Raw genomic sequence first — 55,395 nt, 5'->3', positions numbered from 1 at the left:
TTGAGGCGCGAAAGGAAGGCGGCCACCTCCGGGCGCTCCTCCTTCAGCTTCGGGCGCCCCAGGGCGATGACCTCCTCCTCGCCGCCCAGCGCGCCCTTCGGGTCGGCCAGGTAGCGCAGGTCGTACTTGCCGAACATCCAGTGCGGGCTCCAGGCAGTGGCCACCACCCACTTCTCCTGCCGCATGGCGCGGTCCACCATGCTGAGCATGGCAGCCTCGCTGGACTCCTGCAGCGTGTAGTCGTCCAGGCCGTATTCCTTCAGCGCCTTGTGCGACAGGCGCGTCAGGCCGGCACCCGGCTCAATGCCCTGGATGCGCCCGTTCAGCTTCTCGCGCACCTCCGGCTTCGTCAGGTCGGCGATCGAGGCGAGCTCGGCATCCGGCACATACTTCGGCACCACCCAGCCCAGACGGGCGCCGCTGTAGAGCACGCCGAGGCGCTCCACCTTGCCCTGCACGCGCTTCCAGTAGTCGGCATGGGTCTGCGGCAGCCAGCACATCAGCATGGCGTCCACGTCGCCGCGGGTGAGGCCCTGGTAGAGCGGCGCCACGTCGGTCTGCACCAGCTCGACCTCCGTCTCCAGCCGGTCCTCGATCAGCTTGGCGGCGAGGCGGGTGATGAACTCGGCGTCGGCCCAGGGGGCGAAGCCCAGCTTGATCGGCTCGCCGGACTGCGCGCGCGCAGTGCCGGCGGTGAGGCCCATCGCCAGGCCGGCGGTGAGGCCGAAGAGCTCGCGCTTCTTGAGCAGCATGGGATTTCCTTTTCGGGTTTGCCTGTGACGGGCCGGGCAGGAAAAGGTCGGGGGAAGGAATTCCCCCGAACCCCCATCTTCTTTCTGACAGAAAAAAGAAGGGGGGCCTGGGGGGAATTCATTCCCCCCAGCCTTCAGCCCGGCAGGAATGAAGGATCAGGCCTTGACGGGCTGCGCCGCGGCCTCGCCGTTGCGCCGGGCGAACAGCGCCCGCAGCCCGGAGGGCGCGCGCTTCTGGCCGAAGCTCTGGGTGATGCGGTCCAGCAGCACCGCCAGCACCACCACCGCGAGGCCGCCCTCGAAGCCGGTGCCGACGTCGAGCCGCTGGATGCCCGTCAGCACGGTGTTGCCGAGCCCGCCTGCGCCGATCATCGAGGCGATCACCACCATCGAGAGCGACAGCATGATGGTCTGGTTGATGCCGGCCATGATGGAGGGCAGCGCGTTCGGAATCTGCACCTTCAGCAGCAGCTGCATCGGCGTGCAGCCGAAGGCCTCGCCCGCCTCGATGAACTCGTGGTGCACCTGGCGGATGCCGAGATTGGTCAGCCGCACCACCGGCGGCATGGCGAAGATCACCGTAGCGATGGTGCCCGGCACCGCGCCGAGGCCGAAGAACATCGCGGCCGGGATCAGGTAGACGAAGGCCGGCATGGTCTGCATCAGGTCGAGCGCCGGCCGCGCCACGAGCTGCACGCCGTTGCTGCGCGCCATGGCGATGCCGAGCGGCACGCCGATGACGATGGCGATGGCCGTGGCGGCGAGCACGAGGGAGAGCGTCTCCATCATGCGCTCCCACAGGCCCATGCCGCCGATCAACAGCAGCGCGGCGACGGCAAACACGGCGAACTTCCAGCCGACCCGCCACAGCGCCAGCAGCGCGATGACGGCAACGGCGGCGAGCATCGGCACGCCGGTCAGCGCCGCCCGGATGCCGTCCGTGACGAAGCCGATGCCGGCGGCGATGGCGTCCAGCGCCGGGGTGAAGTGGTCGAGCACAAAGTTGACCACGGCATCGGCGCCCTCGCCGATGCCCAGGTTCCAGTCCTGCATGGGGCGTATTCCTTCGGCGAAGAGGCGCTCAGTTGCCCGAGCGGTCGAGCGTCCGCAGCAGCGTGGACTTGCTGATGGCGCCGACATAGCGGCGGTCCGCGTCCACCACCGGCACGGGGTGCGGGCTCTCCGCCACCTTGCCCATCACGTCGGACAGCGTCTCATCGGCGGCGATCGGCTCCACCTCGGCCAGGATTGCCCTGCGATAGGGGTCCTCGGCGCCGCTGCGCGCGGCCCGCGCCAGCGAATCGGCGCTGACCATGCCGTGGTAGGTCTTGTCGCGGCCGACAACGATGGCGATGTCGCGGTCGTGCTGCCGCATCCGCTCCAGCGCGGCGGGCACGGCGAGGCCGCGCCGCTCGATCAGCGTCACCTGCGATTCGCGGGCGATGTCGCCGGCACGGAACACCTGCGTGACGTCCACGTTGCGGAAGAAGGACCGCACGTAGTCGTTCGCCGGGCTGCTGACGATCTCGTCGGGCGTGCCGACCTGCACCACCTCGCCATGCTGCATGATGGCGATGCGGTCGCCGATGCGCATGGCCTCGTCGAGGTCATGGCTGACAAAGACGATGGTGCGGCTGTGCTCCGCCTGGAGGCGCAGCAGCTCGTCCTGCATCTCGGCGCGGATCAGCGGGTCGAGCGCCGAGAAGGCCTCGTCCATCAGCAGCACGGTGGGCTCGCTCGCCAGGGCACGGGCGAGGCCGACGCGCTGCTTCATGCCGCCCGAGAGCTGGTCCGGCCGGCTCTCCACATAGGCGCCGAGGCCGACGGCCTGCAGCGCCGCTCGCGCCTTCTCGCGCCGCTCCTGCTCGCCCACGCCCGCCACCTCCAGGCCGAAGGCGGCATTGTCCAGCACCGTGCGGTTGGGCAGCAGGGCGAAGGACTGGAACACCATGCTCATGTCCCGCCGGCGCAGCGCGATCAGCTCGCGCTTCGACATCCGGGTGATGTCCTGCCCGTCCACCAGGATCTCGCCCGCGGAGGGCTCGATCAGGCGGTTGATCAGGCGCAGCAGGGTGGACTTGCCGGAGCCCGAGAGCCCCATGATGACGAAGATCTCGCCGGCGCGGATGTCGAAGCTCGCATCCTTCACGCCCAGGGTGCAGCCGGTGGCCGCGTGGATCTCCTCCTTGCCGCGGCCCTCATGGACCATGCGGATGGCCGCCTCGGGCCGGTCGCCGAACACCTTGAAGACGTTGCGGAGCGCGATCTTCACCGGCGCCGGGGCATCCTCGCCCGTCGTCTGGGTAGCTGTTTCCATCGTCCTCTGACCTGCCGCTTGCCGGATGGCGCGGCTTCACCTCCGTGAATTCTCAGAGCGGCAGACACGCTGGCGGGCCTGGAGGGGACCCTGCGGTGATTGCCCTGAAAGGGCCATAATTCTGTGTCGCCGCCACGACGTCTGGTGCGGTCTAGACCAGTCGCATGGAATTGTCCACCCCTTAGGGAAAGTCGTTCCCCCCGCCCCGCGGGGTCGGGGAAATGAAGATCCCGGGCAGGAGATGGTTTCGCAGCCAACCGACAAAATTATCGCAATAGGAATGCGAACTACGCTTCGCCGCAGGCGAAAGAATCTGAACGTTTCTATGCTGCCGCATGGAAAGATTGTCCGATCCTGCCGGCATTTCTCGGCGTTGCCATGATCCGGGCGGCAATGCTGTGCGCGAGAGTGGAACTTCCTTCCGCGGCCGCGAGACGGGGTTTGACTCCCTGCCTCCCTCCCGCCTACGAACCGCCTGATGGTCCTTTCCCGTGGGGAAGGTGAAAAGGGAATGCGGTGCCGGGTCCCCGACCCCATGCCGCGGCTGCCCCCGCAACTGTAAGCGGAGAGCGATCCGCCGCCATGGCCACTGGAGCATCGCTCCGGGAAGGCCGGCGGGCCGCGTTCGATCCGCGAGCCAGGAGACCTGCCATCACCCATCGGATCGTGCCACCGGGCGGGGTGCCCCGGCGGGCGGCGATGCGGCCGGGCATCCAACCCCGGCGCCTCGGTCCCGCGTGGCGACGCGCGGGCGGTCGGCATCCCGCGTCGAACCGCGCCCCCGGGCGCAGGAGCGTGCATGGAGCCGTCCAACGAGCCCGCGCCGAAGCCGCGCCTGGTGGTCTGCACCACCTGCCGCGCCGGCCACCCCCTGGCCGAGGGCGAGATCCCGCCCGGCCGCCGGCTGCACGACGCCCTGGCCACGGCGCTGGCCGGCCATGTCACGCCGCCGGTCGAGCTGCACCCCGTCGCCTGCCTCGCCGCCTGCGACCATGGCTGCACCGCGGCGATGGCCGCGCCGGGCAAGTGGACCTACCTGCTGGGCCACCTGACGCCCGACCTGGCTGACGACCTCCTGGCCTATGGCGCCACCTACGCCGCGCATGCCTCCGGCGCCGTGCTGCCCTCGCGCCGCCCGGAGTCGCTGCGCAAGGTGGTGCTGGGCCGCCTCCCCGCGCTCGACGCCCCTCCGAAGGACACCGCCGCATGACCACGCTCGACAAGGTGCCCGCCACCATCGTCACCGGCTTCCTGGGTGCCGGGAAGACGACGCTGGTGCGCCATCTGATGCAGCACGCCAACGGCCGCCGCATCGCCATCATCGTCAACGAGTTCGGCGCCCTCGGCGTGGATGGCGAGACGCTGAAGGACTGCGGCATCCCGGGCTGCGAGGCCGAGAACATCGTGGAACTCGCCAATGGCTGCCTCTGCTGCACCGTGGCGGACGACTTCATCCCCACCATGCAGGCCCTGCTCGACCGCCCCGAGCCGCCCGGGCACATCCTGATCGAGACCTCCGGCCTCGCCTTGCCGAAGCCGCTGATCAAGGCCTTCAACTGGCCCGCCATCCGCTCCCGCGTCACGGTGGATGGCGTGGTGACGGTGGTGGATGCCCCCGCCGTCGCCGAGGGCCGCTTCGCCGACGATCCGGAGGCCGTCGCCGCCCAGCGCGCCGCCGACCCGTCGCTCGACCACGACAACCCGCTGGCCGAGGTCTATGAGGACCAGCTCAATGCCGCCGACCTGGTGGTGCTGAACAAGGCCGATTTGCTGGACGAGGCCACCCTCGCGGCGCTCCGCGCCGAGATCGCCGCCCGCCTCCCGCGCGCCGTGAAGGTGGTGCCGGCGCGCGAGGGCGCGCTGGAGCCGGCCGTGCTGCTCGGCCTTGACGCCGCCGCCGAGGACGACCTCGCCGCCCGCCCCTCGCATCACGACGCCGAGGACGGCGCGCACGAGCACGACGACTTCGACAGCTTCGTCCTGCCCCTGCCGGACTACGACACGCCCGACGCCCTGCTGGCCCGCCTGCCGGACGTCGCCGCGATGCATGACGTGCTGCGCATCAAGGGCTTCATCCGCCTGAAGGACAAGCCGATGCGGCTGGCCGTGCAGGGCGTCGGCCGCCGCTTCCGCCACCACTTCGACCGGCCCTGGACCGACGACCGCCAGGGGCATCTCGTGGTGATCGGGCAGCAAGGGATGGATCGCGAGGCCGTCGCGCGCGCCATCCTGGGGTAGGGCCGGCCAGGGGGCGCCACTCCCCCTGGACCCCCCCGCCGCCGGATGGGAGATCCAAGAACCTCAGGTTCTTGGTGGGGAGAGTTTGAGAGGGGCAAGGCCCCTCTCAACAACGGGAGACAGACCTTGCATCTGCTGCGGCAGGAAACGCGAAGCCTGGAGGAGGATGCGGCGGCGGTCGATCTCGGCCATGCCCCGGCCGATCTCGTGCTGCTTTCCTTCACCGACAGCGACCTCGGCGCCGCCGCCACCGCCTGGGAAGCCCTGCCCACGCCGCGCCCCTCCCTGCGCCTGGCCAACCTGGCGCAGCTGCGCCACCCCATGTCGGTGGACCTCTACGCCGAGGACGTGCTGGCGCGTTCCCGCTGCGTGGTGATCCGCCTGCTGGGCGGCCTGGAATACTGGCGCTACGGCGCGGAGGAGGTTGCCGCCCTCTGCCGCCGCGCGGGCATTCCGCTCGCCCTGCTCCCCGGCGACGGCCGCGCCGACCCGCAGCTCGCCGCCCTTTCCACCGTCCCGCCCGAGGCCTACGCCCGCCTGGACGCCTCCCTGCGCGAAGGCGGCCCGGAGAACCTGGGCAGCGCCCTGCGCTTGGCCGCCCACCTCGCCGGCCTCGCGCCCGACGACGCCCCGCCGCCCCGTCCCCTCCCCGCCTGTGGCGAGCACCCGCTCGGCGGCGAGGAAGCCGACCCGCAGGCGGTGCTGGTCTTCTACCGCTCCCACCTCCTGGCCGGCGACGTCGCCCCGATGCTCGCCCAGGCCGAGGCGCTGCGGGCGCGCGGCCTGCGCGTGCGCGGCCTTTTCGCCGCCAGCCTGAAGGACGCCGCCTGCGCCCGCTTCGTCGCGGACCGCCTCGCCGCCTGGCGCCCCACCGTGGTGCTGAACGCCACCGCCTTCTCCGCCCGCCAGGGGAACGCCTCGCCGCTGGATGCCGCCGGCGCGCCGGTGCTGCAACTGCTGCTCTCCGGCGCCCCGCGCGAGGCCTGGGCCGCCTCGACGCGCGGCCTCTCGCAGAGCGACCTCGCCATGCAGGTGGTGCTGCCCGAGCTGGACGGCCGCCTGCTCACCGCCGCCATCGGCTTCAAGCAAGAAGCAACGCCGATCCCCGGCCTGGACTATGCCCGCACCCTTTTGGCGCCCGACGCCGAGGGCATCGCCCTGGCCGCCGACCGCGCCGCCGGCTGGGCGCGCCTCGCCGCCACCCCGGCGGCGCAGCGCCGCGTCGCCGTCCTGCTCTCCGATTATCCCGCCGCCGGCGGACAGGCCGGACACGCCGTCGGCCTCGACAGTTTTGCGAGCCTCGCCGCGCTGCTGGAGGACCTCGCCGGTGCCGGCTACCAGCTCGATACCCCACCGCCGGCCACCGCCGCGCTCGCCCGCAGCCTGACCGAAGGCCCGGCCACGCCCTTCCTGCCACTCGCGGACTACCGCGCCCGCTTCGCCACCCTTCCCGCGCCGCTCCGCGAGGCGGTCACCGCCGCCTGGGGCGCCCCGGACGAGGACCCTGCCTGCCGGGATGGCGCCCTCACCCTGCGCCACCTTCGCCTCGGCAACCTGCTCCTGGCGGTGCAGCCCGACCGCGGCAGCGTGTTCGACCGCCGCGCCGGCTACCACGACCCCGACACGCCGCCGCGCCACGCCTATCTCGCCTTCTATCTCTGGCTCCGCGCGGGCTTCGGCGCCCATGCGCTGGTCCATCTCGGCACGCATGGCACGCTGGAATGGCTGCCCGGCAAGGCGGCCGCCCTTTCCGAAGCCTGCGCCCCGGCGGCGCTGCTGCGCGGCCTGCCGGTGGTCTATCCCTTCATCGCCAACAACCCCGGCGAGGCGGCGGTGGCCAAGCGGCGGCTCGGCGCCGTCACCATCGGCCACCTGACCCCGCCGCTGAAGCCCGCCGGCCAGCACGGCGCCGCGCTCGAACTGGAGCGGCTGATCGACGAATACGCCGCCGCCGACGGGCTGGACCGCCGCCGCACCGCGCTCCTCCGCCGCGCCATCCTCGACCGCGCCGAGGAGACCGGCCTGCTCGCCGAGGGCCATATCCCGCGCGACCTGCCGGAGGAGGATGCCCTCGCCCGCCTCGACGCCTGGCTCTGCGACGTCAAGGAGATGCAGATCCGCGACGGGCTGCACGTCTTCGGCCGCGCCCCCGCGCCGGAGCGCCGCAGGGCCCTGCTCGCCGCCCTCGCCCGCGCCGCGCCGGGCTTCGACGCTGCCCGCCTCGACGCCGCCGCCCCCGCCGAGCGCGCCGCGCTGCTCGCCGCGCTCGACGGCCGCTTCATCCAGCCCGGCCCCGCCGGCGCCCCCACGCGCGGCCGCGCCGACGTGCTGCCCACCGGCCGCAACCTCTTCAGCATCGACCCGCGCGGCGTGCCCACCCGCTCCGCCCTCACCCTGGCCGAGAAGGCCGCCGCCGAACTGCTCCGCCGCCACCGGCAGGAGCAGGGCGACTGGCCGCGCGCCCTGGTGCTCGATCTCTGGGGCAGCGCCACCATGCGCACCGGCGGCGAGGACCTGGCCCTCGCCCTGGTCCTGCTCGGCGCCCGCCCCGCCTGGGACGAAGCCTCCGCCCGCGTCACCGGGGTTGAAATCCTGCCCCTCGCCCTGCTCGACCGCCCGCGCGTGGACGTCACGCTGCGCATCTCCGGCCTGTTCCGCGACGCCTTCCCGGCGCAGATCGCCCTGTTCGACAGCGCCGTGCGCGCCATCGCCGGTCGCGACGACGAGGCGCCCGACTGGAACCCGCTGGCCGCCGCCGCCCAGGGCTTGGAAGGTGATGCCCTGCGCCGCGCCACCGCCCGCATCTTCGGCGCTGCCCCCGGCTTCTACGGCACGGGGCTGGAGGAGCGCATCGCCCGTGGCGCCTGGGAAAGCCGCGACGAGTTGGGGCGGGCTTGGCTCGACGCCTCCGCCGCCACCTATGGCCAGGGCCTCGAAGGCACGCCGGACCGCGCGGCGCTGGCCGCCCGCGTCACCGCCGCCGAGGCCTTCCTGCACACCCAGGACCACGCCGAGACCGACCTGCTCGACAGCCCCGACTACGCCGCGCACGAGGGCGGCTTCGCGGCGGCGGCGGCGGCGCTCGGTGCCACCCCCGCCCTCTACCACGCCGACACCGCCACCCCCGACGCTCCCCGCCTGCGCGGCCTCGCCGAGGAGGTCGCCCGCGTGGTGCGCGCCCGCGCCGCCAACCCGGCCTGGATCGCCGGCATGATGCGCCACGGCCATCGCGGCGGGGGCGAGATCGCCCGCGCGCTGGAGGGGCTGCACGCCTTCGCCGCCACCCTGCCCGAGCGGCTCGACCCGCAGTTCGACCTGCTGTTCGACGCCACCCTGGGCGACCCCGCAGTGCGCGCCTTCCTGGCGGCCAACAACCCCGCCGCCCTGGAGGCCATGCGCGCCCGCTTCGCCGAGGCGCGCGAGCGCGGCCTCTGGCGCCCCCGCCGGAACGACACGCCATGACCGTCCGCGGCTGGTGCCCCACCCTCTTCGAGCCCATGGCCTCCGGCGATGGCCTGCTGCTGCGCGTGAAGCCCCGCGCCGCGCGCCTTACCGCCACCCAGGCCCGCGCCCTGGCCGAGGCCGCCGCCCGCTACGGCAATGGCTGGCTCGACCTGACCCACCGCGCCAACCTGCAGGTCCGCGGCCTGCGCCCCGAGACGGTCGCGCCTTTCACCGAAGCCATGCTCGACGCCGGCCTCGCCGACCCGGACCCCGGCGTGGAGCGCCGCCGCAGCATCGTCGCCCCGCCCCTGCTGGGCGCCGATTCCGCCATTCCCGCATCGGCCGCCGACTGGCTCGCGGCCCTGGAGGCCCTCCTGGCCGACCAGACCCTCGCCGCCCTTCCCTCCAAGTTCGGCCTCGTGCTGGATGGCGGCGGCGCGCTCCCGCTGCACGGCGTGGAAGCCGACCTGATCCTCCGCCTCGGCGCTTCCGGCGCCGCGCTCCACCTTCCCGGCGCCGACCTCCACGCCCCCGGCGCCACCCCCGCCGCCGTCGCCGCCCTGCTGCGGGCCTTCCTCGCCATTCCCGGCGCGCGGCGGATGCGGGATTCGGTGCGCAGGGCCGGCGCTCCCGCTCTTTTCGCGGCCGCCGGGCTGCGCGCCGAACCCGCGTCCGCCCCCGGCCCGGCGCCGCAGCCCATCGGCTGCCACCGGCTTGGCGTGCATGCCGCCCTCGGCCTCGGCATCCCCTTCGGCGCCCTCCCCGCCGTCACCCTGGGGCACCTGGCGCACCTCGCCGAGCGCCATGGCGACGGCACGCTCCGCCTCACCCCCTGGCGCGCCCTGCTGCTGCCCGGCCTGGCCGACCCTGCCCCCGTCCTCGCCGCCGCCACCGGCCTGATCGCCGACCCCGCCGACCCGCGCCTGCGCCTGCGCGCCTGCCCCGGCACCCAGGGCTGCGCCAGCGGCCTGGCCGACACGCGCGCCGATGCCGCCACCCTGCTCGGCATGGGCGCCGTGCCGCGCATGGGCTTGCTGCATCTCTCCGGTTGCGCCAAAGGCTGCGCGCATCCGGCCCCGGCGGCCGTCACCCTCGTGGCCGAGGCGGAAGGACGCTACGCCCTGATCCGCCATGGCCGCGCCGGCGACCCGCCCGCCCGCGCCGGGCTGACCCTGGCCGAGGCAGCGGCGGAACTGGAAGAACCATGAGCGGCCCCTACGACTACATCCGCGACGGCGCGGCGATCTACGAGAAGTCCTTCGCCACCATTCGGGCGGAGGCCGACCTCGCGCGCTTCACCCCCGCCGAGGCGCGGGTCGCGGTGCGCGTCATCCATGCCTGCGGCCTCGTGGGAGTCGCGCGCCACATCCGCTTCGCCCCCGGCTTCACCGCCGCCGCCGAGGCCGCCCTGAAGCGCGGCGCCCCCATCCTCTGCGATTCCAGGATGGTCGCGCACGGCATCACCCGCGCCCGCCTGCCCGCCAACAATGAGATCCTCTGTACCCTGGACGCCCCCGGCGTGCCGGAGCGTGCCCGCGCCATCGGCAACACCCGCTCCGCCGCCGCGCTGGACCTCTGGGGCGAGAAACTCGACGGCGCCCTCGTCGCCATCGGCAATGCGCCCACCGCGCTCTTCCACCTGCTCGAACTGCTCGACGCCGGCGCCCCGCCCCCTGCCGCCGTCATCGGCATGCCCGTGGGCTTCGTTGGCGCCGCGGAATCCAAGGAAACCCTCGCGGCCGACAACCGCGTGCCCTGGATGATCGTCGAAGGCCGCCAGGGTGGCAGCGCCATGGCCGTGGCCGCCGTCAACGCCCTGGCCACGGAGCGCGAATGATGCGCGGACAGGAAGCAAGCCTGGGGGAGATGAACTCCCCCAAATCCCCTCCTTGTTCTGTCAGTTTTCCGGTGCTCACGGCGAGGGCCGCACCCCCCCGCAGCCGCCGGGGCTGCTGCAGCCCCGGCGCGGGCGCCCGTTTCCAGAGCCCCCGAACTGACAGAAAGAAGAAGAAGGGGCCTCGGGGAGAATTTATTCTCCCCCAGTGCTACCCGCTGTCGGATGACAAGGTGCGCCGCGCATGACGGGCACGCTGCACATCCTGGGCATCGGCCCCGGCGACCCGGAGCTGATCACCCTGCGTGCCGCGCGCCTCCTCGCCGCCGCGCCCGTCTTTGCCTGCTTCGCCAAGCGCGGCCGCCCGGGCAACGCCCGCACCATCGCCACGCCGCACCTCAATCCGGCGGCCGAGGAACTGCGCTTCGAATACCCCTTCACCACCGACCTGCCGGTGGAGGACCCGCGCTACCCCGCCGAGATGGCCGCCTTCTATGACGCCTGCGCGTCGCGCATCGCCTCCCATCTGGAAGCCGGCCGAAACGTGGCCCTGCTCTGCGAGGGCGACCCCTTCCTCTACGGCTCGGCCATGTACCTGTTCGACCGGCTGCGCGCCGCGCACCGCGTCGAGGTCACGCCCGGCATCACCGCCATGGCCGGCTGCTGGTCCCGCGCCGGCCTGCCGATGGTGCATGGCGACGACATCCTCGCCATCCTCCCCGCCACCATGCCCGCGGCTGAGCTGGCGGACGCCCTGCGCCGCTGCGACGCCGCCGTGGTGATGAAGCTCGGCCGCAACCTGCCCAAGCTGCGCGCCGTGCTGGCCGAGCTCGGCCTCACCGGGCGCGCCGTCTATGCCGAGCGCGGCACCATGCCCGGCGAGGTCATCCTGCCCCTCGCCGAGCGCGACGACAGCCCCGCCCCCTACTTCTCCCTGGTGCTGATCCAGGGCCGCCAGGGCCAACGATGAAGGGCCAGCGATGAGCGGCTGGCTGCGCATCATCGGCCTCGGCCCCGGCGACACCGCGCTCCGCACCCCCGAGGCGGACGCAGCCCTCGCCGCCGCCACCGACCTGGTGGGCTATGGCCCCTATGTCGCCCGCGTGGCCGCCCGCCCGGAGCAGCGCCGCCACGAAACCGACAACCGCCAGGAACTCGACCGCGCCCGCCATGCGCTGGCGATGGCGCAGTCCGGCGCCCGCGTCGCCGTCGTCTCCTCCGGCGATGCCGGCGTCTTCGCCATGGCCAGCGCGGTGTTCGAGGCCGTCGAGCACGGCCCGCCCGAATGGCGCGCGCTGGACATCGCGGTGCTGCCCGGCATTTCCGCCATGTTCGCCGCCGCCGCCCGGCTCGGCGCGCCGCTCGGCCATGATTTCTGCGCCCTTTCGCTGTCCGACAACCTGAAGCCCTGGCCGCTGGTCGAGCGGCGCCTCACGGCCGCCGCCGGGGCCGGCTTCGTCATCGCCCTCTACAACCCGGTCTCGCGTGCCCGCCCCTGGCAGCTCGGCCGCGCCTTCGAACTGCTGCGCGGCCTGCTCCCCGGCGAAACGCCCGTCGCCTTCGCCACCGCCGTCAGCCGCCCGGAGGAGCGCATCGAACTCCGCCCCCTCGCCGACGCCGACCCGGCGCTGGCCGACATGCGCACGCTGGTGCTGATCGGCTCCGCCGCCACCCGCGGCATCGCGCGGGAGGGCGCGCGCCCCTGGCTCTACACACCCCGCTCGGCGAGCAGCCCGTGAAGCCAGTGCAGCGCCCCCGCGACATCCGGCACGCGCGCCAGCCCCTCGGGCGCGGGCGGACGCGCCAGCAGCCGCACGGGAATGCCCCTCTCCCGCGCCGCGACGAGCTTGGCCGCCACCGCCGCCCCTCCCGAGTTCTTGCTCACCAGCACCTCGACCCCGTGCCGGCGCAGCAGCGTGCGCTCCTCCTCCAGCGCGAAGGGGCCGGTGGCGGTCAGCACCTCGGCACCCGGCGGCAGGCTGGCGGGATCGGGCGGGTCCACGCTGCGGATGACGTAGTGGTGCCAGGGCGCGGCGCGGAAGGGCGCCAGCTCCTTCTGCCCCACGGTCAGCAGCACGCGGCGCGGCGCCTCGCCCAGCGCGGCCATCAGGGCGGCCATGTCGGGGAACTCGGCCCAGTCGTCGCCCGGCTGCGGCGCCCAGGCCGGCCGGTCCACCCGCAGCAGGGGCACGCCGCAGCGCGCGGCGGCCTCGGCGGCGTGGCGCGTCATCCGCGCGGCGAAGGGGTGCGTGGCGTCCACCACGGCGCCGATGCGCTCGGCGCGCAGATACTCCACCAGCCCCGCCACGCCGCCGAACCCGCCGATGCGCGTCGGCAGCGGCTGCGGGCGCGGCGCGCGGGTGACGCCGGCCAGGGAAAGGGTCGCGTCGAGTTGCGCATGGCCCGCCAGGGCGCGTGCCAACGCGGCGCCTTCCGTCGTTCCTCCCAACACCAGAACCCGCATAATCCCCCGCGATGAGCGCTCCCTGGCTGTCCATCCTGGGCATCGGCGAGGACGGCGTCGAGGGCCTCTCCCCCGCCGCCGCGACGCTCCTCGCCTCGGCCTCGGCGGTGTTCGGCGGGCAGCGGCACCTGGCGCTCGCCGCGCCGCTGCTGCGCGGCAGCGCGCATCCCTGGCCCAGCCCGATGCTGGACGGCCTGCCCGACCTGCTCGCCCGGCGCGGCGAGCCGACGGCGGTGCTGGCCTCGGGCGACCCCTTCTGCTTCGGCATCGGCGCCACCCTGGCGCGGCACCTCGCGCCCGAGGAGTTCCTCTGCCTGCCCGCGCCCTCCGCCTTCGCCCTGGCCTGCGCCCGGCTGGGCTGGGCGTCGCAGGACTGCGCCACGCTCTCCTTCTGCGGCCGCCCGCTGGAGCCCTTGCTCCCCTTGCTTCAGCCCGGCGCGCGCATCCTCGCCCTCTCGGCGGATGCCGGCACCCCCGCCGCCGTCGCCGCGCTGCTGACCGGCCAGGGCTTCGGCCCGACGCGGATGCACCTGCTGGAGGCCCTGGGCGGCCCGCGCGCCCGCCACCGCGCCACCACCGCCGCCGAGTTCGACCTCACCCCCGATCCGCTGAACCTGCTGGCGCTGGAGGTCATCCCCGGCCCCGGCGCGCGGATCATTCCGCTCGCCCCCGGCCTGCCGGAGCATTTCTTCGAGCAGGACGGCCAGATCACCAAGCGGGAGGTGCGCGCCGTCACGCTCGCGGCCCTCGCCCCGCGCCAGGGCGAGCTGCTTTGGGACATCGGCACCGGCAGCGGCTCGGTGGCGATCGAGTGGATGCTGCGGCACCCGGCGAACCGCGCGATCGGCCTGGAGCCGCGTCCCGACCGCGCCGCGCGGGCCGCGCGCAACGCGTTGGCGCTGGGCGTGCCGGGCCTGCGCGTGGTGCAGGCGGCGGCGCCGGCGGGCCTTTCGGGCCTTCCCACGCCGGACGCCGTCTTCCTGGGTGGTGGCGCCGCTGGCGAGGGCGTGCTGGAGGCCGCCTGGGCGGCGTTGCGTCCTGGTGGCCGCCTGGTGGCCAATGCCGTGACGCTGGAGACCGAGGCCGCCCTGACCGCCGCCCATGCCGCCTGGGGCGGCACGCTGACGCGGCTCGGCGTGGAGCGCCTGGACCGCGTGGGCGGCTTCCACGGCTACCGCCCCGCGATGACGGTGACGCAGTACGCGGTGGAAAAGCCGAGGGCGGGGTCCTGGGTGACACTGTCGCCCCGGCGGAGGGGTCCAGGGGAGGCGACGCCTCCCTTGGCCACGGCCGGGCTCGGGCTCCGCCCCTCGGCCTCGACGGCCGCGATCGTCGCCCTGGTCCGCCATGCCGAGTCCCTGGCGGGCCTGCGCGTCGGCCGCCTGGCTGCCCCCGCCTTCCGCCGCAACCTCCCCGCCCTGCCTGAGGCCGCCTTGGCGCTGGGCGTTGAGCTGGTCTTCCTCGACCATGACGCCCTGCTGGCCGTGCAGGATCGCTGCCCCACCCGTTCCGAGGCCGCCCTGCGCGCCACCGGCATCGCCTCCGTCGCCGAGGGCTGCGCCCTGGCCATGGGCGGCGCGCTGGTGCTGCCGCGCATCGTGGAGGGCGGCGTCGCCTGCGCCATCTCGACCGAGACCATCGAATGACCGTGCATTTCATCGGCGCCGGCCCCGGCGCGCCCGACCTCATCACCCTGCGCGGGCGCGACCTGCTGGCCGCCTGCCCCGTCTGCCTCTATGCCGGCTCCATCGTGCCGCCCGCGCTGCTGGCGCATTGCCCGCCCGGCGCCCGGCGGGTGGACACCGCCCCGCTCGACCTCGACGCCATCGAGGCCGAGTACCTGCGCGCCCACCAGGCCGGGCAGGACGTGGCGCGGCTGCATTCCGGCGACCTTTCCGTCTGGTCGGCGGTGGCCGAGCAGATCCGCCGCCTGGAACGGCACGGCATCCCCTACACGCTGACGCCCGGGGTCCCCTCCTTCGCCGCCGCCGCCGCCGCCCTCGGGCGCGAGCTGACCGTGCCGGAAGTGGCGCAAAGCGTCGTGCTCACCCGCGTCTCCGGCCGCGCCTCCGCCATGCCGGCGGGGGAGACGCTGGAGGCTTTCGGGGCGACCGGCGCCACCCTCGCCATCCACCTCGCCATCCACGCCCTCCCGCGGATCGTCGGAAGCCTCGCCCCGCTTTACGGCGCCGATTGCCCGGTCGCCATCGTGGTGCGCGCCTCCTGGCCGGATGAGCGTATCCTGCGCGGCACCCTCGGAGACATCCTGGCGAAGCTCGAAGCCGAGCCCGCCGAGCGCACGGCGCTGATCCTGGTGGGGCCGGCCCTCACCGCAGGGGATTTCCGGGACAGCGCGCTCTACAGCGCGGATTACCAGCGGCGGTTCCGGTCATGAGGAGAACGATCGGGGGGGAGGAATTCCCCCCGAACCCCCCATTTTTTTCCTGTCAGTTGCGGCGCATCTCACACGCGCGCCAGCAAGGCGCCGTCACGGCCGAACAGCGCGACATCCACAACGATGCCGCCGCCCTCGACGACGCGCTGCGCCGTCTCCCGCGCCCGCCGCGCCACCGCCTCAGGCAAGCCCACGCCCTCTGCCGCCGCGAGGTTGAAGGCCTCCAGCGCCGTGTTCGCGCCCGCAATGCGGACGCACAGCCCCTCCCCGGCCCCGGCGCCCCGCGCCAGGTCGGCCAGCGCCGGCAGGTCCACCCCGCCCCGGCGGGAATGCAGGTCCAGCCGCCCCTGCGCCAGCTTGGTCAGCTTCGCCAGGCCGCCTGCGACTGTCACGCGCGGCACCGGATGCGCCCGCAGGTACTTCAGCATCCCGCCGACGAAGTCGCCCATGTCGATCAGCGCCTGTTCCGGCAGCCCGTCCAGCTCCGCGATGGCGGCCTCCGAGGTGCTGCCGGTGGCCCCGGCCACATGCGGCAGCCCGAGCGCCCGCGCCACGTCGATGCCGCGCTGGATCGAGTGGATCCACGCCGCGCAGGAATAGGGCACCACCACCCCCGTGGTGCCGAGAATGGACAGCCCGCCCAGGATGCCCAGCCGCGGGTTCATGGTCCGCTGTGCGATCCGCTCGCCACCGGGGATGCCGATCTCCACCCGCGCATCCGCCTCCCCGCCGGCCACCTCCGCCAGCGCGCTGCGGATCATCGCGCGCGGCGCCGGGTTGATGGCGGGCTCCCCGGGCGACACCGGCAGGCCCGGCAGCGTCACGGTGCCCACCCCTTCCCCGGCGGCGAACACCACCCCGCTGCCCGGCGGCAGCAGCCGCACCGTCACGCGGACCAGCGCGCCATGCGTCACGTCCGGGTCGTCCCCGGCATCCTTGACGATCGCGGCCATGGCCGCGCCACCCGGCAGCAGCGCCTGCTCGGCGAGGGCGAAGGCCGGCCGTTCGCCGCGCGGCAGGGTGATGGTCACGGGGTCGGGGAAGGCGCCCGTCCGCAGCGCGGCAAAGGCGGCCTTCGCCGCCGCCGTGGCGCAGGCGCCGGTGGTCCAGCCCCGGCGAAGCGGTTCGTCCTGTTGCGGCACGCCGTCATCCCTAGCGCCGCCGCCGCCGCCTGTCATGCGGGGGCGCGATGAACCGCCTGGCCGTCCTGGAAACCTTGCTCGGCCAGCCCGCGCCGGTGCTGGAGGCGGGGCATGTCTGGCTGGTCGGCGCCGGGCCGGGCGATCCGGGCCAGCTCACGCTGGACGCCGTCGCCGCCCTCGCCCAGGCCGAGACGCTGGTGCATGACGAGCTGGTGGACCCGCGCATCCTCGCCCTCGCCCCCGAGGGCGCCGAGCGGCTCTACATGGGCAAGCGCGGCGGCCGCCCCTCGGCGCGGCAGGCCGACATCACCGCGGCATTGATCGAGCAGGCCCGCGCCGGCCGCCGCGTGGTCCGGCTGAAGGGCGGCGACCCCTATGTCTTCGGCCGCGGCGGCGAGGAGGCGCTGGCCCTGGCCGAGGCCGGCATTCCCTTCCGCGTGGTGCCGGGCCTGACGGCGGGTCTGGCCGGGCTGGCGGCCGCCGGCATCCCGGCCACGCAGCGCGGCGTGAACCAGGCCGTGGTGCTGGCCACCGGCCATGCCGCCGAGGGCGCCGACGAGGCGCTGGACTGGGCGGCGCTGGCGCGGCTCGGCCAGCCGCTGGTGCTTTACATGGCGATGCGCCGGCTGGAGGCGATCGCGGTCGCGCTGCTGGCCGGCGGCCTGGCGGCGGAAACCCCCGTCGCCGTGGTGGCCGAGGCGACGACCCCGCGCGAGCGGGTGCTGGTCTCGACGCTGGCGGACGTGACGGGCGCGGTGCGCCGCGCCGGCATGGCGGCGCCTGCCGTGGTGGCGATCGGCGGCGTGGTGTCGCTGCGGGGGCGGCTGCGCCCCGGGTGATGCCGGGGTCCGGGGGGGGGGAGGCTATCCCCCGCCCCCGGCCAGGGCTCCAGGAGGCGCCGCCCCCTGGACCTGCGGTCAGCGCTTAGCCTTGGCCGCCGGCTTGCTCGCCGCCGGCTTGCCGCTGGTGCTGACCGGGGTCGGCTCGGTCACGCGTGGCGTCACCACGGCCGGCGCCGCGGCGGCCACCGGCTGCGCCACGCCCTGCACCGTTGCATTGACGCGCAGCGTGGTGGAACCCGGCAGCAGGCGCACGGTGAAGGAGTCCGTGCCGACGAATCCCGGGTCCGGCGTGTAGTCCACGCGGGTCCAGTCGCCCACCGTGTGCACCTGCACGCGGCCATGGTCCGGGCGGGCCGCCAGCAGGCCGGCATCGAACGGCGCCGGGCCGGGGCGGGAAACCTTCACGCCGCACCAGCCGCCGTCATTGCCGACGGTCATCGCCACTTCGGTCTGCTGCGCATCCACGAGCTTCGGGTTCTCGGGAACGGTGCAGAGCTTGGCGCCGCCCACCATGTCGATGGCGTAGACCGGGCGGGTGGACTGCACGACCGGCGTTTCCGGCTTGGCGCAGGCGGCGAGCAGCGCCGGCAGGGCCAGGGACGCCCAGAGCAAGCCATGGCGCATCAACGGGAAGCCTTGCGGATCGGGGTGCGGGCCGCCTTGGCGGGGGCGGCGGGGGTCACGGCGGAGGGCGCGCAGCTTCCCATCGAGGCGGGCAGCAGGTCCTTCGCGGCGGCGTAGGGCGCCAGCTCGGCGGCGCTGGGGAGGGACATCACTTCCTTGAAGAGCATGGCGTTGCGAGCGCAGAAGTCGGCGCCGACACGGTTGGCCTCCTGCGCGCGGGCATTGGCCAGGTTGGTGATGAAGGTGTCGTTCGCCTTCTGGCCGGCGCGGCGGTCGCGGCCGGTGAAGTGGTCGATCACCGAGTGGTCGTTGGCGCTCAGCACCGGCTGGTAACGGGTGATGAAGGCGTTGTAGGCCTCCTCGTTGCGGCAGGTGGTGGCGACCACCATCAGCTCGGTCTTCAGCGCCGAGATCTCGAACATCTTCTGCTGCTCCTCCGAGGTGCAGCGGAAGGGCGCGGCGAAGGCGCCGGTGGACACACAGAGCGTGCTGAGCATCAGCAGCCCGGCGAGCCCGCGACGGGCGCCGCGGGCGAGGCGGCTCGGTTGGGCGGAACGCGTCTCAGGAAGCAGGTGGCGCTGAACCATGCCCCTCTCCTCTCCGATCGTGTACTGCGCGCGGTGGTGCCGCGGACTGGCTGCGGAAACGTGGATTCTGCTGGTCGGGCAGGGAGGCGGCGGCGTTTTCTCCGGCCATCCGGCCTTTCGATCACCGTCGCGTTAGTGCCCGCCGCTGAATACCGTGCCGCCCGGTTGCAGAGCAAGGGTAACCATTCGTTCGCACGCAGTTTGCAGATCCAGCAAATCAGTTTCTTACGCCATGTTGCTGAGACACCATCTCCGCCGCGCCGCAAGCTCCGCGCCTGCCCCGCGCCCGCAACTGTGCTAACCCGGCCGCGGCGGCGGCGGCGGCGGCGGCGATGGAAGGAAAACAAGGGATGCACGGGGCGGAAGGAGGCGGGGCAGGCCGCGGGCTGGTGATCGGCGCGCCGCGCTCCGGCGCGGGCAAGAGCACCGTGACCATGGCCCTGCTCGCGGCGCTGCGGCGGCGCGGGCTGCGGGTGGCCGCCGCCAAGTCCGGCCCCGACTACATCGACCCTGCCTTTCACGCCGCCGCCTGCGGGCGCCCCAGCCCGAACCTCGACAGCTGGGCCATGCCTGCCGCCCTGCTGGACGAAGTGGCCGCGGACGCGGCGGCGGACCGGGACGTGCTGCTGGTCGAATCCGCCATGGGCCTGTTCGACGGCGCCGGCCCCATCCCCGGCCGGCAGGGCAGCGCCGCCGACCTCGCCGCCCGCTTCGGCTGGCCGGTGCTGCTGGTGCTGGATGTGTCCGGCCAGTCGCAGTCGGCGGCGGCGGTGGCGCGCGGCTTCGCCACCCACCATCCCGCGGTGCGAGTCGCGGGCGTGGTGCTGAACCGGGTGGGCAGCGAGCGCCACCGGCTGGGCGCGGCCGGGGCGATCGGCGCCATCGGCCTGCCCGTGCTCGGCGCGCTGCCGCGCGATCCCGGCATCGCCCTGCCCGAGCGGCATCTCGGCCTGGTGCAGGCGCGCGAGCTTGGCACCCTCCCCGCCCTGCTGGAGCGGCTGGCCGACCTCGCCGAGGCGCATCTCGACCTCGACGCCCTCCTCTCCGCCGCCGCGGGCGTGCCCCGGCAGGCGCCCGCCCCTGCCCCTGCCCCTGTCCATGCCCCTGCCCCTCCTGCCCTCGCCCTGCCCCCGCCGGGCCAGCGCATCGCCGTGGCGGAGGATGCCGCCTTCAGCTTTCTCTACCCGCATGTTGTGGCCGGCTGGCGCGCCGCCGGAGCCACGCTGCACCCCTTCTCCCCGCTGGCGGACGCCCCGCCGCCACCCGACTGCGACGCCTGCTGGCTTCCCGGCGGCTATCCCGAGCTGCATGCCGGCCGCCTCGCCGCCGCCACGGGCTTTCTCGGCGGCCTGCGCCGCTTCGCCGAACGGCACGCCGTCCACGGCGAGTGCGGCGGATACATGGTGCTGGGCGCTGGGCTGGAGGATGCCGAGGGCCGCCGCCACGCCATGGCTGGCCTGCTCGGGCACGCCACCAGCTTCGCCAAGCGGAAGATGCATCTCGGCTACCGCGAGGCCCGGCTGCTGGCGGACGGGGTGCTTGGCCCGGCCGGCGCGGTCCTGCGCGGCCACGAGTTCCATTATGCCCGCGTGACCGAGCCCGGCGGCGACGCTCCGCTGGCCGAGCTGGCCGATGCCGGCGGGCAGCCGCTGGGCCCTGCCGGTGGGCGGCGCGGCCTGGTCAGCGGCAGTTTCTTCCATGCCATCGCCCGGCAGGACCGCTGATGCCCGACTTCTCCAGCCTCGCCACCCTGCGCGCCGCCGCCCTCGCCCCGCCACCGGGCGACGAGGCCGCCGCCGCCGCCGTCGCCGCCCGGCAGGCGCAGCTCACCAAGCCGCCGGGCAGCCTCGGCCGGCTGGAGGAGCTGGCCGCCTGGCTGGCGCGCTGGCAAAGCCGCGCGATGCCCCGGCTGGAGCGGGTGCAGGTGCTGGTCTTCGCCGGCAACCACGGTGTCGCGGCGCGCGGCGTCTCGCCCTATCCGGCCGCCGTCACCGCGCAGATGGTGGCCAACTTCGCCGCCGGGGGTGCCGCCATCAACCAGCTCGCCGCCCTGGCCGGGGCGGCGCTGCGGGTGGTGCCGCTGGCGCTGGAGCGCCCCACCGCCGACATCACGGCCGCCGCCGCCATGGCCGAGGCGGAGTTCCTCGACGCGGTGGCAACCGGCGCCGCCTCGCTGGACCCCGCGGCGGACCTGCTCTGCCTGGGCGAGATGGGCATCGCCAACACCACGGCCGGCGCCGCGCTGGCGGCCGCGCTGTTCGGCGGCCGCGGCGCCGACTGGGCCGGGCGCGGCACCGGCGTGGATGCCGAAGGCCTGTCCCGCAAGCAGGCGGCGGTGGATGCCGCCCTGGCCCAACACCCCGAGGCGCGACGGGATCCGCTGGAAGCCGCGCGGCGCCTCGGCGGGCGCGAGCTGGCCGCCATTCTCGGCGCGACGCTCGCCGCCCGTCATCACCGCATCCCCGTGCTCCTCGACGGCTTCACCGGCACCGCCGCCGCCGCGCCGCTGGCGCTGCTGGCGCCCGGCGGGCTCGACCACGCCCGCATCGGCCATGTTTCCGCCGAGGCCGGCCACCGCCGCCTGCTGGCCGCGCTGGAGCAGCAGGCGCTGCTCGACCTGGGCATGCGGCTCGGGGAGGCGTCCGGCGCCGCGCTGGCGGTGCCGCTGCTGCGGGCGGCGCTGGCCTGCCACGCCGGCATGGCCACCTTCGCCGAGGCCGGCGTCGCGGACCGCGCCTGATGCTGCGTGCCCGGTTCGCCGAGCTGGCCGCCGCCTTTGGCCTGCTGACCCGCCTGCCGGTCGGCGCCCTGCCGCAGCCGCCGGACGCCGCCGGATACGCCCGCGCCGCCTGGGCCTGGCCGCTGGCCGGCGCGGCGGTGGGCGCGCTCGGGGGTGCCGCCCAGGCGCTGCTCACCGCCGCCGGCCTGCCGCCCGCGCTCGCCGCCCCCTGGGCGCTGGCGGCGATGCTGCTGGCGAGCGGCGCCCTGCACGAGGACGGCCTGGCCGATACCGCCGACGGCTTCGGCGGCGCCCGGAACCCCGCGCGCAAGCTGGAGATCATGCGCGACAGCCGCATCGGCAGCTTCGGCGCGCTGGCCCTGGTGCTTTCGCTGGCCCTGCGCGGCGGTGCGCTGGCGGAGCTGGCGGCGCCCCTGCCCGCCATGGCCGCCGCGGGCGCCCTGGCCCGCCTGGCGATGCTTCTGCCGCTGCTGGCGCTGCCGCCGGCGCGGCGCGACGGCCTCGCCGCCGGGCTGGGGCGCCCGCCGCTCGCCGCCGCCCTGGGCGCGCTGGCCGTCGCGGCCATCCTGGCCGCGCTCCTGCTGCCTGCCGGCGCGGCCTTGCTGGCCCTGGGGGCGGCACTGGCCGGCGCGGCGGCGCTGGCGGCCCTGGCAGGGTCGCAGATCGGCGGGCAGACCGGCGACGTGCTCGGCGCCTCCGCCGTGCTGGCCGAATGCGCGGCACTCTCCGTGCTGGTGGCGCTGCGCTGAAGGCATTCGCGCTGCCTTCAGCGCGGCGCGCCTCCCTGCCCCGCCACGCGCACGGTCCCCATTGGCTGGGCAGGCGCCAGCAGATCCACCGCCCGTCCTTCCAGCAGTGCCGCGAGCACCTTCAGCGGCCCGCCATGCGAAACCACCACCGTTCCGGCCTGCAGCTCCGCGTGGAAAGCCCGCACCCGCGCCACCAGCCCGGCGCCGCTTTCCCCTCCCGGCGGAGCGAAGCCCCAGGGGTCGGCGGCCCATTCGTCCAGTGCCGGCCGCGGCACCGCCTCCCAGGCCAGCCCTTCCCAGGCGCCGAAATCCAGTTCCAGCAGGCGCGCGTCCAGCACGACCGGAAGTCCCCGTGCCACGCCGATCGCCGCCGCCAGCGCGCGGCAGCGCCGGGCCGGGCTGCTGACCAGCCGGGCCGCCGGAAAGCTCCGCAAGGCCGCCAGCACCGGCGCGGGCTCGGCCATGCGGCCGGGCGAAAGGTCCAGCCGGCCATAGCAGTGGCCCGGCGGCATGTCGGTCGGCAGGTGCCGGACCATGGCGACGGCCCCTATTCCCGCCGGTTCCGCTTGCGCTTCGCGCGCATTCGCTCGGTCTCGCACACGTGATGGTCGCATCACTGAACCATCGCGAAGGTGATGCGCTTGTGAGGGAGTGGCTTGCCAGATGTCTGGCCACCTCGCTGGATCCGAAGGAGAGACCGCTTGCCCATCACGCCTCCCGTCCCGAGCCGCGGCACCGACAAGGCCACCGTCACCCGCCTGGGTGCGGCGGAAGCCGCGCGCCAGCAGAAGCTGCTGCAGGTGCCGGGAGCCATCGGAAGGCGGCCCGAGCCCGTCGCTCATGCCGCCTCGCCGGAGCCGCATTCCCGCATCCGCTGACCCCCGCCGAGCTTAGGAGGCCGGCGACATGCCGGCCAGTCCCAGGCTGTGCTCCAGCCGTCGCACCACGGCGGCCAGGCGCGGCCGTGCCTCCTGCAGCAGGTATTCCGGGCTGACCAGGAAGGCGGGCGCGCCACAGTTCACCACCATGGGCGGCAGGCCGCCGCCCGGGTCGAAGCCGAGCGCGATGGCGTTCACGTCCGGCTGCCAGTCCCCGAAGGAGCAGCAGCAGCCATAGTCGCGCTGCTCGGCCAGCGCCCGCGCGGCCACCGCCTCGGCCCGCTCCGCCTGCGCTCCGTCCCATTGCCGCAGCAACGCCGTCCGCATCGCCGGCGGGCAGGCCGTCAGCCAGGCGCGCCCCATGGCGCTGCTGAGCAGCGAGATGCGCGAGCCGGTCTCCAGGTTCACCGCGATCGCAGCGTCGCCCCGCGCCACTTCCAGATACACCATCCGCATCCGGTCCCGCGTGCCCAGCGCCACCACGCTGCGCGTCTCCACGGCCAGTTGCTCCAGCAGCGGCCGCGCGACGCGCCGGATATCCAGGCCGCCCAGCATGGCGCGGCCGAGGGACAGCACGGCCATGCCCAGCCGATAGCGGCCAAGCTCGGGCACGTAGTGCAGGTAGCCCAGCTCCGTCAGCGTATGGGTGAGGCGTGAAACGGTGGATTTCGGCAGGCCGGTGCGGGCGGCGATCTCCTGGTTGCCGAGCAGCGCCTCGCCCTGCCGGAAGCAGCCCAGCACCTCCAGCCCGCGTGCCAGCGCGGTGACGAAATGCCGGTCCGGGGGGGCTTCGGGGTCTGGCGGGGGCGTGGCGGCACGGCGGCGTGACATGGGGAGACCTCTGGCGACGCTTGACGGCGCGGGCGGTTTGCGCGACCAACCCGGCACAATTCTGCGGAATTTAGTTCCGCGGTGCAGAATTTGCAAAGCGTGAGAGGGGAGAGCGCCATGCCAGAAGCCGTGTCCTACCGGATCCAGGACGGCATCGCCGTCGCCACGGTGGAGAACCCGCCGGTCAACGCCCTTTCCGCCACGGTGCGGGCCGGCCTGCTCGCCGCCGCCGAACGCGCGGCGCAGGATCCCGAGGCCGCCGGCCTGGTGCTGGCCGGCGCCGGCAGCGCCTTCATCGCCGGCGCCGACATCAGCGAGTTCGGCAAGCCGCCCGTCCCGCCCGCCTTGGCCGAGGTGGTCGCCGCGCTGGAGGCCTGCCCCAAGCCAGTGGTCGCCGCCATCCAGGGCGTGGCGCTCGGCGGCGGCCTGGAGGTGGCGCTGGGCTGCGATGCCCGCATTCTCGGCCCGAAGGCGCAGCTCGGCCTGCCCGAGGTGAAGCTCGGCCTGCTGCCCGGCGCCGGCGGCACCCAGCGCACGCCGCGCCTGATCGGCCCCGCCGCCGCCCTGCCGATGATCGCCTCAGGCGACAAGGTCCCCGCCGCCAAGGCGGTGGAAATGGGCCTCGCCGACGCGGTGGCGGAGGGCGACCTGCTGCGGGCCGCCTTCGCCAGGGTGCGGGAGCTGGCCGGCAAGCCCCTTCCCGCGCGGCTGAACACCCGCACCGACCGCCTGACCGCCCCCGGCGCCCGCGAGGCCTTCGAGGCGGCCGCCCAGGCCTTGGCGAAGCGCGCGGCGGACGAGCCGCAGATCGCCGCCATCATCGAGGCGGTGCGCAACAGCTTCGACATGCCGCTGGAGCAGGGCCTGAAGCGCGAGCGCGAGCTGTTCGTCATGCTGCGCGACGACCCGCGCTCCAAGGCGCTGCGCCACGTCTTCTTCGCCGAACGGCAGGCGGCCCATATCCCGGGCCTGCCGAAGGAAACCAGGCCCCGCGCGGTGAACCAGGCCGTCGTGCTCGGCGCCGGCACCATGGGCACCGGGATCGCCATGAGCTTCGCCAATGCCGGAATCCCCGTCCGCATCATCGAGACCGACGCGGCCGGGCTGGAGCGCGGCCGGAAGCGCATCGCCGACACCTATGCCACCTCCGTCAAGCGCGGCAGCCTGACGCCGGAGGCGCGCGACGCCCGCCTGGCGCTGATCGAGGGCGCGGTGGGGCTGGAAGCCGCCGCCGGCGCCGACCTCGTGGTGGAGGCGGTGTTCGAGGAACTGGAGCTGAAGAAGGAGATCTTCGGCAAGCTGGACAGCATCGCCCCCGGTGCCGTCCTCGCCAGCAACACCTCCTACCTCGACATCAACGCCATGGCGGCGGCGACCTCCCGCCCGCAGGACGTGCTGGGGATGCACTTCTTCTCCCCCGCCAACGTCATGAAGCTGCTGGAGGTGGTGCGCGCGGAAAAGACCTCGCCCGAGGCGCTGGCCACCGCCGTCGCGGTCGGCAGGAAGCTCGCCAAGGTGCCGGTCGTGGTCGGCGTCTGCCATGGCTTCGTCGGCAACCGCATGCTTTCGCGCCGCACCCAGCAGGCCGAGCGCCTGCTGCAGGAGGGCGCGACGCCCGGGCAGGTGGACAAGGCGCTGACCGAGTTCGGCTTCCGCATGGGCCCCTTCGCCATGGCCGACCTCGCCGGGCTCGACATCGGCTGGCGCGTCCGCAAGGCGACCGGCGCGACCGCCCCGGTCGCCGACGCGCTCTGCGAAGCCGGCCGCATCGGCCAGAAGGCGGGGCGCGGCTACTACGCCTATCCCGAGGGCGCCCGCGCCGGCCAGCCCGACCCCGAGGTGCAGACCCTCATCGAGGGTGTCTCGCGAAAGCTCGGCATCACCCGCCGCGACATCAGCCAGGAGGAGATCACCGAGCGGCTGATCTACCCGATGATCAACGAGGGCGCCCGCATCCTGGAGGAGGGCATCGCCGCCCGTCCCGGCGACATCGATGTGGTCTGGCTCTATGGCTACAACTGGCCGGCCTGGCGCGGCGGCCCGATGCACCATGCCGATGCCGTCGGCCTGCCGCGCATCGCCGAGCGCCTCGCCGCCTATGCCGACCAGACCGGCGACGAGAGCCTGCGCCCCGCCGCCCTGCTGCGCCAGCTCGCCGCCGAGGGCGCCGGCTTCGGCTCCCTCAAGCCCCGGGGCGGCAACACCACCAAGGCGGCATAACCGCCGTGGCCCGCCCGCATCCCTGGGAGGCCTCCTACCCTCCCGGCGCGCGCTGGGACGCGCCGATCGCCAGCGGCACCATCCCGGCGCTGCTGGACCACGCGGCGGCCGAATGGGGCGAACGCCCCGCGCTGGTCTATCGCGACCGCCCCGTCAGCTTCACGGCCCTGCGGGAGACCGCCGACCGCGTCGCCGCCGGGCTGATGGCGGCCGGGCTGCGTCCCGGCGAGGCCGTCGCGCTCTACCTGCCCAACTCCCCCTGGCACCCCGCCTGCTTCTTCGGCGTGCTGCGGGCCGGCGGGCGCGTGGTGCACCTCTCCCCGCTCGATGCCCCGCGCGAGCTGCTGCACAAGGTGGCCGACAGCAGCGCCCGCTGGCTGGTCACCACCGACTTCCCGACCCTGCTGCCCAACGCGCTGCGCCTGCTGCGCGAGGGCGGCCTGGAGGCCGCCTTCGTCGCGCCGGACGTGGCCTGGGGCGGCACCCCCGCTCCCGCGCAGCCCGACTTCCGGCCGCTGCCGCTCGCCGACGCGCTTCCCGCCGAATGGCCAGTGCTCAACGAGACGGATGTGGCCCTGCTGCAATACACCGGCGGCACCACCGGCCGCCCCAAGGGCGCGATGCTGACGCACCGCAACCTGACCTCGGCGGTCTCGATCTACCGGGCCTGGAAGGACAGCGACACGCTGCCGCGCGGCACGCAGCGCGTGCTCGGCGTGCTGCCGCTGTTCCACATCTACGCCCTGACCGCCGTGCTGCTGCGCCATCTCGCCGACGGCAACTGCCTCTACCTCTACCCACGCTTCGACGCGGAGACGGCGGCGGCCGAGATCGAGCGCCACGGCATCACCGTCTTCCCCGGCGTGCCGACCATGTGGATCGGCCTGCTGAACCTGCCCGGCATCGAGGCGCGCGACCTCTCCTCGCTACGGCAGTGTTCCTCCGGCGGCGCGCCGATGCCCTTCGAGGTGCAGCAGAAGCTGGAAGCCCTGCTGGGCCAGCGCATCGGCGGCGGCTGGGGCATGACCGAGACGAGCCCCGCCGGCGCGCGCCTCACCGTCGATGGCCCGCGCCGCGCCGGCATGATCGGCCTGCCGCTTCCCGGCATCGAGATGCGCGTCGTCTCGCTCGACGACCCGACCCGCGAGCTGCCGCCCGGCGAGCAGGGCGAGATCGCCATCCGCGGTCCCAACGTCTTCACCGGCTACTGGAACCAGCCGCAGGAAAGCGCCGCCTGCTTCGAGGATGGCTGGTTCCGCACCGGCGACATCGGCTGGATGGACGCGCAGGGCTATTTCACCCTGGTGGACCGGCGGAAGAACATGATCATCTCCTCCGGCTTCAACGTCTATCCGGCGGCGATCGAGCAGGCGATCTACGAGCATCCGGATGTCGAGGAATGCATCGTCATCGGCGTGTCCGACGCCTATCGCGGCCAGGCGGCCAAGGCCTTCGTCAAGCTGCGCGACGCCGCCCCGGTGCTGACGCTGGAAGGGCTGAAGCTGTTCCTGGCCGACCGGCTCGGGCGCCACGAGATGCCCGCCGCGCTGGAGCTGCGGGGCGCCCTGCCGCGCAGCCCGGCGGGCAAGCTGCTCGCCGCCCGCCTGCGCGAGGAAGAAGAGGAAGCGACGGCGCGAGGCGCCGGAACAGAGGGAACGCCCGCATGAGGGAAGCCGTCATCGTCTCCACCGCCCGCACGCCGGTTGGCCGCGCGGCCCGTGGCAGCCTGAACATCACCCACGGCGCCGACATGGCCGCCCATGTCATCCGCCACGCCCTGCAGCGCGCCCAGGTGGCGCCGCCGGAGGTGGAGGAGGTGGTGATGGGCTGCGGCTACCCGGAGGGCGCCACGGGTGGCAACATCGCCCGCGCCGGCCTGCTGCGCGCCGGCGTGCCGGTGAGCACCGCCGGCCTGGTGGTCAGCCGCTTCTGCGCCTCGGGCCTGGATGCCATCGCCGCCGCCGCCCGCCGCGTCATCGTGGACGGCGTCGATGTCGCCGTCGCCGGCGGCGTGGAATCCATCAGCCTCACCGTGCCCAAGGTGGACCGCGCCGCCAGCCGCAACCCGTGGCTCGCCGAGCACAAGCCGCATCTCTACGACAGCATGATCGAGACCGCCGACCTCGTCGCGGCGCGCTACGGCATCTCGCGCGAGGCGCAGGACGAGTTCGCCCTGCTCAGCCAGCAGCGCACCGCCGCCGCCCAGCGCGAGGGCCGCTTCGACGACGAGATCGCGCCCATGGAGGTGACCTATGCCGTCACCGACAAGGCCACCGGCGAGACCCGCACCGAGAGGAAGACCTTCGACCGCGACGAGGGCAACCGCCCCGACACCACCCTCGAGGGCCTCGCCAAGCTGAAGCCGGTGCGCGAGGGCCAGTTCATCACCGCCGGCAATGCCAGCCAGCTCTCGGACGGCGCCAGCGCCTGCGTGGTGATGTCCTCCGAGGAGGCGAGGCGGCGCGGCCTGCAGCCGCTGGGCGTGTTCCGTGGCTTCGCCAGCGCCGCCTGCGAGCCGGAGGAGATGGGCATCGGCCCGGTCTTCGCCGTGCCCCGCCTGCTGCAGCGCCAGGGCCTGACGGTGAACGACATCGACCTCTGGGAGCTGAACGAGGCCTTCGCCTCGCAGTCCATCTATTGCCGCGACCAGCTCGGCATCCCGCAGGACAGGCTGAACGTCGATGGCGGCGCCATCGCCATCGGCCATCCCTTCGGCATGAGCGGCGCGCGGCTGACCGGCCACGCCCTGCTGGAGGGCCGCCGCCGCGGGGTGAAGCGCGCCGTCGTCACCATGTGCGTCGCCACCGGCCAGGGCGCCGCCGGCCTGTTCGAAATCCTCTGAAGGAAGGCAGACCCGATGGAACTCCGCTACACGCCTGAGGAAGTCGCCTTCCGCGACGAGCTGCGCCAGGTCTTCCAGAGCAAGATCCCGGCCGAGATCCGCCGCAAGGTGAGCGAAGGCCGCCACCTCGAACGCGAGGATATCGCGACGGCCCACCGCATCCTCCACGCCGAGGGGCTGGCCACGCCGAACTGGCCGGTGCAGTGGGGCGGCAAGGACTGGACCCCCGTGCAGCGCTACATCTACACCGAGGAGATCCAGCGCAACGCGGTGCCCATGCCGCTCTCCTTCAACGTGGCGATGGTCGGCCCCGTGATCGCCAACTTCGCCAGCGAGGAGCAGAAGAAGAGGTTCCTGCCCGCCACCGCCAGCCTCGACATCTGGTGGGCGCAGGGCTTCTCCGAGCCCGGCGCCGGCTCCGACCTCGCCAGCCTCAAGACCAGCGCCCGCCGCGAGGGCGACACTTACATCGTCAACGGCCAGAAGACCTGGACCACCCTCGGCCAGCACGCCGACTGGATCTTCCTGCTCGTCCGCACCGACCCGGCGGCGAAGAAGCAGCAGGGCATCTCCTTCCTGCTGGTGGACATGAAGACCCCCGGCATCACCGTCCGCCCGATCATCACCATCGACGGCGCGCACGAGGTGAACGAGGTCTTCTTCGACGAGGTGAAGGTGCCTGTCGGGAACCTGGTCGGCGAGGAGAACAAGGGCTGGGACTACGCCAAGTTCCTGCTCTCCAACGAGCGCACCAACATCGCCCGCATCGGCCTCTCCAAGGAGAAGCTCGCCCGCGTCAAGGAGCGCGCCAAGGAGACCCCCGCCGGTGACGGCACGCTCTGGGACGATCCCGACTTCCGCCGCCGCGTCGCCATCGCCGAGATCGAGCTGAAGGCGCTGGAGATCACCCAGATGCGCGTCGTCGCCGCCCAGCGCAGCCGCGCCGCCGACAAGCCCGACCCCAACTCCTCGATCCTCAAGATCAAGGGCTCGGAACTGCAGCAGATGGCCACCGAGCTGATGGTCACCGTCGCCGGCCCCTACGCCGCGCCGATGCCGTCGCACTCGCACAACGAGCCGCCGGTCGGGCCGGACTGGGCCGACGCCGTCGCGCCGCAGTTCTTCAACTTCCGCAAGACATCGATCTACGGCGGCTCGAACGAGATCCAGCGCAACATCATCGCCAAGGCCTTCCTCGGCCTGTGAGAGGGGCGCCGCCCCTCTCACACTCTCCCCGCCAAGAACCTGAGGTTCTTGGATCTCCCATTCCCAGGAGAACCACGTCATGGACTTCGATCTGACCGAGGAACAGCGCCTGCTCAAGGAAAGCGTCGACCGCCTGATGGCCGACGCCTACGGCGATTTCGAGAAGCGCAAGCGGCACCAGGAACATCCGCAGGGCTACAGCCCGGAGCTGTGGGCGAAATATGCCGAGATGGGCCTGCTCGCCCTGCCCTTCACCGAGGAGCAGGGCGGCTTCGGCGGCGGACCCGTCGAGACCATGCTGGTCATGGAGGCCATCGGCCGCGGGCTCGCCGTGGAGCCCTACCTCGCCACCGTGGTGCTCGGCGGCGGCTTCCTGCGCCTCGCCGGGCGCGAGGACATGATCCCAAGCCTCGCCGAGGGCAGCGCCACCCTCGCCTTCGCCCACACCGAGCGCCAGTCGCGCGACGACCTCTTCGACGTCGCCACCACCGCCCGCAGGACGGACAACGGCTGGGTGCTCGACGGCAGCAAGAGCGTCGTCCTGCACGGCGACACCGCCAGCCACCTGATCGTCTCCGCCCGCACCTCGGGCAACCGGCGCGACCGCGCGGGCATCTCCCTGTTCCTGCTCCCCGCCGACACCGCCGGCGTCAGCCGCCGTGGCTACCCGACGCAGGATGGCCTCCGTGCCGCCGAGATCACCCTGGAACAGGTGAAGCTCCCCGCCGGCGCCCTGCTCGGCGCCGAAGGCGAAGCCCTGCCGCTGATGGAGCGCGTGGTGGACGCCGCCCTCGCCGCGCTCTGCGCCGAGGCCGTTGGCGCCATGGAGGCGCTGCACGAGCTCACCATCGACTACCTGAAGCAGCGCAAGCAGTTCAACACCACCATCGGCAGCTTTCAGGCCGTGCAGCACCGCGCGGCGGACATGCTGGTGGCGCTGGAGCAGGCTCGGTCCATGGCGATGTACGCCGCGATGATGGCCGAGCACCCGGACGCGGCCGTGCGCCGCCCCGCCATCGCCGCCGCCAAGGCGCTGGTCAACCGCTCGGCCGACCTGATCGGCAAGGAGGCCATCCAGCTCCATGGCGGCATCGCCATGACCATGGAGTACAAGGCCGGCCACTACTTCAAGCGCCTGACCATGCTGGCCAACCAGTTCGGCGACACCGACCGCCACCTGCGCGTGGTGGCCGAGGCCGGCGGCCTCGACAACGCCGCCTGACGCACACTCCGGGGAGGGTTTGCGCCCTCCCCGCCTCAGCGCTCCACCCGGTAGACCGTGACCTCCCGGCTGTCCCGGTCCTCCAGTTCCCGCGTGGTCGGCACGCTGAACCGTGCCACCGGCTGAAGCCCGGCCTTCGGCAGATAGGCCCGCCCGGGATCGGCCAGCAGCACCGCCGCCCCCTGGGCGGCCAGCCCGCGCAGCCAGGGCATGATGTGCCCGGTCATCGGCGCCTCGTAGCAGACATCGCCGGCGAGAACCGTGTCCCAGCGGCAGGGCTGTCCCACCACGTCGGCCGTGCTCGCATCCACCACCACGCCGTTATGCGCCGCGTTCAGCCGGGTGGCCGCGATGGCCAGCGGGTCGATCTCCGCCGCCTCCACCACTGCCGCCCCGGCCCGCGCCGCGGCGATGGCAGCCAGCCCGCCTCCGGCCGCGAAGTCCAGAACCCGCTGTCCCGCCACGGGAATGGCGCTGTCCAGCACCAGCCGCGCCAGCGCCTGGCTGCCCGGCCAGGCGAAGGCCCAGAAGGGCGGCTCGATGTCGCGCTCGGCCAGCCAGTCCTCGCTGGCCTGCCAGATCGGCGTGATCTCGGTGGCGAGGTGGAGCTCGATCTCCGGCACCAGCGCCGGCCGGGCGAGCACGGTGTGGCGGGCGATGAAGCCGGCAGCGTCCTTCAAAGCCGTCCCGCCAGGAAGGCCAGCGCCACCAGCAGGCCCACCTCGCGGTTGCGCTGGAACAGCTTCAGGCACAGCGCGGGGTCATGGATGTCGAGCCGCCGGACCTGCCAGGCCAGCACGCCCGCCGGCAGCAGCATGGCCGGCCAGAACAGCGGCCCCATCCCCGCCAGCGCCCCGGCCAGCAGCATCAGCGCCACCGTGCCGGCGTAGCAGAACACCAGGAAGGGCCCGGTGCGCTCGCCGAAGCGCCGCGCGGTGCTGCGCACGCCCACCAGCGCGTCGTCCTCGCGGTCCTGGTGGGCGTAGATGGTGTCGTAGCCCAGGATCCACAGGAAGGCGGCGCCGTAGAGGGCGAGCCCCGGCGCATCCAGCCGCCCGGTGGCGGCCGCATAGCCCATCGGCGCCGCCCAGGAGAAGGTGAGGCCCAGCACCGCCTGCGGGAAGTCCGTCACCCGCTTGGCCAGAGGATAGAGCACCACCGGAACCAGCGAGACCACGCCCAGCAGCCAGCAGAGCGGATTGAGCTGCAGCAGGATGGCCAGCCCGATGGCGAGCAGCGCGCCCAGGAAGGCCAGCGCCTGCCGCGGCCGCACGGCGCCGGAGGCCAGCGGCCGGCCGGCGGTGCGCGTCACCTTGCGGTCAAGGTCGCGGTCCCAGAGGTCGTTCACCACGCAGCCCGCGCCGCGCATCACGACCGCGCCGAGGCCGAACAGCAGCACCAGCCGCAGCCCCTCAACCCAGCCCGGCGCCGCCATGGCGAAGGCCCAGAGCCCGGGCAGGAACAGCAGCCAGGCGCCGATCGGCCGGTCGAGCCGCATCAGCAGGGCATAGGGCCGGCAGCCCTGGGGGAGTTGCGCGACCCAGCCGCGCGCGCGGATATCGGTATGCGGAATCACCCCTCCATTAGCCCTGCCGGAGCGCCCCATGTCCATCCCACGCCTGTATGTCGAGGCCGATCTCAGCGAGGGCGCCGAGGCCTCCGCCTTGCCCGGCCAGGGCCACTATCTCGGCCAGGTCATGCGCAAGCGGGAGGGCGACGCGGTGCTGCTGTTCAACGGACGGGACGGCGAGTGGCGGGCCCGCATCGCCAGCCTGCGGAAGGACCGCGCGACCTTCCTCCCCGAGGCCCGCACGCGCCCGCAACAGGCCTCGCCCGACCTCCGCCTGCTGCTCGCCCCGATCAAGCGGGACGCGATGGACTGGGTGGTGGAGAAGGCCACCGAGCTGGGGGTGCGCCTGATCCAGCCGGTCTTCACCGCCCGCTCGGTGGTCGGCCGGGTGAACGGCGAGCGGCTGGCCAGCATCGCCCGCGAGGCGGCGGAGCAGTGCGAGCGGCTCGACCTGCCGGCGATCGCCCGGCCCATGGACCTGCACGCCGCGCTGGACGCCTGGGACGGCGCCCCCCTGCTGGTCGGCGACGCGCGCGGCAAAGCACCGCCGCTCAGCGTGGTTCTCGCCGGACGCTCACTGCCCATCGGCCTTCTGGTCGGGCCGGAGGGCGGTTTCACCGGGCCGGAGCTTGACGCGGTGCGCCGGCGCCCCTTTGTTTCACCGGCCGCGCTCGGCCCCCGGATTCTGCGGGCGGAGACGGCAGCGGTCGCGGGCCTCGCCGTGCTCCAGGCATTGGCAGGGGACTGGGCCGCTCCCACCTGAGTTCATGAAGCCGCGCCGGGCCGCCGCCCGTGCGGGTGCGCACGGAAGGTCACGATGTCCAATCCCGGCGAGGCCGATCTCACGCCGATCACGTCCGTGCGGCAACTGGCCGAGTGGTTCGCCCAGGGCAGCAAGCCCCGCGCCGACTGGCGCATCGGGGTGGAGCACGAGAAGTTCGGCTTCCGCCGCGGCGACCTCTCCCCCCCGCCCTACGAGCCGCAGGGCATCCGCGCCATGCTGGAGGGGCTGCAGGCGCATGGCTGGGAGCCCATCCTGGACAACGGCAACCCGATCGGCCTGAAGCGCGGCCAGGCCTCGATCAGCCTGGAGCCGGGCGGCCAGTTCGAGCTGTCCGGCGCGCCGCTGGAGGGGATGGACGCCGTCGCCGCCGAGCTGGAGAACCACATCGCCGAGGTTCGCGCCGTGGCCGCCCCGCTCGACCTCGGCTTCGCCCCCCTCGGCTTCCACCCGCTGGCGACGCGCGAGCAGATGCCCTGGATGCCGAAGGGCCGCTACGCCATCATGCGGCAGTACATGCCCCGCGTCGGCCGCATGGGGCTCGACATGATGCTGCGCACCTGCACCGTGCAGGTGAACCTCGACTTCGGCGACGAGGCCGACATGGTGGAGAAGCTGCGCGTCAGCCTGGCGTTGCAGCCGCTGGCCACCGCCCTCTTCGCCAACTCTCCCTTTTCCGAGGGCCGCCCCAACGGGCTGCGCACCCTGCGCGGCCGCGTCTGGACCGAAACCGACCCCGACCGCACCGGCATTCCGCCCGTCGCCTTCGAGCCCGGCTTCGGCTTCGAGCGCTTCGCCGCGCACGTGCTCGACGTGCCGATGTACTTCATCATGCGCGAGGGCCGGTGGATCGACGCCACCGGCGTCACCTTCCGCCAGTTCATGGCGAGCGGCCTGCCCGGCCACCCCGGCATCACCGCCAGCATGGGCGACTGGGGCGATCACGTCACCACCGTGTTCACCGATGTCCGCCTCAAGCGCTTCCTGGAGATGCGCGGCGCCGATGCCGGCAGCCCGGCGATGATGCTCGCCCTCTCGGCCTTCTGGGTCGGCCTGATCTATGACGACGCGGCGCAGAAGGCGGCCTATGCCCTGGTGCGGGACTGGACCGTGCCGGAAATGCAGGCGCTGCGCACCGGCGTGCCCGAGGGGGCTCTCACCACGCCCTTCCGCGGCCGCCCGCTGCGCGACTGGGGCCGGGACGTGCTGGCCATCGCGCGGGACGGGCTGCGCGCCCGCGGCCAGGGCGAGGAACGCTACCTGGCGCCATTGGACGCCATCCTGGAGAGCGGCGAAACCCAGGCCGACCGCTGGCTGCGCCGCTGCGCCACCGAGTGGGGCGGCGATGTCTCCCGCATCCTGGCCGAAGCGGCGATCTGAGCCGGCGCGCGCCCTCCGGGCGCCACACCCCGGGCGAGACGGAAACTGAACCGGTGGGGCCGACTCGGCGCGTCAGGCGACGCGCGAGTGCCCCACTTCGGCCTCCCAGCCGGTTGCCCGCCAGGCGGCCTCGACCGCCGCGGTCCCGTCCGGCACGGTGGCCCGGAGCAAAACCTGGTCGCCGTTGCTCAACAGCACGCGGATCCCGGCGGGATCGCGCCGCACCATGATGGCCTTGTCCTCCTCCTCCCAGGCGAGGGGGTTCAGCATCAGAATCACCTCGCCGGAAAAGTTAACGTGCGGGAACACGCTCCATTCCCCAGGCAGGCCACGCGCGCCGGCGGTGATCTCGGCGATGTCCTGTTCGGTCAGGCTGGAGGCGTCAGGCAATTCGCACATTCTGTGCAGCTCCGCGGCGATGCAGTGGTCGATCGGCTGGCCCGCATCATGGCGGCTAATGGTGAATAACTCTTAAAGAAGGTAACCGGATCACAAAAATATGCCCTGCTTCCGGCTTCCCTCCCGCATCAGAGGTAATGTTCCCTAAACGTCCCCGTGCCGCTGGCGTTTCGCGGGCACCAACCCCACATCCGGGCTCCGCCTTCCGGTAAGCAGCGCATGAACCTCATCATCCCCGCCGCCACCCCCTTTTTGCCACCCAAGCGCCCCGCCCCGCCGCAGACCCGGCGGCTTCAGGTCGTCTCCCCCTATGAGCCGGCGGGCGACCAGCCCACCGCCATCGCGCAACTGGTGGAGGGGCTTCAGCAGAGCGAGCGGGACCAGGTGCTGCTCGGCGTCACCGGCTCGGGCAAGACCTTCAGCATGGCCAAGGTGATCGAGCAGGTGCAGCGCCCGACGCTGATTCTGGCGCCCAACAAGACGCTGGCGGCCCAGCTCTACGGCGAGATGAAGTCCTTCTTCCCCGAGAATGCGGTGGAATACTTCGTCAGCTACTACGACTACTACCAGCCGGAAGCCTATGTGCCGCGCTCCGACACCTATATCGAGAAGGACGCGCAGATCAACGAGCAGATCGACCGCATGCGCCACAGCGCCACCCAGGCGCTGCTGGAGCGCAACGACGTCATCATCGTCGCCTCGGTCTCCTGCATTTACGGCATCGGCTCGGTCGAGCTGTATTCCAACATGGTGGTCAAGCTGCAGCTCGGCGGCCGCATCGGCCGCGAGCAGCTCCTGAAGGCGCTGGTCGAGCAGCAGTACCGCCGCAACGACGCCGGCTTCCAGCGCGGCACCTTCCGCGTGCGCGGCGAGACGGTGGACGTCTGGCCCTCCCACCTGGAGGACCGCGCCTGGCGCATCTCGCTGTTCGGCGACGAAATCGACAGCCTGCGCGAGTTCGACCCGCTGACCGGCGAGATCGCCGGCGAGATGGAGAACGTCGCCATCTACGCCAACAGCCACTACGTCACCCCGCGTCCCACGCTGCTCCAGGCGATCCGCGACATCCGCGTCGAGCTGAAGCAGACGCTGGAGAAGCTGAACGCCGAGGGCAAGCTGCTGGAGGCCCAGCGCCTGGAGCAGCGCACCACCTTCGACCTGGAGATGATGGAGACCACCGGCTCCTGCAAAGGCATCGAGAACTACTCGCGCTACCTTTCCGGCCGCGGCCCGGGCCAGCCGCCGCCGACCCTCTTCGAATACCTGCCCGAGAACGCCCTGCTCATCGTCGATGAGAGCCACGTCACCGTGCCGCAGATCGGCGGCATGTACCGCGGCGACTTCGCGCGCAAGTCGATCCTGGCCGAGTTCGGCTTCCGCCTGCCCTCCTGCATGGACAACCGCCCACTGAAGTTCGAGGAGTGGGACAGCTTCCGCCCCGACAGCCTCTTCGTCAGCGCCACCCCCGGGCCGTGGGAGATGGAGCGCGCCGGCGGCACCTTCGCCGAGCAGGTGATCCGCCCCACCGGCCTGACCGATCCGGTCTGCGAGATCCGCCCTGTCGAGGGGCAGGTGGACGACCTGCTCGCCGAGTGCCGCGACGTCATGGCCAAGGGTGGCCGCGTGCTGGTGACCACGCTGACCAAGCGCATGGCCGAGGACCTGACCGAATACATGACGGAAGCGGGCATCAAGGTCCGCTACCTGCACTCGGACGTGGACACGCTGGAGCGCATCGAGATCATCCGCGACCTGCGCAAGGGCGTGTTCGACGTGCTGGTCGGCATCAACCTGCTGCGCGAGGGGCTCGACATCCCGGAATGCGCGCTGGTCGCCATCCTGGACGCCGACAAGGAAGGCTTCCTGCGCTCCACCACCTCGCTGATCCAGACCATCGGCCGCGCCGCGCGCAACGCCGAGGGCCGCGTGGTGCTCTACGCCGACCGCATGACCAACAGCCTGCGCAACGCCCTGGAGGAGACCGAGCGGCGCCGCACCAAGCAGCAGGAATGGAACGCGGCGCACGGCATCACGCCGCAGACCATCCGCCGGCAGATCAGCGACGTGCTGCAATCCGTCTACGAGCAGGACTACGTCACCGTCGCCCCCACCGGCGCGGAGGAGGCCGGCCCCGCCGAGTTCGTCGGCAAGGACCTGCGCGCCTCGATCGCCGAGCTGGAGCGCAAGATGCGCGCCGCCGCCGCCGACCTGGAGTTCGAGACCGCCGCCCGCCTGCGCGACGAGATCAAGCGCCTGGAAAGCCTCGAACTCGGCCTCGACACGCCGCTGGAGCCGAACCGCGCCGGGCGCTCGATGCAGCCCTCCGCGCCGAAAAAGGACTGGAAGCCGAAGCCGCTCGGGCCGGGCGGCGGCGGGTACGATCCCGAGAAGAAGAAAGGCGGGCGGCGCAAGCGGTGACCCCCGGGGAGGGCGCCTTCCTCCCCGGCCCCTCCCCGGCCCCTCCCGCCGGGGTCGCAGGGTCACCCCGGACCCCGCCACTCGCCGGAGTGGCACGGCGCCCGGCAGCGCGCTACGAAACGGCATGAGCGACAGCCAGCCCCAGCACGGCGGAAGCGCGCCACGGCCACGCCTGGCCGGCGAGCTCGCCGGCGCCTGCGGCGACCTCGGCACCTTCATCCCGCATGTCGTCGGCGCCATGACCGTGGCCGGGCTGGCGCCGGCAGGCGTGCTGTTCGGCTTCGGCCTGTCCCTGGTGGCCTCCGGCCTGTTCTATGGCCTTCCGATGGCGGTGCAGCCGATGAAGGCGGTCTCCGCCGTGCTGTTGACCGGCCAGCTCACGCCCGAAGCCACCGCCGCCGCCGGCCTTGTCATCGGCGCCCTGCTCCTGGCACTCGCCACGACCGGCCTGATCGGGCGGCTGGCCCGGCTCATTCCGCAATCCGTCATCGCGGGCCTGCAGCTCGGCCTCGGCCTCGGCATGGGGTGGCTCGGCCTCCACATGGTCGCCGGGATGCCCTGGATCGGCCTCCCCGCGCTCGCCCTGCTGCTCGGCCTGCCCCGCCTCTGGCCGCAGGCCCCGGCCGCGCCGCTGGTGCTGCTGGCCGCCATCGGCGCCGGCCTCTCGACCGGCCTCACCACCCTGCCCGCCGCCCCGGGCTTCGCCCCGCACTTCCCCGCCCTGGCGCTGCCGGGGAGCTGGACGACGCTCTGGCAGGCAGCAGAACGCGCGGTGCTGCCGCAACTGCCGCTGACCCTGACCAACGCCGTCATCGTCACCGCCGCCCTCTGCCGCGACCTTTATCCGGAGCGCGCCGCCCGCGCGACGGTGCGGAACCTCGCGCTCACCTCCGGATTGGCGAACCTCCTCCTCGCGCCCTTCGGCGCCATGCCGATGTGCCACGGCGCCGGCGGCGTGGCGGCGCAGCACCGCTTCGGCGCGCGCACGGGCCTGGCCCCGGTGCTGTTCGGCCTGGCCCTGCTGGTGCTGGCGCTCGGCTTTGCCGGCAGCGCCGCGGCCTTGTTCGCCGCCATCCCCCCGGCGGCGGTCGGCGCCCTGCTGCTGGTGGCCGGCGGCGACCTGGCCCTGTCGCGGCGCCTGTTCGATGCCCGCCGGGCCTGCTGGCCTGCGATCGGCCTCACGGCCGCCGCGACGGCCCTGCTGAACCCGGCGCTCGGCCTGGCGGCGGGCTGGGCCATGGAGGCGGCGCGGGCCGCGCTGGGCCGGCCGCGCGGGCGCGCGGCCTGAGGAGCCGGTCTGCTTCGCTGATGGCGAGGTCCAGCGGGGCGGCGCCCCCCTGGCCGCTCTCAGGCCATCGCCGGGGACGCCGCGCTCTCCTCGAACTCCCGCGGCCGGCGTGGCGCCAGGCCTGGGTCGGGCGCCGGCATGAAGGGCAGGCTGGCCTCCAGGTGGCGCGCCAGGCGGAGGCCGATGGCCAGCGAGGTCAGCATCGGGTTGGACATGCCCGCGGTCGGGAACACCGAGCTGCCGGCGCAGAAGCCGTTGCTCAGGCCGTGGATGCGGCAGTCGCGGTCCACCACGCCATCCCTTGGCGTCGCGCTCATCCGCGTGGTGCCGAGGTGGTGCGCCCCATGGCCGACGATCCAGTCCTTCGTCGTGCTGGCGACATGTCCCTTCATGCGGAAGTCGGGCGCGGTGAAGACATGCTGGCCGAGCAGCGAAAGCGCGGTGGAGACCGTCTTGAAGTCGAGGTCCCCCACCTGCCAGTTCAGGTCGGCGCGCGGCATGCCGAAGAAGTCGGTCTCGGCGCCGAGCGTGACGCGGCTGTCGCGCGAGGGAAACTGCTCGGCCAGGAACACCACGTAGAAGCGTTGCCACTGCGCCGGATCGTCCACCGTCGCCTCCAGGGCGCGGAAATGCGTCTCGTACTGGTTCTCCTCATGCGGCTTCATGTTCACCGCGATGAGCTGGAAGATCATGTTCAGCAGGCCGAGCCCGCGCTGCGTGTGGTCGGCGAGGCGGATGCGCCGGTGGATCACCGCGTCGCCCACCCGGATGCCGGGGCTGAAGGGCCGCAGCGCCGCCACCCGGGACTTCTCGGCGATCAGGAAGGCGGCCAGCCCGTGCGGGTGCTCCATGAAGTAGCGCCCGAGCGAATCGCCGTGATTGCCGATGCCCGCCGGCATGTCCTCGCGCGAGGCCAGCAGCAGCCGGGCCGTCTCGATGCCGCCGCAGGCGAACACATAGGCCTTGGCGCGCAGGTGCAGCTCCCGGCCCTGGAAGGTGAGCGCGTAGAGCTCGCGCACCGAGCGGCGGTCCTCGGTCAGGAAGATCTGCGACACGTTGGCGCCGACCAGCACGCGCAGCCGGTCCGAGTTCCGCAGCTCCTCGGCATGGTACTGCGCGAACTCGCCAAGGAATGGCGCGCGGGTGCCGGGCACGAAGCGGGTGAGGCGGAACAGCGTCTCCTCGAAGGGCTGCGCCGGGCCGGGATCGGTCACGAGGCTCGGCGCCTCCGGCCGGTAGGCGAACTCCTCCAGCCGCAGCAGGCCGTGCGCCGCCTCGAAATAGGGCGCCATGTCGGCATAGGAGAGCGGCCAGCCGCTGTTCGGCACCCACTCGCGCGCCTGGAAGTCGATCGGGTCGAGCGGCCGGCAGTTGCCGCCCCAGAGGTGCATGGTGCCGCCGAGCTGGCGCAGCCGGATGTCGCGCAGCCCGCCGGCGTTGCGGCCGGATTGCGTGCCGATGTTGAGGTCCTGCGCCCGCTGGCTGGCCTCCTCCTCGCCGCTCTCGGCGATCACCACCTGCATGCCGGCGGCGATCAGCCGGCGGGCCATCTGCAAGCCGACGGCGCCGCCGCCGACGATGCACACGTCGGCCTGGAGGATTTCCCCGTCGGGGATGGAATCAGCGTGAAGGATCAAGGGTTTCTCCCTGCCGCGCCGCCTGCCTCGCCCAGCGGCGCGGGAGCCGCGCGGCGCCCTGGCCGGCGCTGCCCTGCTTGCATGGCGGGAAAGGGTTTAGGAAGCATTTTCGCTTATGCCTTGCTCTGGCAGAGCCTGACGGGCACTGTCCGCAGGCCCAAGGCCCTCCCCTATTAGGCGCAAAACCGCGCCGCCGGAAATCTTAATGAGTGAGACGCATCCATCCTCCGATCACCTCACGAGAATGCTGGCGAGTGTGGAGGCCGGCATCCGGGCCTTGCAGGACCGGCTCGCCGCCGGGGCCGGCACCCCGCCCCCGCCGCCCGCCACCGCCGCGGCCGTTGATGCCGGGCTGAGCGCGCTGCAAAGCAGGCTGGCCGAGGTCGAGACCAGGCTGCTGCGGCCGATCACCCGGCTGGAGGCGCATTCGCCAACCGCCGCCGAGGCCCTCCAGAGCGGCCTCCAGGCCGTGCAGTCCAGGCTGACGGAGATCGAAGCCAACCTCCTGCCGCCGATCACCCGGCTGGAGGCGCAGCCGCCAGCCGCCGCCGAGGCGCTCCAGAGCGGCCTCCAGGCCGTGCAGTCCAGGCTGACGGAGATCGAAGCCAACCTCCTGCCGCCGATCACCCGGCTGGAGGCGCAGCCGCCAGCCGCCGCCGAGGCGCTCCAGAGCGGCCTCCAGGCCGTGCAGTCCAGGCTGGCGGAGATCGAGGCCAACCTCCTGCCGCCGATCGCGCGGCTGGAGGCGCGGCCCTCGGCCGCCGCCGAAACCTTCGGGGCCGGCCTCCACGCCGTGCAGTCCCGGCTGGCCGAGATCGAGACCAACCTGGTCCGGCGCATCACCCGGCTGGAAGCCCAGCTCAACCAGATGCGCAACGCCCACACCCTCTACCTGGGCGACCACGAGGCGCTGACCCGGCTCTACACCGGCCACCGCATCTACGTGGACACGCGCGACGTCGGCATCTGCTCGCACCTGATGCTGGAGGGCCGCTGGGAGCCCTGGATCGAGAAGATCATCGCCGAAGCCGTGAAGCCGGGCATGACCTTTCTCGATGTGGGCGCCAATTTCGGCTACTACACGCTTCTCAGCGCCGCCTGGGTCGGCGCCGCCGGCAAGGTCTACTCCTTCGAGGCCAATCCGCAGATCTTCAGGCACCTGCGCAAGTCCGTCTCGATCAACGGCTTCGACGGCTGGGTGACGCTGCACAACCTCGCCGTCCATGCCGAGGAGGCGACGCTCCGCTTCAGCTACACGGACGAGTATTCCGGCGGCGGCTCGACCATGGGCGGCCCGCAGGGCTCGCATCAGGTCGAGGTCAGGGCTGCGCCGCTCGACGCGCTGCTGGCCGATGTGCCCGCCGTCAACGTCATGAAGGTGGATGTGGAGGGCGCCGAGCCCTACGTCTTCCAGGGCGCCAGGGCGCTGATGGACCGCTCCCCGGACCTGACGCTGATCGTCGAGTTCCACGAGGGCAGCACCCGCCCCATCCTGCCGCCGCTGCAATACCTGCAGAACTTCATCACCCAGGGCTTTGCCCTCGCGCTGATCGAGCCCACCGGCCTGACCGGCACCATGACGGCCGAGCAGTGCCTGCAGAGGCTGCAAGGGCAGCTCGGCTACCTCCATCTGACCCGCGGCGCCGCCTGAGCCGGCTCGCCGGCCTCCCCTTCGCGGGAGGCCGGCGGCGAAAGCAGGGCACGCAGCCCCGCCACCTCGGCCGCCACCGCGGCTTCCGCCTGCGCCTGCATCCGCCGATAGGCCGCCAGCACCTGCTCGCCGAGCGGCGTCAGCCGCGCCCCGCCGCCACCGCCGCCGCCGCGCGCCGCCTGCACCAGCGGCCGGCCGAAGCCTTCCTCCAGCTCGTTCACCAGCCGCCAGGCCCGCGCATAGGACATGCCGAGCCGCCGCCCCGCCGCGCTGATCGAGCCTTCCCGCCCCACCGCCTCCAGCAGGTCGGCCTTGCCAGGACCAAGCCGCGTGCTCGCTCCGACCGACACGCGCAGATGCGCCACCAGCCGTTCCCGCCCTTCCGCCATCGCCCGAGCAAAGCACGCGGAACCAACCCGATCCAGGCTTGCCGTTATATCCGAAGAAACATAACGTCCCCCTCCATGCAACGCCGCACCCTGCTTGCCGCCCTGCTCGCCGCCCCGGCAGCCGCCCCCGCCCTGCCGCGCCGTGCCCGCGCGCAGGCGGCACCGCTGACCGTCTTCGCCGCGGCCAGCCTGCAGGATGCGCTGCGCGCCCAGGCGGCGGCCTGGGAGGAGGCGGGCCGCCCGGCGCCGCGCATGTCCTTCGCCGCCTCCTCCACCCTGGCGCGGCAGATCGAGCAGGGCGCGCCGGCGGACCTCTTCGCCTCCGCCGACGAGCAATGGATGGACTACCTGGCGAAGCGCGACCTCATCCTCCCCGGCAGCCGCCGCGCCACGCTCAGCAACAGCCTGGTGCTGATCGCCCCGCCCGACCAGGCGCAGCCCCTGGAGCCCCGCGAGGGCGCCGAGCTGCTGGCCCGCCTGGGCGCCGGCGGCCGCCTCGCGGTGGGCGACCCGGCGCATGTTCCCGCCGGCATCTACGCCAGGCAGGCGCTGACCTCGCTCGGCCTGTGGCAGGAACTGGAGCCGCGCCTCGCCCGCGCCGACAACGTGCGCGCCGCCCTGCTGCTGGTGGAGCGCGGCGAGGCGCCGCTCGGCATCGTCTATGGCACGGACGCGCGCGTGGCGAAGGTGAGCGTGGTCGGCACCTTCCCCCCCGAAAGCCATCCGCCGATCAGCTATCCCTTCGCCCTCACCCGCCTCGCCAAGGGCCGCCCGGAGGCCGCCGCGCTGCTGGACTTCCTGACCGGCCCCGGGGCCGCCCCGCGCTGGCGGCAGTTCGGCTTCACCCTGCCGGGCTGAGGGCGTGCCGCGCGTAAAGGCCGGGGGGAATGAATTCCCCCCAGACCCCCCATCTTTTTTCTTCGAGTCCCCGCGTGGGCGGCCCGCGCGGCGCCAAACTGGCAAAAAGAAGATGGGGGTCCGGGGGAATTCCTTCCCCCGGCCTTTTTCCTCCGCATGCACCTGACCCCCGAGGAATGGCAGGCCCTCCGCCTGTCCCTCACCGTCTCCCTGCGCGCCGTGGCGGTTTCGCTGCCGCTGGCGGCCATGGTCGCGCTGCTGCTGGCGCGCGGCCGCTTCCCCGGCCGCACCCTGCTGGACGCGCTGGTGCATTTGCCGCTGGTGGTGCCCCCGGTGGTCACCGGTTGGCTGCTGCTGCTTGTCTTCGGCCTGCGCGGCCCGGTCGGCGCGCCGCTGGCCGAATGGTTCGGCATCCGCCTCGCCTTCACCGCCGAGGGCGCCGCCCTGGCCACGGGCGTCATGACCTTTCCGCTGATCGTCCGCGCCGTCCGCCTCTCGCTGGACGGGCTGGACCGCGGCCTGGAGGACGCCGCCGCCACCCTTGGCGCCACGCGGCTGGACCGCTTCCTCACCGTCACCCTGCCGCTGATGGCGCCCGGCCTGCTGTCCGGCGCGGTGGTGGCCTTCGCCGCCGGGCTGGGCGAGTTCGGCGCCGTCATCACCTTCGCCTCCAACATCCCGGGCGAGACGCAGACCCTGCCGCTCGCCATCTACAGCGCGACGCAAAGCCCGGGCGGCGAGGCGGTGGCGGCGCGACTGGCCGCCATCTCCTTCACCCTGGCCATCCTCGGGCTGCTGGCCTCGGACCTGCTCTCCCGCTGGCTCGCCCGCCGGCTCGGGCGCGGCTGATGCTGGAGGTCGCGCTGCGGCACCGCTTCCCCGGTCCCGCCGGCTTCATGCTCGACGCCGCCTTCACCGCCCCCGCGCCCGGCGTCACCGTGCTGTTCGGCGCATCCGGCAGCGGCAAGTCCAGCATCCTGGCGGCGGTGGCCGGGCTGCTGCGCCCGCGGGAGGGCCGCGTCGCCCTCGGCGGCACCACCTTGACGGACACCGCCGCCGGCCGCTTCCTCCCCCCCGAGGCGCGGCGCTGCGCGGTGGTGTTCCAGGAGGGCCGCCTCTTTCCGCACCGCTCGGTGGAGGGCAACCTGCGCTATGGCCTGCGCCGGGCGCCACGCGGCGCCGAGGGCCCCGGCTTCGAGGAGGTGGTCGCGCTGCTTGGCCTCGGCCCGCTGCTGGCGCGCCGCCCCGGCCTGCTTTCCGGCGGCGAGAAGCAGCGCGTGGCGCTCGGCCGCGCCCTGCTCGCCCGCCCCGCTTTGCTGCTGCTCGACGAGCCGCTGGCCGCGCTCGACATGCCCCGCCGCACCGAGATCCTGCCCTTCTTCGAGGCCCTGCGGGACGCCGCGCGCCTGCCCATGCTCTACGTCACCCACGCCCTGGAGGAAGCCGACCGGCTGGCCGACACGCTGGTGCTGCTGCAAGGCGGCCGCGTGCAGGCCGCCGGGCCGCTGGAGGCGCTGACCGCCCGAACCGACCTGCCGCTGCTCGCCGCCCGGCGCGACGCCGGCGTGGTGCTGCGCTGCGAGCTGGCCGGGCAGGAGCGCGGGCTGACGCGACTCGCCTTTCCCGGCGGCACCCTGCTCGCCCCCTTTCCCGAGGGCCCGGCCGGCCGCCACATCCGGCTGCGGGTGCGCGCGCGCGACGTGGCCGTGGCGCGCGCCGGCGCTCCCGCGCTCTCCACCGACAATGCCCTGCCTGCCGTGCTGCAAGGGATCGAGCCGGCGGGCGAGCGGGAATGCTTCCTCCGCCTCGGCATCGGCCCCAGCATCCTGCTCGCCCGCGTCACGCTGGATGCGGTGCGGCGCCTCGCGCTGCGTCCGGGCGAGACGGTGACGGCGCTGATCAACGCTGTCGGCGGGGAGCGCGGCTGAAGGCGCCGCCTGCCCCGCCCGCTCCCGCCCCGGCACAGGCCAGCCCTGCCGCGCGGCAGGCCGGAACCTCCGGCGTTCGGGCATTCTCACGCCCGCGCTGCGCGACTAGGCTGCTCCCGCAACGACCCGCGCGAGCCGGGCGGCAACGGGAGGAGACATCATGGGCAAGGCGGTGGGCGGCGGCGATTGGGTGTTCGAGCCGGTCGAGGGCTGGCCGAAGCTGCCCGACGACATCGACATCGGCGATCTTGGCGACGTCGCCGGCCTGGCCGTGGATGCGCAGGACCGCATCTACATGTTCAACCGCGGCAAGCACCCGGTCATCGTGCTCGACCAGAGCGGCAAGGTGCTGCGCACCTGGGGGCACGGCGTGTTCACCAACCCGCATGCGGCCAGCATCGGGCCGGACGGGACCATCTACCTGACCGACAACGGCGACCACACCGTCCGCAAGTTCACCCTGGACGGCCGGCTGCTGATGCAGATCGGCACGCCGAACACGCCGGCCGAGTTCATGTGCGGCAAGCCCTTCTGCCGCTGCACGCACACGGCGCTGTCGCCGGAGGGCGACCTCTACGTGTCGGACGGCTACGGCAATGCCTGCGTGCACAAGTTCTCGCCGGACGGGCGGCACCTGTTCAGCTGGGGCCATTCCGGCACCGGCCCGGGCGAGTTCAACCTGCCGCACAACATCTGCTGCGACGCCGAGGGCCTGGTCTATGTGGCGGACCGCGAGAACCACCGCATCCAGGTCTTCGACGGCAAGGGGCGCTACGTCCGGCAGGTGAACAACCTGCACCGGCCCTGCGGGCTTGCCATCTTCGGCGACCGCTCGCCCTGCTTCCTGGTCGGCGAGCTCGGGCCCTACCAGCCGGTCAACCGCGCCACGCCGAACATCGGGCCACGGCTCTCCATCATGGGCAATGACGGCGCGCTGCTCGCGCGCATCGGCAGTCCGAAGGCCGGGCGCGGCCCCGGCGAGTTCCTCGCCCCGCACAGCGTGGCGCTGGACTCCCGGGGCGACCTCTATGTGGGCGAGGTGGCCGCCACGGACTGGGCCTCGCTGTTCCCCGGCGAGCCCATGCCGGCGCCATTGCGCCGCGTGCAGAAGTTCGCCCGCGTCCGGCCGTCCTGAACCGGCGGGCGGATCGCGGTTTCGCGGCGGGGCGGCGCGGCCGTCCTACTGCGGCGCGCCCTGGCTCACCCAGTAGGTGCCCTCGAAGGGCAGGGCGGCGAAGCGGCGGTTGATCTCGGCCAGGGTCGCCGCCGGGTCGAGGTCGCCGAACAGGTCCGGCCGCACCCAGCGCGCCACCGCTTCCAGCGCCACGACGTTGATCGCCGTTCCGGCGAAGAAGTTCCACAGGCCATGCGCCCGCCCCGCCCGCACCGCCGGCAGCCCGGCCAGTTCCGGCGCCCGCAGCACGCGCGCGAGGCTGGCCGCCGCCACCTCCGCCGGCGCCCCGGTGCCGAGCTGCAGCCCGCCGCTGTCGCCCGGCCGGTAGAGGCCGGTGCCGATATAGACCTCCGGCTCCAGCATCAGCACCTGCTCCAGGCCGAGCGTGCCGCCCCGCTGGCCCGCCAGCAGGCCGGCCGCCACGTTGCGGGCGCCGAGCGCGGCGAGGAACTCGCCTCCCCCGCCCTCGCCGGCCGCCCAGCAGCAGTCCCAGCGGCCGGGAAAGGCGGTGAACAGAACCTTCGGCCCCACCCCCGCGGCCGCCACCCGCGCCCGGATGCTCTCCACCCGCGCCTCGTGGAAGCGGGCAAAGGCTTCCGCCTGCGCCTCCCGCCCCAGCGCGACGCCCAGCAGGCGGATCGTCCGCGGCGTGTTGGCCAGCGGGTCCTGGAAGGTGTCCACGAAGATCACGGGTGTGCCGAGCGTGCCGAAATGCTCCAGGAGGCGCCTGGTCTCCTCGCTCGCGGCCTGCCAGGCGCTCAGGATCACCAGATCCGGCCGCAGCGCCAGCGCCGCCTCGGCGGGCAGCGGCTGCCCGACGCCGGCCGTCAGCCGCGGCACCCGCGCCAGGGCCGGAAAGGCGCGCCGGAAGGCGGCATGGCTTTGCGGGTCCACCTGCTGCAGGTCGCCGCCGATGCCGGCCAGCAGCGAAACGGGGTCGGGATGCACCAGCGCCATGTTGAGGAGCTGGAAGCCCTCGCCGAGCAGCACCGCCCGCGGCTCGGCGGGAATGGTGACCTCGCGGCCCAGCAGGTCGGTCACGCGGCGCGGCCAGGATTGCGCCCGCGCCGGCCCGGCCGGTCCCAGCGACGCCGCCAGGGAAAGAAGAAAAGCACGGCGAGGCGGCATGGCAGCCCATCCCGATTTTGCGAACGACTCGCAATACTGGGATCACAGGGCGCGCGACAAGCCTGTTCCGGAAAGCCCGGCGGAAACGGCCGGCAAACGCCCCCTCGCTCCCCCTATGCGTCGGTCGCCATGGCCTGCCCGGCGCGATGGCGGCGCAGCAGCCAGAGGCCGATCGCCGCCGAGCCCAGGAACAGCCCCCCCGCCAGCCAGAGCTGTGCGGCGTGGTCCACCGCCACGCCGCCGCCAGCCAGGGCGAAGATCGCCGTCTGCGGCACGTAGCCGACCAGCGACCCGGCCAGGAAGGGCAAGGCCGGGATGCCGGAAAGCCCCGCCAGCAGGTTCAGCGCCAGGTTGTTGCCGACGGGCAGCAGGCGCAGGGCGAGGGTGGCGCCAAAGGGGCTGGCCGCAAGGGCGTCGCGCAGGCCGCGCAGGCGGCGCCCGAAGCGCCCCGCCAGCCGGCGCTCCGCCCAGCCGCGCCCGACCAGCCGCGCCCAGCCGTAGCCGATCACGCAGCTCAGCGCCTGCGCCACCATGGCCAGCGCGCCGCCCCAGAGCGGGCCGAAGGCGTATCCGCCCAGGAAGGCCACACCCTGGCGCGGCACGCCCACGGTGGCGGCCAGCGTTCCCACCGCCAGAAAGGCGGCCTCGCCCCAAAGGGTCTGCTCCAGCCCGAAGCGGCGCACCCAGGCCTCGGCCTGCTCGCCGCCCGGCGCGCCGCCCAGCTCGCGCAGCAGCCAGCCCGCCAGGCCCAGCCCGCCGGCCAGCAGCAGCAGCTTGCCCAGCGAAGCCAGCGGGCTGCGGCGCGGGCTGCGGCGCCGCGCCGCGCCCGCCTCCGGTGCCCCGCTCATGGCCGGAGCCGGGGCCGCTTCCACCGCCGCTGCAGCCAGATCACGCCAAACAGGTCCACGATCCCCACCGCCAGCCGGTCGAGCGTTCCGTAGTTGGACTGCCCGCGCATGCGCGGCCGGTGGTTGACCGGCCGGCTGACCACGCGCCCGCCCTGGCGCAGCACCAGCGCCGGCAGGAACCGGTGCATGTGGTCGAAGGCCGGCAGGCTGAGGAACAGCGCGCGGGGGAACAGCTTCAGGCCGCAGCCGGTGTCCGGCGTGGCGTCGCCCAGCAGCCGCGCGCGGATTCGGTTGGCCAGCCGCGAGGAGAGCCGCTTCACCTGGGTGTCCCGCCGGTTCACCCGCCAGCCCGCCACCATCAGCGGCGGCCCTCCGGCGGCCGACTCCGCCAGGGCGAAGTCCCAGAGCGCCGGGATGTCCGCCGGGTCGTTCTGCCCGTCCCCGTCCAGCGTGGCGATCCAGTCGCCGCGCGCCGCGCGCACCCCGGTGACAATGGCCGCGGACTGCCCGCAGGAGGCGACATGGCCGAGCACCCGCAGCGCCGGGGTGCTGCGCGCCAGCTCGTCCAGCGTTGCCGCCGTGGCATCGGTGGAGCCGTCGTCGACATAGACGATCTCGTGCGGGATGGCGGCCAGCGCGGCGCCGATCTCAGCGACCAGCGGCGCGATGTTGGGCGCCTCGTTGCGCACCGGCACGACGACGGAAAGCAGCGGGGTGTCCCCGGCGGCGGTGCCGGAGATCTCGGCGACGGCAGGGCGCGTATGGTCCGGCATGGCGGCGCGGGGTAGCAGCCGGCGGGGGGACGGACAAGATGAGACCGTGCCGCTCCGTCGCGAACGCATTGCCGGTGCGGCACCGCGACGCCACCTCCGCAGCGAACGCTGTGCTAAAAGATCCTCAAATGCCCTTCGATCCTCACCCCCCTGGTTCCGACCGCCTCGCCCACCGCCGCGCCATCGGCCTCTGGCTGCTCATTGTCGCCGGGCTGATCTGGGCGATGATCGCGCTCGGCGGCGCGACGCGGCTCACCGGTTCCGGCCTTTCCATCATGGAATGGGCGCCGCTCTCGGGTGCGCTGCCGCCGCTCTCCGAGGCCGAGTGGCAGCGGCTCTACGACCTCTACCGCACCATCCCGCAATACGAGCTGGTGAATCGCGGCTTCGGGATCGAGGGCTTCAAGCAGATCTTCTGGCTGGAATGGACCCATCGGCTCTGGGGGCGGATGATCGGCTTCGCCTTCCTGCTGCCGCTCGTCTGGTTCTGGCTGCGCGGCCGCATCCCGCCCGGGCTGAAGCCGCGGCTGGTGCTGCTGTTCGCGCTGGGCGGCCTGCAGGGCGCGGTCGGCTGGTTCATGGTCGCCTCCGGCTTCGAGGCCGACCGCACCGCCGTCTCGCCCTACCGGCTGGTGGTGCATCTCGGCCTGGCCCTGCTGCTCTACGGCGTCATCCTCTGGACCGCGCTCGGCCAGCTGCGGCCGCGGCGCGGCGGCCCGCGCGCGCCGGCCGGGCTGCGCCGGCTGGTGCATGCCACCGCCGGGCTGGTGGCGCTGACGCTGCTCGCCGGCGGCTTCGTGGCCGGCCTGCACGCCGGCTTCACCTACAACACCTTCCCGCTGATGGACGGCGAGATCGTGCCCCCCGGCTACGGCCAGCTCAACCCCTTCTGGCACAACTGGGTGGCCAATATCGCCGCCGTGCAGTTCAACCACCGCCTGCTGGCCACCCTCACCGGCGCGGCGGCGCTGGCCGCCGCCATCTGGGGCGCGCGCGCCCTGCCCGCCGGCTTCGCGCGCGGCGCGCTGCTGGCGCTGGGCGGAACCGTGGCGCTGCAATACGCGCTCGGCGTCGCCACGCTGCTGCTGGTTGTGCCGGCCTGGCTGGGGACGCTGCATCAGGCCGTGGCGGTGGGCGTGCTCACCGCCACGCTGGTGGCGATGCACGCGCTGCGCCCGCCGCGAGACGGCACGGCATGACGGACGCGGCGCCCTTTCCCGAGGCGGCGCTGCAGGCCATGCCCGCCGCGGCCTGCGTGTTCGATGCCGGGGGCCGGGTCGTGCTGGCGAACGAGGCCGCCCGGCGGATGCTGGACCTCGCCGCCGCAAGCGAGCTGCTCGGCCGTAGCCAGGCGGAAGTGGTCCGTTTGCTCGCCTTTCGCGGCCTCTACGGCGCCGGTGACCCGGAAGCGCAGGCCGCGGCCGCCATGGCGGTGGACCGCGGCAGGCCGCACCACCGCACCCTGCGCGGCACCAACGGCCGCTGGTACGACATCAGCTCCGTGCCGCTGCCGGGCGGCGGCTGGCTCGGCCTCCTGACCGACGTCACCGCCCACCGGCAGGCCGAGGCCATGGCGCTGGAGCGCCTGCGCATCGCCCACCTGACCCTGCAGCAGACCCCGACCGGCCTCGGCCTCTACGACTCTCGGCGCCAGCTCTGCCTGTTCAACGAGGCCTACGAGCGCCTGCTCGGCCTGCCGCAGGGGACGCTGCGCACCGGCCTCAGCTTCGACGCCATCATCGAGATCATGCTGGAGCACAACCCTCTGGACGAGGAGGCGAGGCGCATCTTCGCCGCCCGCCGCCAGCAGGATCGCAGCCAGCCCTTCAGCTCCGTCCGGGTCCGGCTGGACGGCACCGCCATCCGCTCGGTCAGCCAGCCCGTGCCGGGCGGCGGCTTCCTGGTCTCCCTGGAGGACGTCACGCCGCTGCGCCAGGCGGAGGACGAGGCCAAGCGCCGCGCCGCCCTGCTGGACGGCGTGCTGGCCGCGATGCCGCACGGCGTCTGCGTCTATGGCCCCGACCACCGGGTGCGCATGGTCAACGCCGCCTTTCAGCAGATCATGGCGGGCAGCGAGGTGGCCATCGGCGAGCACCTGATGGACGTCTGCCGCCGGCGCGAGGAGAACAGGGAATACTTGAATCCCGAGGCGGCGGAGGAGGTCTTCCGCCGGCAGTTCGACTTCGAGCGGCCGCCGGTCACCCGTGTCCGCCGCAATGGCACCGTCCTGACCGGCCGCACCGCGCCACTGCCGGACGGCGGCCACCTCTCGGTGGTCTCCGACGTCACCGCCCTGCACCGCGCCGAGGCCGAGGCGCAGCGCCGCGCCGACCTGCTGCAGGCCATGCTGGACAGCATGCGGCACGGCGTCTGCCTGTTCGACAAGAACAACCGCCTGGTCGCCGCCAACCAGCTCGCCTGCCGCATGATCGGGCTGACGGCCGAGGAGCTGGCGCCGGGAACCCATCTCTCCACCCTGCGCGACCTGCAGTACAAGCGCGGCGAGTTCGGTGCCGGGCCGGAGGCGGAGCGGATGTACCGGGAGCGCGCCGTCGGCAAGGTGCCGCGGCTCGACCGCTTCAGCCGCACCCGCGCGGACGGCACGGTGATCGAGGTCAGCACCGACCCGACGCCCGATGGCGGCTTCGTCCGCACCTATGCGGACGTCACCGAGGAGCGCCGCGCCCGCGCCGAGATCGAGCGCGCCCGCGCCGCGGCCGAGGAGGCGGACGCCGCCAAGACCCGCTTCCTCGCCACCATGAGCCACGAGCTGCGCACGCCGCTGAACGCGGTGATCGGCTTCTCCGAGGCCCTGGCCGCCGAGCCCGGGCCGCCGCACGTCACCGAGTTCGCCGGCAGCATCCTGGAGGCCGGACGGCACCTGCTCTCGCTGATCGACGAGGTCCTGGACGTCGCCCAGGCCGGCACCGGCGCCGTGCGGGTGGCGACCCGGCCGCTCTACCTGCCGAGCGTGCTGGAAGGGGTGCTGCGGCTGATGCGCGGCGCCGCGGAGGCGGCGCAGGTGAGGCTGGAGCTCGCGCCCCTGCCCGAGCTGCCGCGCGCCCTTGCCGAAGAGCGGCGGCTGCGCCAGGTGCTGCTCAACCTCCTGGCCAACGCGGTGAAGTTCACCCCCGCCGGCGGCATGGTCCACCTCGCCGCCGCCGCGCTGCCGGACGGAGCGGTGGAGATCCGCGTCAGCGACACCGGCATCGGCATCGAGGCCGGGCAGGTCGAGCGCGCCTTCGAACCCTTCGTGCAGTTGGAAACGAGCCACGCGCGCCGATATCAGGGTTCGGGGCTCGGCCTCTATCTCGCCCGCGCCCTGGCGCAGGCCATGGGCGCCACCCTGACGCTGGAAAGCCTGCGCGGCGAGGGCACCACCGCCCGGCTGCGCCTGGCCGCCGCCACACAACCGCAGGAGCAGACGGCATGACCGCTCTCGACACCACCGACCGCCTGTTCTTCCGCGACCTCGACCGTGGCGCCGCCGAGCGCATCCTCTCCGGCGCCCTGGCCGGTGCCGAGGATGGCGAGCTGTTCCTGGAATACGTCGAGAGCGAGGCCATCAGCCTGGACGACGGCCGCATCCGCTCCGCCAGCTTCGACGCCACGCGCGGCTTCGGCCTGCGCGCGGTGCAGGGCGAGGCCGCCGGCTACGCGCATGGCGGCGAGATCTCGGAACCCGCGCTGCGGCGCGCCGCCGACACCGTGCGCGCCGTCGCCGCCGGCCGCTCCGGCCAGTTGGCGGTCGGCCCCCGCGCCACCAACGCCCGCCTCTACGACGACGCCAACCCCCTCGGCGCCATGGCCTTTCCGGCCAAGACCGCGCTGCTGGCCGAGATCGACGCCTATGCCCGCGCCCGCGACAGCCGCGTGACGCAGGTGATGGCCAGCCTGACCGGCGAGTGGCAGGCGGTGCAGGTGATCCGCCCGGACGGCCAGCGCGTCGCCGACCTGCGCCCGCTGGTGCGCCTCTCCGTCAGCGTGGTGGTGGAGTCCGGCGGGCGCCGCGAGACCGGCAGCCACGGCATGGGCGGCCGCTTCGCCTATGCGCGCGTGACCTCGGAAACCGCCTGGAAGGGCGCGGTGGACGAGGCGCTGCGCCAGGCCGTGCTGAACCTGGAAAGCGTCCCCGCCCCCGCCGGCGAGATGGAGGTGGTGCTCGGCCCGGGCTGGCCCGGCATCCTGCTGCACGAGGCGATCGGCCACGGCCTGGAGGGCGACTTCAACCGCAAGCAGACCTCCGCCTTCGCCGGGCTGCTCGGCCAGCGGATCGCCGCCCCGGGCGTGACGGTGGTGGACGACGGCACCATCCCCGACCGCCGCGGCTCCCTCACGGTGGACGACGAGGGCACCCCTTCCGGCCGCACCGTGCTGATCGAGGACGGCATCCTGACCGGCTTCCTCCAGGACCGCCAGAACGCCCGGCTGATGGGCACGGCCCCCACCGGCAACGGCCGCCGCCAGAGCCATGCCCATGCGCCGATGCCGCGCATGACCAACACCGTGATGCTCGGCGGCGACAAGGACCCGGGGGAGATCCTCCGCAGCGTGAAGCGCGGCATCTGGGGGGTGAACTTCGGCGGCGGGCAGGTGGACATCACCTCCGGCAAGTTCGTCTTCTCGATGTCCGAGGCCTATCTGGTGGAGGACGGCAAGGTGGGCGCGCCGGTGAAGGGCGCCATGCTGATCGGCAACGGGCCGGAGGCGCTGACCCGCGTCACCATGATCGGCAACGACATGGCGCTCGACCCCGGCATCGGCACCTGCGGCAAGCAGGGCCAGGGCGTGCCGGTGGGCGTCGGCCAGCCGACGCTGAAGATGACCGGCCTGACCATCGGCGGCACCGCCCTATGAGCGGCGCCACGATCCGCCTGGCCCGTCCCGGGGAGGCCCCGCTGCTCGCGGCGATCGTGGAGCAGGCCTACGCCCACTACGTCCCCGCCATCGGCCGCCGCCCGGCGCCGATGGACGACGACTACGCCGCCCGCATCGCCGCCGGCGAGGCCTGGGTGCTGGAGGCGGAGGGCGGCCTCGCCGGCCTCCTCGTCCTGGAGGCGCGGCCGGGCCATCTCTGGCTCGACAACATCGCCGTGGACCCGGCGCGCCAGCATGCCGGCACCGGGCGCCGCCTGATGCGCTTCGTGGCGGAGGAGGCGCTGCGCCGCGGCCTGCCGGAGATCCGGCTGCTGACCAACGCGTTGATGACCCGCAACCTCGACTTCTACCGCCGCCTTGGCTTCATGGAGCTGGAGCGCCGTGAGGAGAAGGGATTCCGCCGCGTCTTCCTCGCCATTCCGGCGGCCCGTCTCGCCGCCTGAGCCCGCCGGCAAGGGCCGTATGCCGGGGTATCCCGCTCCATACTGTTGACAGTCGTCAGAAGCGGGCGCCAGCATGGCCCGGGAACTTGCCCGAAGCCGGCCCCCGCCTCCCGGCGGCGCAAGGAAAGCCGGCGCGGCAGAGGAAGGACACGCCATGTTGCAGCGTCGGGCCGTGCTTGGTGCCGCGCTCGCCCTCCCGGCCCTGGCCGGTGCGGCGCGTGCGCAGACGGACTACCCGGATCACGCCATCCGCATCATCGTCGGCTTCGCGCCCGGCGGCGCCACCGACATCACCACCCGCCTGCTGGCGCCGCGCCTGCAGACCGCCCTTGGCGGCATCGCGCCCGTGGTGGTCGAGAACAAGCCGGGCGGCAGCGGCAACGTCGCCACCCAGGCGGTCGTCAACGCCGCGCCCGATGGCTACACCCTGCTCATGGGGACCATCTCGGCCCTCGCCATCAATCCCAGCCTGTTCAGCGACCTTCCCTTCAACCCGCAGGCCGACCTGACGCCCATCGGCCTCTT

At 73.5% G+C, this 55,395-nt stretch carries 50 protein-coding genes, 1 pseudogene and 1 riboswitch (2 of these 52 cut by a window edge); of the genes and pseudogenes, 34 read left to right on the top strand and 17 right to left on the bottom strand.

Going from position 1 to position 55,395, the window contains the following annotated elements; all coding sequences use genetic code 11:
* The 3 genes from E0493_RS12495 to proV all read right to left on the bottom strand — a co-directional run.
* Positions 1–752, bottom strand: partial view of a glycine betaine ABC transporter substrate-binding protein gene (locus E0493_RS12495; protein WP_160937287.1) — the 5' portion only. 124 nt of this gene lie to the left of the window's left edge; 752 of the gene's 876 nt are visible here — the first part of the coding sequence; it begins with the start codon at positions 750–752; its stop codon lies off the left edge, out of view.
* Between the two features lie 156 nt (positions 753–908).
* On the bottom strand, positions 909–1,805 hold the full coding sequence (locus tag E0493_RS12490; RefSeq protein ID WP_160937286.1) for an ABC transporter permease: 897 nt from the start codon (positions 1,803–1,805) through the stop codon (positions 909–911).
* Between the two features lie 28 nt (positions 1,806–1,833).
* Positions 1,834–3,069 carry a glycine betaine/L-proline ABC transporter ATP-binding protein ProV gene (proV, locus tag E0493_RS12485; protein WP_160937285.1) on the bottom strand — a complete coding sequence of 412 codons (1,236 nt, stop codon included), beginning with the start codon at positions 3,067–3,069 and terminating at the stop codon, positions 1,834–1,836.
* 462 nt (positions 3,070–3,531) lie between these two features.
* Positions 3,532–3,737: riboswitch (cobalamin riboswitch) on the top strand.
* Positions 3,738–3,868: 131 nt separating this feature from the next.
* On the opposite strand from proV, the gene E0493_RS12480 reads away from it, so the two are divergent.
* From E0493_RS12480 to cobJ, 7 genes are all read left to right on the top strand, one after another.
* Positions 3,869–4,279 carry a DUF1636 family protein gene (locus E0493_RS12480; protein WP_160937284.1) on the top strand — a complete coding sequence of 137 codons (411 nt, stop codon included), beginning with the start codon at positions 3,869–3,871 and terminating at the stop codon, positions 4,277–4,279.
* The gene (cobW, locus tag E0493_RS12475) at positions 4,276–5,307 is read left to right on the top strand and encodes a cobalamin biosynthesis protein CobW (protein ID WP_160937283.1); all 1,032 of its coding nucleotides are present in this window, start codon (positions 4,276–4,278) and stop codon (positions 5,305–5,307) included. The genes E0493_RS12480 and cobW overlap by 4 nt, the downstream gene beginning before the upstream one ends.
* 126 nt (positions 5,308–5,433) lie before the next feature.
* Positions 5,434–8,769 carry a cobaltochelatase subunit CobN gene (gene cobN, locus E0493_RS12470; RefSeq protein WP_160937282.1) on the top strand — a complete coding sequence of 1,112 codons (3,336 nt, stop codon included), beginning with the start codon at positions 5,434–5,436 and terminating at the stop codon, positions 8,767–8,769.
* On the top strand, positions 8,766–9,959 hold the full coding sequence (cobG, locus tag E0493_RS12465; protein ID WP_160937281.1) for a precorrin-3B synthase: 1,194 nt from the start codon (positions 8,766–8,768) through the stop codon (positions 9,957–9,959). The genes cobN and cobG overlap by 4 nt, the downstream gene beginning before the upstream one ends.
* Entirely contained in the window at positions 9,956–10,588 is a 633-nt protein-coding gene (locus E0493_RS12460; RefSeq protein WP_160937280.1) for a precorrin-8X methylmutase, read from the top strand. Before cobG ends, E0493_RS12460 begins: the two co-directional genes overlap by 4 nt.
* A gap of 241 nt (positions 10,589–10,829) precedes the next feature.
* Positions 10,830–11,555, top strand: coding sequence for a precorrin-2 C(20)-methyltransferase (locus E0493_RS12455; protein WP_160937279.1), 726 nt, complete (start codon positions 10,830–10,832; stop codon positions 11,553–11,555).
* Between the two features lie 10 nt (positions 11,556–11,565).
* Positions 11,566–12,324: a precorrin-3B C(17)-methyltransferase gene (gene cobJ, locus E0493_RS12450; RefSeq protein ID WP_160937278.1), complete on the top strand. Its 759-nt coding sequence runs from the start codon at positions 11,566–11,568 to the stop codon at positions 12,322–12,324.
* On the opposite strand, the gene E0493_RS12445 is transcribed toward cobJ, so the two are convergent.
* Positions 12,294–13,049: a cobalt-precorrin-6A reductase gene (locus E0493_RS12445; RefSeq protein WP_160937277.1), complete on the bottom strand. Its 756-nt coding sequence runs from the start codon at positions 13,047–13,049 to the stop codon at positions 12,294–12,296. The genes cobJ and E0493_RS12445 overlap by 31 nt on opposite strands.
* Positions 13,050–13,060: 11 nt before the next feature.
* Between E0493_RS12445 and cbiE the strand changes: the two are divergent.
* The 3 genes and pseudogenes from cbiE to cobM form a co-directional block, all read left to right on the top strand.
* A pseudogene (gene cbiE, locus E0493_RS12440) lies at positions 13,061–14,266 on the top strand (precorrin-6y C5,15-methyltransferase (decarboxylating) subunit CbiE); the annotation flags it as partial.
* Positions 14,240–14,695, top strand: a complete 456-nt coding sequence (locus E0493_RS23375; RefSeq protein WP_367614509.1) for a cobalamin biosynthesis protein — start codon at positions 14,240–14,242, stop codon at positions 14,693–14,695. The pseudogene cbiE and the gene E0493_RS23375, both read left to right, overlap by 27 nt.
* Positions 14,692–15,444, top strand: coding sequence for a precorrin-4 C(11)-methyltransferase (gene cobM, locus E0493_RS12435; protein ID WP_160937275.1), 753 nt, complete (start codon positions 14,692–14,694; stop codon positions 15,442–15,444). Before E0493_RS23375 ends, cobM begins: the two co-directional genes overlap by 4 nt.
* A gap of 68 nt (positions 15,445–15,512) precedes the next feature.
* On the opposite strand, the gene E0493_RS12430 is transcribed toward cobM, so the two are convergent.
* On the bottom strand, positions 15,513–16,622 hold the full coding sequence (locus E0493_RS12430; protein ID WP_160937274.1) for a cobalt-precorrin-5B (C(1))-methyltransferase: 1,110 nt from the start codon (positions 16,620–16,622) through the stop codon (positions 15,513–15,515).
* Between the two features lie 11 nt (positions 16,623–16,633).
* Here E0493_RS12430 and cobA point away from each other — a divergent pair, with 11 nt between their 5' ends.
* Positions 16,634–17,425 (top strand): uroporphyrinogen-III C-methyltransferase, encoded by a 792-nt coding sequence (gene cobA, locus E0493_RS12425; RefSeq protein ID WP_160937273.1) that lies wholly within the window; start codon positions 16,634–16,636, stop codon positions 17,423–17,425.
* A gap of 78 nt (positions 17,426–17,503) precedes the next feature.
* Here the strand turns inward: cobA and E0493_RS12420 are convergent, their stop codons facing one another.
* Together E0493_RS12420 and E0493_RS12415 are read right to left on the bottom strand one after the other, a co-directional pair.
* Entirely contained in the window at positions 17,504–18,052 is a 549-nt protein-coding gene (locus E0493_RS12420) for an Ig-like domain-containing protein (protein WP_160937272.1), read from the bottom strand.
* Positions 18,052–18,639 (bottom strand): hypothetical protein, encoded by a 588-nt coding sequence (locus E0493_RS12415; RefSeq protein WP_160937271.1) that lies wholly within the window; start codon positions 18,637–18,639, stop codon positions 18,052–18,054. Before E0493_RS12415 ends, E0493_RS12420 begins: the two co-directional genes overlap by 1 nt.
* Before the next feature lie 350 nt (positions 18,640–18,989).
* Here E0493_RS12415 and E0493_RS12410 point away from each other — a divergent pair, with 350 nt between their 5' ends.
* The 3 genes from E0493_RS12410 to cobS are packed head-to-tail and all read left to right on the top strand — an operon-like array spanning position 18,990 to position 22,128.
* Positions 18,990–20,363: a cobyrinate a,c-diamide synthase gene (locus tag E0493_RS12410; protein WP_160937270.1), complete on the top strand. Its 1,374-nt coding sequence runs from the start codon at positions 18,990–18,992 to the stop codon at positions 20,361–20,363.
* The gene (gene cobT / locus E0493_RS12405; RefSeq protein ID WP_160937269.1) at positions 20,363–21,379 is read left to right on the top strand and encodes a nicotinate-nucleotide--dimethylbenzimidazole phosphoribosyltransferase; all 1,017 of its coding nucleotides are present in this window, start codon (positions 20,363–20,365) and stop codon (positions 21,377–21,379) included. The genes E0493_RS12410 and cobT overlap by 1 nt, the downstream gene beginning before the upstream one ends.
* Positions 21,379–22,128, top strand: coding sequence for an adenosylcobinamide-GDP ribazoletransferase (cobS, locus tag E0493_RS12400; protein ID WP_160937268.1), 750 nt, complete (start codon positions 21,379–21,381; stop codon positions 22,126–22,128). Before cobT ends, cobS begins: the two co-directional genes overlap by 1 nt.
* A gap of 17 nt (positions 22,129–22,145) precedes the next feature.
* Here the strand turns inward: cobS and E0493_RS12395 are convergent, their stop codons facing one another.
* The gene (locus tag E0493_RS12395; protein ID WP_235913738.1) at positions 22,146–22,664 is read right to left on the bottom strand and encodes a histidine phosphatase family protein; all 519 of its coding nucleotides are present in this window, start codon (positions 22,662–22,664) and stop codon (positions 22,146–22,148) included.
* Between the two features lie 165 nt (positions 22,665–22,829).
* Here E0493_RS12395 and E0493_RS12390 point away from each other — a divergent pair, with 165 nt between their 5' ends.
* A complete protein-coding gene (locus E0493_RS12390; RefSeq protein ID WP_160937266.1) occupies positions 22,830–23,006 on the top strand; it encodes a hypothetical protein in 177 nt (58 codons plus the stop codon).
* Positions 23,007–23,018: 12 nt separating this feature from the next.
* Here E0493_RS12390 and E0493_RS12385 read toward each other — a convergent pair whose 3' ends face one another.
* Positions 23,019–23,837 carry an IclR family transcriptional regulator gene (locus tag E0493_RS12385; protein ID WP_160937265.1) on the bottom strand — a complete coding sequence of 273 codons (819 nt, stop codon included), beginning with the start codon at positions 23,835–23,837 and terminating at the stop codon, positions 23,019–23,021.
* A gap of 117 nt (positions 23,838–23,954) precedes the next feature.
* Here E0493_RS12385 and E0493_RS12380 point away from each other — a divergent pair, with 117 nt between their 5' ends.
* The 5 genes from E0493_RS12380 (at position 23,955) to E0493_RS12360 (ending at position 31,327) form a co-directional block, all read left to right on the top strand.
* Complete coding sequence (locus tag E0493_RS12380; RefSeq protein ID WP_160937264.1) at positions 23,955–26,057, top strand: 3-hydroxyacyl-CoA dehydrogenase NAD-binding domain-containing protein; 2,103 nt, start codon at positions 23,955–23,957, stop codon at positions 26,055–26,057.
* A gap of 5 nt (positions 26,058–26,062) precedes the next feature.
* Entirely contained in the window at positions 26,063–27,724 is a 1,662-nt protein-coding gene (locus tag E0493_RS12375; RefSeq protein WP_160937263.1) for an AMP-binding protein, read from the top strand.
* Entirely contained in the window at positions 27,721–28,899 is a 1,179-nt protein-coding gene (locus E0493_RS12370; RefSeq protein ID WP_160937262.1) for an acetyl-CoA C-acyltransferase, read from the top strand. Before E0493_RS12375 ends, E0493_RS12370 begins: the two co-directional genes overlap by 4 nt.
* 15 nt (positions 28,900–28,914) lie before the next feature.
* On the top strand, positions 28,915–30,105 hold the full coding sequence (locus E0493_RS12365) for an acyl-CoA dehydrogenase family protein (protein WP_160937261.1): 1,191 nt from the start codon (positions 28,915–28,917) through the stop codon (positions 30,103–30,105).
* A 79-nt stretch (positions 30,106–30,184) separates the two neighbouring features.
* Positions 30,185–31,327: an acyl-CoA dehydrogenase family protein gene (locus tag E0493_RS12360; protein WP_160937260.1), complete on the top strand. Its 1,143-nt coding sequence runs from the start codon at positions 30,185–30,187 to the stop codon at positions 31,325–31,327.
* Between the two features lie 35 nt (positions 31,328–31,362).
* Here E0493_RS12360 and E0493_RS12355 read toward each other — a convergent pair whose 3' ends face one another.
* The gene (locus tag E0493_RS12355) at positions 31,363–32,007 is read right to left on the bottom strand and encodes a class I SAM-dependent methyltransferase (protein WP_160937259.1); all 645 of its coding nucleotides are present in this window, start codon (positions 32,005–32,007) and stop codon (positions 31,363–31,365) included.
* Positions 32,004–32,939 (bottom strand): 4-hydroxybenzoate octaprenyltransferase, encoded by a 936-nt coding sequence (gene ubiA / locus E0493_RS12350; RefSeq protein ID WP_160937258.1) that lies wholly within the window; start codon positions 32,937–32,939, stop codon positions 32,004–32,006. The genes E0493_RS12355 and ubiA overlap by 4 nt, the downstream gene beginning before the upstream one ends.
* On the opposite strand from ubiA, the gene E0493_RS12345 reads away from it, so the two are divergent.
* Both E0493_RS12345 and E0493_RS12340 read left to right on the top strand, forming a co-directional pair.
* Complete coding sequence (locus tag E0493_RS12345; RefSeq protein ID WP_160937257.1) at positions 32,932–33,660, top strand: 16S rRNA (uracil(1498)-N(3))-methyltransferase; 729 nt, start codon at positions 32,932–32,934, stop codon at positions 33,658–33,660. The two genes, ubiA and E0493_RS12345, sit on opposite strands and share 8 nt — an antisense overlap.
* 54 nt (positions 33,661–33,714) lie before the next feature.
* A complete protein-coding gene (locus E0493_RS12340; RefSeq protein ID WP_160937256.1) occupies positions 33,715–35,058 on the top strand; it encodes a glutamate--cysteine ligase in 1,344 nt (447 codons plus the stop codon).
* A gap of 72 nt (positions 35,059–35,130) precedes the next feature.
* Here E0493_RS12340 and E0493_RS12335 read toward each other — a convergent pair whose 3' ends face one another.
* Positions 35,131–35,457, bottom strand: coding sequence for a hypothetical protein (locus E0493_RS12335; RefSeq protein WP_160937255.1), 327 nt, complete (start codon positions 35,455–35,457; stop codon positions 35,131–35,133).
* Positions 35,458–35,676: 219 nt separating this feature from the next.
* On the opposite strand from E0493_RS12335, the gene uvrB reads away from it, so the two are divergent.
* Positions 35,677–37,875, top strand: a complete 2,199-nt coding sequence (uvrB, locus tag E0493_RS12330; protein WP_160937254.1) for an excinuclease ABC subunit UvrB — start codon at positions 35,677–35,679, stop codon at positions 37,873–37,875.
* Positions 37,876–37,999: 124 nt separating this feature from the next.
* Positions 38,000–39,163: a putative sulfate/molybdate transporter gene (locus tag E0493_RS12325; RefSeq protein ID WP_160937253.1), complete on the top strand. Its 1,164-nt coding sequence runs from the start codon at positions 38,000–38,002 to the stop codon at positions 39,161–39,163.
* A gap of 59 nt (positions 39,164–39,222) precedes the next feature.
* Here E0493_RS12325 and E0493_RS12320 read toward each other — a convergent pair whose 3' ends face one another.
* A complete protein-coding gene (locus E0493_RS12320) occupies positions 39,223–40,800 on the bottom strand; it encodes an FAD-dependent oxidoreductase (protein WP_160937252.1) in 1,578 nt (525 codons plus the stop codon).
* Positions 40,801–41,005: 205 nt separating this feature from the next.
* Here E0493_RS12320 and E0493_RS12315 point away from each other — a divergent pair, with 205 nt between their 5' ends.
* On the top strand, positions 41,006–42,451 hold the full coding sequence (locus E0493_RS12315) for an FkbM family methyltransferase (RefSeq protein ID WP_160937251.1): 1,446 nt from the start codon (positions 41,006–41,008) through the stop codon (positions 42,449–42,451).
* Here E0493_RS12315 and E0493_RS12310 read toward each other — a convergent pair.
* Positions 42,421–42,816, bottom strand: a complete 396-nt coding sequence (locus E0493_RS12310; RefSeq protein ID WP_367614507.1) for a winged helix-turn-helix domain-containing protein — start codon at positions 42,814–42,816, stop codon at positions 42,421–42,423. The two genes, E0493_RS12315 and E0493_RS12310, sit on opposite strands and share 31 nt — an antisense overlap.
* A 99-nt stretch (positions 42,817–42,915) precedes the next feature.
* Between E0493_RS12310 and modA the strand changes: the two genes are divergently transcribed.
* From modA to E0493_RS12290, 4 genes are all read left to right on the top strand, one after another.
* A complete protein-coding gene (modA, locus tag E0493_RS12305) occupies positions 42,916–43,698 on the top strand; it encodes a molybdate ABC transporter substrate-binding protein (RefSeq protein ID WP_160937249.1) in 783 nt (260 codons plus the stop codon).
* 156 nt (positions 43,699–43,854) lie between these two features.
* On the top strand, positions 43,855–44,547 hold the full coding sequence (gene modB / locus E0493_RS12300; protein WP_160937248.1) for a molybdate ABC transporter permease subunit: 693 nt from the start codon (positions 43,855–43,857) through the stop codon (positions 44,545–44,547).
* On the top strand, positions 44,547–45,626 hold the full coding sequence (modC, locus tag E0493_RS12295; RefSeq protein WP_160937247.1) for a molybdenum ABC transporter ATP-binding protein: 1,080 nt from the start codon (positions 44,547–44,549) through the stop codon (positions 45,624–45,626). Before modB ends, modC begins: the two co-directional genes overlap by 1 nt.
* Before the next feature lie 160 nt (positions 45,627–45,786).
* Positions 45,787–46,761: a peptidyl-alpha-hydroxyglycine alpha-amidating lyase family protein gene (locus tag E0493_RS12290; RefSeq protein ID WP_160937246.1), complete on the top strand. Its 975-nt coding sequence runs from the start codon at positions 45,787–45,789 to the stop codon at positions 46,759–46,761.
* 45 nt (positions 46,762–46,806) lie between these two features.
* Here the strand turns inward: E0493_RS12290 and E0493_RS12285 are convergent, their stop codons facing one another.
* From E0493_RS12285 to E0493_RS12275, 3 genes are all read right to left on the bottom strand, one after another.
* Positions 46,807–47,928, bottom strand: a complete 1,122-nt coding sequence (locus E0493_RS12285) for an ABC transporter substrate-binding protein (protein WP_160937245.1) — start codon at positions 47,926–47,928, stop codon at positions 46,807–46,809.
* A gap of 113 nt (positions 47,929–48,041) precedes the next feature.
* Entirely contained in the window at positions 48,042–48,776 is a 735-nt protein-coding gene (locus tag E0493_RS12280) for a TVP38/TMEM64 family protein (protein WP_160937244.1), read from the bottom strand.
* Complete coding sequence (locus E0493_RS12275) at positions 48,773–49,549, bottom strand: glycosyltransferase family 2 protein (protein ID WP_160937243.1); 777 nt, start codon at positions 49,547–49,549, stop codon at positions 48,773–48,775. The genes E0493_RS12280 and E0493_RS12275 overlap by 4 nt, the downstream gene beginning before the upstream one ends.
* Positions 49,550–49,677: 128 nt before the next feature.
* On the opposite strand from E0493_RS12275, the gene E0493_RS12270 reads away from it, so the two are divergent.
* From E0493_RS12270 to E0493_RS12250, 5 genes are all read left to right on the top strand, one after another.
* Positions 49,678–50,748, top strand: a complete 1,071-nt coding sequence (locus tag E0493_RS12270; protein ID WP_160937242.1) for a COX15/CtaA family protein — start codon at positions 49,678–49,680, stop codon at positions 50,746–50,748.
* Positions 50,745–52,982: a sensor histidine kinase gene (locus tag E0493_RS12265; RefSeq protein WP_160937241.1), complete on the top strand. Its 2,238-nt coding sequence runs from the start codon at positions 50,745–50,747 to the stop codon at positions 52,980–52,982. The genes E0493_RS12270 and E0493_RS12265 overlap by 4 nt, the downstream gene beginning before the upstream one ends.
* Positions 52,979–54,406, top strand: a complete 1,428-nt coding sequence (gene tldD / locus E0493_RS12260) for a metalloprotease TldD (protein WP_160937240.1) — start codon at positions 52,979–52,981, stop codon at positions 54,404–54,406. Before E0493_RS12265 ends, tldD begins: the two co-directional genes overlap by 4 nt.
* Positions 54,403–54,870 (top strand): GNAT family N-acetyltransferase, encoded by a 468-nt coding sequence (locus E0493_RS12255; RefSeq protein ID WP_160937239.1) that lies wholly within the window; start codon positions 54,403–54,405, stop codon positions 54,868–54,870. Before tldD ends, E0493_RS12255 begins: the two co-directional genes overlap by 4 nt.
* Positions 54,871–55,024: 154 nt before the next feature.
* On the top strand, positions 55,025–55,395 hold the start of the coding sequence (locus E0493_RS12250; RefSeq protein WP_160937238.1) for a Bug family tripartite tricarboxylate transporter substrate binding protein. The gene runs 607 nt beyond the window's last position; 371 of the gene's 978 nt are visible here — the first part of the coding sequence; the start codon lies at positions 55,025–55,027; its stop codon lies beyond the right edge, outside the window.

Origin of the sequence: Teichococcus coralli, assembly GCF_009829925.1 — a bacterium.
Classification (GTDB): domain Bacteria; phylum Pseudomonadota; class Alphaproteobacteria; order Acetobacterales; family Acetobacteraceae; genus Pseudoroseomonas; species Pseudoroseomonas coralli.
This window is presented reverse-complemented; position numbering and strand designations above follow the sequence as displayed.

Bases quoted from the DNA above. Each gene is read 5' to 3' on its own strand.
- E0493_RS12490 (WP_160937286.1), bottom strand. From the start codon at position 1,805: ATGCAGGACTGGAACCTGGGCATCGGCGAGGGCGCCGATGCCGTGGTC.
- proV (WP_160937285.1), bottom strand. From the start codon at position 3,069: ATGGAAACAGCTACCCAGACGACGGGCGAGGATGCCCCGGCGCCGGTG.
- E0493_RS12480 (WP_160937284.1), top strand. From the start codon at position 3,869: ATGGAGCCGTCCAACGAGCCCGCGCCGAAGCCGCGCCTGGTGGTCTGC.
- cobW (WP_160937283.1), top strand. From the start codon at position 4,276: ATGACCACGCTCGACAAGGTGCCCGCCACCATCGTCACCGGCTTCCTG.
- cobG (WP_160937281.1), top strand. From the start codon at position 8,766: ATGACCGTCCGCGGCTGGTGCCCCACCCTCTTCGAGCCCATGGCCTCC.
- E0493_RS12460 (WP_160937280.1), top strand. From the start codon at position 9,956: ATGAGCGGCCCCTACGACTACATCCGCGACGGCGCGGCGATCTACGAG.
- E0493_RS12455 (WP_160937279.1), top strand. From the start codon at position 10,830: ATGACGGGCACGCTGCACATCCTGGGCATCGGCCCCGGCGACCCGGAG.
- cobJ (WP_160937278.1), top strand. From the start codon at position 11,566: ATGAGCGGCTGGCTGCGCATCATCGGCCTCGGCCCCGGCGACACCGCG.
- E0493_RS12445 (WP_160937277.1), bottom strand. From the start codon at position 13,049: ATGCGGGTTCTGGTGTTGGGAGGAACGACGGAAGGCGCCGCGTTGGCA.
- cobM (WP_160937275.1), top strand. From the start codon at position 14,692: ATGACCGTGCATTTCATCGGCGCCGGCCCCGGCGCGCCCGACCTCATC.
- E0493_RS12430 (WP_160937274.1), bottom strand. From the start codon at position 16,622: ATGACAGGCGGCGGCGGCGGCGCTAGGGATGACGGCGTGCCGCAACAG.
- cobA (WP_160937273.1), top strand. From the start codon at position 16,634: ATGAACCGCCTGGCCGTCCTGGAAACCTTGCTCGGCCAGCCCGCGCCG.
- E0493_RS12420 (WP_160937272.1), bottom strand. From the start codon at position 18,052: ATGCGCCATGGCTTGCTCTGGGCGTCCCTGGCCCTGCCGGCGCTGCTC.
- E0493_RS12415 (WP_160937271.1), bottom strand. From the start codon at position 18,639: ATGGTTCAGCGCCACCTGCTTCCTGAGACGCGTTCCGCCCAACCGAGC.
- E0493_RS12410 (WP_160937270.1), top strand. From the start codon at position 18,990: ATGCACGGGGCGGAAGGAGGCGGGGCAGGCCGCGGGCTGGTGATCGGC.
- cobT (WP_160937269.1), top strand. From the start codon at position 20,363: ATGCCCGACTTCTCCAGCCTCGCCACCCTGCGCGCCGCCGCCCTCGCC.
- cobS (WP_160937268.1), top strand. From the start codon at position 21,379: ATGCTGCGTGCCCGGTTCGCCGAGCTGGCCGCCGCCTTTGGCCTGCTG.
- E0493_RS12395 (WP_235913738.1), bottom strand. From the start codon at position 22,664: ATGGTCCGGCACCTGCCGACCGACATGCCGCCGGGCCACTGCTATGGC.
- E0493_RS12385 (WP_160937265.1), bottom strand. From the start codon at position 23,837: ATGTCACGCCGCCGTGCCGCCACGCCCCCGCCAGACCCCGAAGCCCCC.
- E0493_RS12380 (WP_160937264.1), top strand. From the start codon at position 23,955: ATGCCAGAAGCCGTGTCCTACCGGATCCAGGACGGCATCGCCGTCGCC.
- E0493_RS12370 (WP_160937262.1), top strand. From the start codon at position 27,721: ATGAGGGAAGCCGTCATCGTCTCCACCGCCCGCACGCCGGTTGGCCGC.
- E0493_RS12365 (WP_160937261.1), top strand. From the start codon at position 28,915: ATGGAACTCCGCTACACGCCTGAGGAAGTCGCCTTCCGCGACGAGCTG.
- E0493_RS12360 (WP_160937260.1), top strand. From the start codon at position 30,185: ATGGACTTCGATCTGACCGAGGAACAGCGCCTGCTCAAGGAAAGCGTC.
- E0493_RS12345 (WP_160937257.1), top strand. From the start codon at position 32,932: ATGTCCATCCCACGCCTGTATGTCGAGGCCGATCTCAGCGAGGGCGCC.
- ubiA (WP_160937258.1), bottom strand. From the start codon at position 32,939: ATGGACATGGGGCGCTCCGGCAGGGCTAATGGAGGGGTGATTCCGCAT.
- E0493_RS12340 (WP_160937256.1), top strand. From the start codon at position 33,715: ATGTCCAATCCCGGCGAGGCCGATCTCACGCCGATCACGTCCGTGCGG.
- E0493_RS12335 (WP_160937255.1), bottom strand. From the start codon at position 35,457: ATGTGCGAATTGCCTGACGCCTCCAGCCTGACCGAACAGGACATCGCC.
- uvrB (WP_160937254.1), top strand. From the start codon at position 35,677: ATGAACCTCATCATCCCCGCCGCCACCCCCTTTTTGCCACCCAAGCGC.
- E0493_RS12325 (WP_160937253.1), top strand. From the start codon at position 38,000: ATGAGCGACAGCCAGCCCCAGCACGGCGGAAGCGCGCCACGGCCACGC.
- E0493_RS12315 (WP_160937251.1), top strand. From the start codon at position 41,006: ATGAGTGAGACGCATCCATCCTCCGATCACCTCACGAGAATGCTGGCG.
- modA (WP_160937249.1), top strand. From the start codon at position 42,916: ATGCAACGCCGCACCCTGCTTGCCGCCCTGCTCGCCGCCCCGGCAGCC.
- modB (WP_160937248.1), top strand. From the start codon at position 43,855: ATGCACCTGACCCCCGAGGAATGGCAGGCCCTCCGCCTGTCCCTCACC.
- modC (WP_160937247.1), top strand. From the start codon at position 44,547: ATGCTGGAGGTCGCGCTGCGGCACCGCTTCCCCGGTCCCGCCGGCTTC.
- E0493_RS12290 (WP_160937246.1), top strand. From the start codon at position 45,787: ATGGGCAAGGCGGTGGGCGGCGGCGATTGGGTGTTCGAGCCGGTCGAG.
- E0493_RS12285 (WP_160937245.1), bottom strand. From the start codon at position 47,928: ATGCCGCCTCGCCGTGCTTTTCTTCTTTCCCTGGCGGCGTCGCTGGGA.
- E0493_RS12280 (WP_160937244.1), bottom strand. From the start codon at position 48,776: ATGAGCGGGGCACCGGAGGCGGGCGCGGCGCGGCGCCGCAGCCCGCGC.
- E0493_RS12275 (WP_160937243.1), bottom strand. From the start codon at position 49,549: ATGCCGGACCATACGCGCCCTGCCGTCGCCGAGATCTCCGGCACCGCC.
- E0493_RS12270 (WP_160937242.1), top strand. From the start codon at position 49,678: ATGCCCTTCGATCCTCACCCCCCTGGTTCCGACCGCCTCGCCCACCGC.
- E0493_RS12265 (WP_160937241.1), top strand. From the start codon at position 50,745: ATGACGGACGCGGCGCCCTTTCCCGAGGCGGCGCTGCAGGCCATGCCC.
- tldD (WP_160937240.1), top strand. From the start codon at position 52,979: ATGACCGCTCTCGACACCACCGACCGCCTGTTCTTCCGCGACCTCGAC.
- E0493_RS12255 (WP_160937239.1), top strand. From the start codon at position 54,403: ATGAGCGGCGCCACGATCCGCCTGGCCCGTCCCGGGGAGGCCCCGCTG.